59 protein-coding genes, 1 tRNA gene and 1 other RNA gene are annotated in these 55,426 nt (G+C 70.5%); 41 read left to right on the forward strand and 20 right to left on the reverse strand.

Annotated features, from left to right (window positions below):
* Positions 1-98: 98 nt before the first annotated feature.
* Together lucA and KIH27_RS17570 are read right to left on the reverse strand one after the other, a co-directional pair.
* A complete protein-coding gene (gene lucA, locus KIH27_RS17565) occupies positions 99-836 on the reverse strand; it encodes a lipid uptake coordinator LucA (protein ID WP_214094256.1) in 738 nt (245 codons plus the stop codon).
* An 81-nt stretch (positions 837-917) separates the two neighbouring features.
* A tRNA-Ser gene (locus tag KIH27_RS17570) sits at positions 918-1,003 on the reverse strand.
* Positions 1,004-1,080: 77 nt separating this feature from the next.
* Here KIH27_RS17570 and ffs point away from each other — a divergent pair.
* The 6 genes from ffs (at position 1,081) to KIH27_RS17600 (ending at position 7,442) form a co-directional block, all read left to right on the forward strand.
* An RNA gene (ffs, locus tag KIH27_RS17575) (signal recognition particle sRNA small type) lies at positions 1,081-1,175 on the forward strand.
* Positions 1,176-1,202: 27 nt separating this feature from the next.
* On the forward strand, positions 1,203-2,486 hold the full coding sequence (locus tag KIH27_RS17580) for an aspartate aminotransferase type Ic (RefSeq protein ID WP_214094257.1): 1,284 nt from the start codon (positions 1,203-1,205) through the stop codon (positions 2,484-2,486).
* Between the two features lie 102 nt (positions 2,487-2,588).
* A complete protein-coding gene (locus tag KIH27_RS17585; RefSeq protein ID WP_214094258.1) occupies positions 2,589-4,514 on the forward strand; it encodes a DNA polymerase III subunits gamma/tau in 1,926 nt (641 codons plus the stop codon).
* A gap of 4 nt (positions 4,515-4,518) precedes the next feature.
* On the forward strand, positions 4,519-5,763 hold the full coding sequence (locus KIH27_RS17590) for an FAD-dependent oxidoreductase (RefSeq protein WP_214094259.1): 1,245 nt from the start codon (positions 4,519-4,521) through the stop codon (positions 5,761-5,763).
* Positions 5,760-6,221, forward strand: coding sequence for a hypothetical protein (locus KIH27_RS17595; RefSeq protein ID WP_214094260.1), 462 nt, complete (start codon positions 5,760-5,762; stop codon positions 6,219-6,221). Before KIH27_RS17590 ends, KIH27_RS17595 begins: the two co-directional genes overlap by 4 nt.
* A gap of 300 nt (positions 6,222-6,521) precedes the next feature.
* Positions 6,522-7,442, forward strand: a complete 921-nt coding sequence (locus KIH27_RS17600) for a cytochrome b/b6 domain-containing protein (RefSeq protein WP_307856924.1) — start codon at positions 6,522-6,524, stop codon at positions 7,440-7,442.
* Between the two features lies 1 nt (position 7,443).
* On the opposite strand, the gene KIH27_RS17605 is transcribed toward KIH27_RS17600, so the two are convergent.
* The gene (locus KIH27_RS17605; protein ID WP_214094261.1) at positions 7,444-8,205 is read right to left on the reverse strand and encodes an Rv3717 family N-acetylmuramoyl-L-alanine amidase; all 762 of its coding nucleotides are present in this window, start codon (positions 8,203-8,205) and stop codon (positions 7,444-7,446) included.
* Positions 8,206-8,320: 115 nt separating this feature from the next.
* Between KIH27_RS17605 and KIH27_RS17610 the strand changes: the two genes are divergently transcribed.
* The 4 genes from KIH27_RS17610 (at position 8,321) to KIH27_RS17625 (ending at position 10,552) form a co-directional block, all read left to right on the forward strand.
* Positions 8,321-8,656 carry a YbaB/EbfC family nucleoid-associated protein gene (locus tag KIH27_RS17610; RefSeq protein ID WP_214094262.1) on the forward strand — a complete coding sequence of 112 codons (336 nt, stop codon included), beginning with the start codon at positions 8,321-8,323 and terminating at the stop codon, positions 8,654-8,656.
* Positions 8,657-9,268, forward strand: coding sequence for a recombination mediator RecR (gene recR / locus KIH27_RS17615; RefSeq protein WP_214094263.1), 612 nt, complete (start codon positions 8,657-8,659; stop codon positions 9,266-9,268).
* Between the two features lie 28 nt (positions 9,269-9,296).
* Positions 9,297-9,533, forward strand: a complete 237-nt coding sequence (locus tag KIH27_RS17620) for a hypothetical protein (RefSeq protein ID WP_214094264.1) — start codon at positions 9,297-9,299, stop codon at positions 9,531-9,533.
* A gap of 161 nt (positions 9,534-9,694) precedes the next feature.
* The gene (locus KIH27_RS17625) at positions 9,695-10,552 is read left to right on the forward strand and encodes a putative endonuclease domain-containing protein (protein WP_250150317.1); all 858 of its coding nucleotides are present in this window, start codon (positions 9,695-9,697) and stop codon (positions 10,550-10,552) included.
* 4 nt (positions 10,553-10,556) lie between these two features.
* Here the strand turns inward: KIH27_RS17625 and KIH27_RS17630 are convergent, their stop codons facing one another.
* From KIH27_RS17630 to KIH27_RS17660, 7 genes are all read right to left on the reverse strand, one after another.
* Positions 10,557-11,726: an NAD(P)/FAD-dependent oxidoreductase gene (locus KIH27_RS17630; RefSeq protein WP_214094266.1), complete on the reverse strand. Its 1,170-nt coding sequence runs from the start codon at positions 11,724-11,726 to the stop codon at positions 10,557-10,559.
* Complete coding sequence (locus tag KIH27_RS17635) at positions 11,723-11,905, reverse strand: rubredoxin (RefSeq protein ID WP_214094267.1); 183 nt, start codon at positions 11,903-11,905, stop codon at positions 11,723-11,725. Before KIH27_RS17635 ends, KIH27_RS17630 begins: the two co-directional genes overlap by 4 nt.
* The gene (locus tag KIH27_RS17640) at positions 11,902-12,075 is read right to left on the reverse strand and encodes a rubredoxin (RefSeq protein ID WP_214094268.1); all 174 of its coding nucleotides are present in this window, start codon (positions 12,073-12,075) and stop codon (positions 11,902-11,904) included. The genes KIH27_RS17635 and KIH27_RS17640 overlap by 4 nt, the downstream gene beginning before the upstream one ends.
* The gene (locus tag KIH27_RS17645) at positions 12,075-13,295 is read right to left on the reverse strand and encodes an alkane 1-monooxygenase (protein WP_214094269.1); all 1,221 of its coding nucleotides are present in this window, start codon (positions 13,293-13,295) and stop codon (positions 12,075-12,077) included. The genes KIH27_RS17640 and KIH27_RS17645 overlap by 1 nt, the downstream gene beginning before the upstream one ends.
* 97 nt (positions 13,296-13,392) lie before the next feature.
* Entirely contained in the window at positions 13,393-14,679 is a 1,287-nt protein-coding gene (locus tag KIH27_RS17650) for a PucR family transcriptional regulator (protein ID WP_214094270.1), read from the reverse strand.
* A 52-nt stretch (positions 14,680-14,731) separates the two neighbouring features.
* On the reverse strand, positions 14,732-15,439 hold the full coding sequence (locus KIH27_RS17655; protein ID WP_307856925.1) for a type 1 glutamine amidotransferase: 708 nt from the start codon (positions 15,437-15,439) through the stop codon (positions 14,732-14,734).
* The gene (locus tag KIH27_RS17660; RefSeq protein ID WP_214094271.1) at positions 15,436-16,653 is read right to left on the reverse strand and encodes a Mur ligase family protein; all 1,218 of its coding nucleotides are present in this window, start codon (positions 16,651-16,653) and stop codon (positions 15,436-15,438) included. The genes KIH27_RS17655 and KIH27_RS17660 overlap by 4 nt, the downstream gene beginning before the upstream one ends.
* A 79-nt stretch (positions 16,654-16,732) precedes the next feature.
* On the opposite strand from KIH27_RS17660, the gene KIH27_RS17665 reads away from it, so the two are divergent.
* Complete coding sequence (locus KIH27_RS17665; RefSeq protein WP_214094272.1) at positions 16,733-17,722, forward strand: DEDDh family exonuclease; 990 nt, start codon at positions 16,733-16,735, stop codon at positions 17,720-17,722.
* 57 nt (positions 17,723-17,779) lie between these two features.
* On the opposite strand, the gene KIH27_RS17670 is transcribed toward KIH27_RS17665, so the two are convergent.
* The 3 genes from KIH27_RS17670 to KIH27_RS17680 all read right to left on the reverse strand — a co-directional run bounded on the left by KIH27_RS17670 (position 17,780) and on the right by KIH27_RS17680 (position 21,784).
* Positions 17,780-18,895: a hypothetical protein gene (locus KIH27_RS17670; protein ID WP_214094273.1), complete on the reverse strand. Its 1,116-nt coding sequence runs from the start codon at positions 18,893-18,895 to the stop codon at positions 17,780-17,782.
* 189 nt (positions 18,896-19,084) lie between these two features.
* Entirely contained in the window at positions 19,085-20,893 is a 1,809-nt protein-coding gene (gene leuA, locus KIH27_RS17675; RefSeq protein WP_214094274.1) for a 2-isopropylmalate synthase, read from the reverse strand.
* A 177-nt stretch (positions 20,894-21,070) separates the two neighbouring features.
* Positions 21,071-21,784, reverse strand: a complete 714-nt coding sequence (locus tag KIH27_RS17680; protein ID WP_214094275.1) for a DUF5642 family protein — start codon at positions 21,782-21,784, stop codon at positions 21,071-21,073.
* A 62-nt stretch (positions 21,785-21,846) separates the two neighbouring features.
* Between KIH27_RS17680 and KIH27_RS17685 the strand changes: the two genes are divergently transcribed.
* The gene (locus KIH27_RS17685) at positions 21,847-22,188 is read left to right on the forward strand and encodes a hypothetical protein (RefSeq protein WP_214094276.1); all 342 of its coding nucleotides are present in this window, start codon (positions 21,847-21,849) and stop codon (positions 22,186-22,188) included.
* 101 nt (positions 22,189-22,289) lie between these two features.
* Here KIH27_RS17685 and KIH27_RS17690 read toward each other — a convergent pair whose 3' ends face one another.
* Positions 22,290-22,787, reverse strand: coding sequence for a hypothetical protein (locus KIH27_RS17690; RefSeq protein WP_214094277.1), 498 nt, complete (start codon positions 22,785-22,787; stop codon positions 22,290-22,292).
* 417 nt (positions 22,788-23,204) lie between these two features.
* On the opposite strand from KIH27_RS17690, the gene KIH27_RS17695 reads away from it, so the two are divergent.
* The 5 genes from KIH27_RS17695 to KIH27_RS17715 are packed head-to-tail and all read left to right on the forward strand — an operon-like array spanning position 23,205 to position 26,484.
* A complete protein-coding gene (locus KIH27_RS17695) occupies positions 23,205-23,504 on the forward strand; it encodes a PE family protein (RefSeq protein ID WP_214094278.1) in 300 nt (99 codons plus the stop codon).
* Between the two features lie 14 nt (positions 23,505-23,518).
* A complete protein-coding gene (locus KIH27_RS17700) occupies positions 23,519-24,673 on the forward strand; it encodes a PPE family protein (RefSeq protein WP_214094279.1) in 1,155 nt (384 codons plus the stop codon).
* Between the two features lie 9 nt (positions 24,674-24,682).
* A complete protein-coding gene (locus tag KIH27_RS17705; RefSeq protein ID WP_307856926.1) occupies positions 24,683-25,849 on the forward strand; it encodes a PPE family protein in 1,167 nt (388 codons plus the stop codon).
* A gap of 23 nt (positions 25,850-25,872) precedes the next feature.
* A complete protein-coding gene (locus KIH27_RS17710; protein WP_214094280.1) occupies positions 25,873-26,169 on the forward strand; it encodes a WXG100 family type VII secretion target in 297 nt (98 codons plus the stop codon).
* Between the two features lie 30 nt (positions 26,170-26,199).
* Positions 26,200-26,484, forward strand: coding sequence for a WXG100 family type VII secretion target (locus KIH27_RS17715; protein WP_214094281.1), 285 nt, complete (start codon positions 26,200-26,202; stop codon positions 26,482-26,484).
* Positions 26,485-26,496: 12 nt separating this feature from the next.
* Here KIH27_RS17715 and KIH27_RS17720 read toward each other — a convergent pair whose 3' ends face one another.
* The gene (locus KIH27_RS17720; protein ID WP_214094282.1) at positions 26,497-27,474 is read right to left on the reverse strand and encodes a helix-turn-helix transcriptional regulator; all 978 of its coding nucleotides are present in this window, start codon (positions 27,472-27,474) and stop codon (positions 26,497-26,499) included.
* Positions 27,475-27,875: 401 nt separating this feature from the next.
* On the opposite strand from KIH27_RS17720, the gene KIH27_RS17725 reads away from it, so the two are divergent.
* The 9 genes from KIH27_RS17725 to KIH27_RS17765 all read left to right on the forward strand — a co-directional run bounded on the left by KIH27_RS17725 (position 27,876) and on the right by KIH27_RS17765 (position 36,828).
* Entirely contained in the window at positions 27,876-28,598 is a 723-nt protein-coding gene (locus KIH27_RS17725) for a helix-turn-helix domain-containing protein (RefSeq protein WP_214094283.1), read from the forward strand.
* 30 nt (positions 28,599-28,628) lie between these two features.
* Complete coding sequence (locus tag KIH27_RS17730) at positions 28,629-28,976, forward strand: hypothetical protein (RefSeq protein ID WP_214094284.1); 348 nt, start codon at positions 28,629-28,631, stop codon at positions 28,974-28,976.
* A 118-nt stretch (positions 28,977-29,094) separates the two neighbouring features.
* Positions 29,095-29,286: a hypothetical protein gene (locus tag KIH27_RS17735; protein ID WP_214094285.1), complete on the forward strand. Its 192-nt coding sequence runs from the start codon at positions 29,095-29,097 to the stop codon at positions 29,284-29,286.
* A 134-nt stretch (positions 29,287-29,420) separates the two neighbouring features.
* On the forward strand, positions 29,421-30,686 hold the full coding sequence (locus KIH27_RS17740) for an aspartate kinase (protein WP_214094286.1): 1,266 nt from the start codon (positions 29,421-29,423) through the stop codon (positions 30,684-30,686).
* A complete protein-coding gene (locus KIH27_RS17745) occupies positions 30,686-31,729 on the forward strand; it encodes an aspartate-semialdehyde dehydrogenase (RefSeq protein WP_214094287.1) in 1,044 nt (347 codons plus the stop codon). Before KIH27_RS17740 ends, KIH27_RS17745 begins: the two co-directional genes overlap by 1 nt.
* Positions 31,730-31,770: 41 nt before the next feature.
* Positions 31,771-32,868: a DUF4185 domain-containing protein gene (locus KIH27_RS17750; protein WP_214094288.1), complete on the forward strand. Its 1,098-nt coding sequence runs from the start codon at positions 31,771-31,773 to the stop codon at positions 32,866-32,868.
* 131 nt (positions 32,869-32,999) lie between these two features.
* Positions 33,000-34,997: a PGRS repeat-containing protein gene (locus tag KIH27_RS17755; RefSeq protein WP_214094289.1), complete on the forward strand. Its 1,998-nt coding sequence runs from the start codon at positions 33,000-33,002 to the stop codon at positions 34,995-34,997.
* 149 nt (positions 34,998-35,146) lie between these two features.
* On the forward strand, positions 35,147-36,016 hold the full coding sequence (locus KIH27_RS17760) for an alpha/beta fold hydrolase (RefSeq protein ID WP_307856927.1): 870 nt from the start codon (positions 35,147-35,149) through the stop codon (positions 36,014-36,016).
* Positions 36,017-36,024: 8 nt separating this feature from the next.
* Complete coding sequence (locus KIH27_RS17765) at positions 36,025-36,828, forward strand: 1-acyl-sn-glycerol-3-phosphate acyltransferase (protein ID WP_214094291.1); 804 nt, start codon at positions 36,025-36,027, stop codon at positions 36,826-36,828.
* Positions 36,829-36,834: 6 nt separating this feature from the next.
* Here the strand turns inward: KIH27_RS17765 and fadD12 are convergent, their stop codons facing one another.
* Positions 36,835-38,463: an acyl-CoA ligase FadD12 gene (gene fadD12 / locus KIH27_RS17770; RefSeq protein WP_250150318.1), complete on the reverse strand. Its 1,629-nt coding sequence runs from the start codon at positions 38,461-38,463 to the stop codon at positions 36,835-36,837.
* A gap of 91 nt (positions 38,464-38,554) precedes the next feature.
* Between fadD12 and KIH27_RS17775 the strand changes: the two genes are divergently transcribed.
* The 3 genes from KIH27_RS17775 to KIH27_RS17785 all read left to right on the forward strand — a co-directional run bounded on the left by KIH27_RS17775 (position 38,555) and on the right by KIH27_RS17785 (position 41,744).
* Positions 38,555-39,991: a wax ester/triacylglycerol synthase family O-acyltransferase gene (locus tag KIH27_RS17775; protein ID WP_214094292.1), complete on the forward strand. Its 1,437-nt coding sequence runs from the start codon at positions 38,555-38,557 to the stop codon at positions 39,989-39,991.
* 73 nt (positions 39,992-40,064) lie between these two features.
* Positions 40,065-40,430 carry a hypothetical protein gene (locus tag KIH27_RS17780; RefSeq protein ID WP_250150319.1) on the forward strand — a complete coding sequence of 122 codons (366 nt, stop codon included), beginning with the start codon at positions 40,065-40,067 and terminating at the stop codon, positions 40,428-40,430.
* Positions 40,431-40,580: 150 nt separating this feature from the next.
* The gene (locus tag KIH27_RS17785; RefSeq protein WP_214094293.1) at positions 40,581-41,744 is read left to right on the forward strand and encodes an NAD(P)/FAD-dependent oxidoreductase; all 1,164 of its coding nucleotides are present in this window, start codon (positions 40,581-40,583) and stop codon (positions 41,742-41,744) included.
* Positions 41,745-41,765: 21 nt separating this feature from the next.
* Here KIH27_RS17785 and KIH27_RS17790 read toward each other — a convergent pair whose 3' ends face one another.
* Positions 41,766-41,957 carry a hypothetical protein gene (locus KIH27_RS17790; RefSeq protein ID WP_214094294.1) on the reverse strand — a complete coding sequence of 64 codons (192 nt, stop codon included), beginning with the start codon at positions 41,955-41,957 and terminating at the stop codon, positions 41,766-41,768.
* Positions 41,958-42,230: 273 nt separating this feature from the next.
* Here KIH27_RS17790 and KIH27_RS17795 point away from each other — a divergent pair, with 273 nt between their 5' ends.
* The 7 genes from KIH27_RS17795 (at position 42,231) to egtE (ending at position 48,720) form a co-directional block, all read left to right on the forward strand.
* Positions 42,231-42,662 (forward strand): Ohr family peroxiredoxin, encoded by a 432-nt coding sequence (locus KIH27_RS17795; protein ID WP_214094295.1) that lies wholly within the window; start codon positions 42,231-42,233, stop codon positions 42,660-42,662.
* A 7-nt stretch (positions 42,663-42,669) separates the two neighbouring features.
* Positions 42,670-43,311: a sensor domain-containing protein gene (locus KIH27_RS17800; RefSeq protein ID WP_214094296.1), complete on the forward strand. Its 642-nt coding sequence runs from the start codon at positions 42,670-42,672 to the stop codon at positions 43,309-43,311.
* A 115-nt stretch (positions 43,312-43,426) separates the two neighbouring features.
* Positions 43,427-44,713 (forward strand): ergothioneine biosynthesis glutamate--cysteine ligase EgtA, encoded by a 1,287-nt coding sequence (egtA, locus tag KIH27_RS17805; RefSeq protein ID WP_214094297.1) that lies wholly within the window; start codon positions 43,427-43,429, stop codon positions 44,711-44,713.
* Complete coding sequence (egtB, locus tag KIH27_RS17810) at positions 44,710-46,002, forward strand: ergothioneine biosynthesis protein EgtB (RefSeq protein ID WP_214094298.1); 1,293 nt, start codon at positions 44,710-44,712, stop codon at positions 46,000-46,002. Before egtA ends, egtB begins: the two co-directional genes overlap by 4 nt.
* The gene (gene egtC / locus KIH27_RS17815; RefSeq protein WP_214094299.1) at positions 46,002-46,694 is read left to right on the forward strand and encodes an ergothioneine biosynthesis protein EgtC; all 693 of its coding nucleotides are present in this window, start codon (positions 46,002-46,004) and stop codon (positions 46,692-46,694) included. Before egtB ends, egtC begins: the two co-directional genes overlap by 1 nt.
* On the forward strand, positions 46,691-47,656 hold the full coding sequence (gene egtD / locus KIH27_RS17820; RefSeq protein WP_214094300.1) for an L-histidine N(alpha)-methyltransferase: 966 nt from the start codon (positions 46,691-46,693) through the stop codon (positions 47,654-47,656). Before egtC ends, egtD begins: the two co-directional genes overlap by 4 nt.
* On the forward strand, positions 47,653-48,720 hold the full coding sequence (gene egtE, locus KIH27_RS17825; RefSeq protein ID WP_214094301.1) for an ergothioneine biosynthesis PLP-dependent enzyme EgtE: 1,068 nt from the start codon (positions 47,653-47,655) through the stop codon (positions 48,718-48,720). Before egtD ends, egtE begins: the two co-directional genes overlap by 4 nt.
* A 1-nt stretch (position 48,721) precedes the next feature.
* Here egtE and KIH27_RS17830 read toward each other — a convergent pair whose 3' ends face one another.
* Entirely contained in the window at positions 48,722-49,405 is a 684-nt protein-coding gene (locus tag KIH27_RS17830) for a class I SAM-dependent methyltransferase (RefSeq protein ID WP_214094302.1), read from the reverse strand.
* An 80-nt stretch (positions 49,406-49,485) separates the two neighbouring features.
* Between KIH27_RS17830 and KIH27_RS17835 the strand changes: the two genes are divergently transcribed.
* The 4 genes from KIH27_RS17835 (at position 49,486) to KIH27_RS17850 (ending at position 52,605) form a co-directional block, all read left to right on the forward strand.
* Positions 49,486-49,926 (forward strand): hypothetical protein, encoded by a 441-nt coding sequence (locus KIH27_RS17835; protein ID WP_214094303.1) that lies wholly within the window; start codon positions 49,486-49,488, stop codon positions 49,924-49,926.
* A gap of 62 nt (positions 49,927-49,988) precedes the next feature.
* The gene (locus KIH27_RS17840; RefSeq protein ID WP_214094304.1) at positions 49,989-50,207 is read left to right on the forward strand and encodes a hypothetical protein; all 219 of its coding nucleotides are present in this window, start codon (positions 49,989-49,991) and stop codon (positions 50,205-50,207) included.
* Between the two features lie 129 nt (positions 50,208-50,336).
* Complete coding sequence (gene glpK, locus KIH27_RS17845; RefSeq protein ID WP_214094305.1) at positions 50,337-51,854, forward strand: glycerol kinase GlpK; 1,518 nt, start codon at positions 50,337-50,339, stop codon at positions 51,852-51,854.
* 37 nt (positions 51,855-51,891) lie between these two features.
* The gene (locus KIH27_RS17850) at positions 51,892-52,605 is read left to right on the forward strand and encodes an HNH endonuclease family protein (RefSeq protein WP_307856928.1); all 714 of its coding nucleotides are present in this window, start codon (positions 51,892-51,894) and stop codon (positions 52,603-52,605) included.
* A 49-nt stretch (positions 52,606-52,654) separates the two neighbouring features.
* On the opposite strand, the gene KIH27_RS17855 is transcribed toward KIH27_RS17850, so the two are convergent.
* Both KIH27_RS17855 and KIH27_RS17860 read right to left on the reverse strand, forming a co-directional pair.
* A complete protein-coding gene (locus tag KIH27_RS17855; RefSeq protein WP_214094306.1) occupies positions 52,655-53,398 on the reverse strand; it encodes a PadR family transcriptional regulator in 744 nt (247 codons plus the stop codon).
* Between the two features lie 89 nt (positions 53,399-53,487).
* Positions 53,488-54,300: an RDD family protein gene (locus KIH27_RS17860; RefSeq protein WP_214094307.1), complete on the reverse strand. Its 813-nt coding sequence runs from the start codon at positions 54,298-54,300 to the stop codon at positions 53,488-53,490.
* 45 nt (positions 54,301-54,345) lie between these two features.
* Between KIH27_RS17860 and KIH27_RS17865 the strand changes: the two genes are divergently transcribed.
* The gene (locus KIH27_RS17865; RefSeq protein ID WP_214094308.1) at positions 54,346-55,338 is read left to right on the forward strand and encodes a stage II sporulation protein M; all 993 of its coding nucleotides are present in this window, start codon (positions 54,346-54,348) and stop codon (positions 55,336-55,338) included.
* Positions 55,339-55,426: the final 88 nt, after the last annotated feature.

The following is a 55,426-nucleotide window of genomic DNA, read 5'->3' on the forward strand; positions in this document are numbered from 1 at the left end:
AGCAATACCAGTCTCAACGTCGCGCAGAGGCGGGCAGACCGCTACATGGTTCGGCGCGGTGGGCGCGACGTGGCGCGCGGACGGCACGCCGACCGGGATCAGCTGTTCTTGTCGATGCGGCGCTTGCCCGACGGGCGCAGCTTGTGCCGTCCACCGGCGGGCGCCGGCGCGGTTTCGGCGGCCGCGGTGTCGTCGTCGGGCTCAGCGTCGGACTCAGTCTCATCGACCGCGGTCTCGGCGTCGTCAGTGACCGCGTCGTCCTCGTCCTCGTCGTCGTCGTTCGGAGCTTCGAGCTCGGACTCGTCGACGGCTTCGTCGTCGTCCTCGGAGTCGACGTCCCCGTCGATCTCGGCGTCGGAGTCCTTCTTGCGCCGCTTCTCCTTCTTCGGCTTCAGCGGCTTCGGCGGCGGCGGCGGCAGTTCGGCCACCGCGGACAGGTAGAACGCGCCGATGCCCAGCAGCGCGATCGCCGCGGCGGCGCCGTAGATGCCGAACAGCCACTGCCCGGCGGCGTCGAGCGACAGCCAGATCTCACTGAGTGCGGCGACGACGATCAGCGCGCCGGCCGTCACGTGGGCCACCACCGCGCCGGTCAGCAGCGTCAGCGCCAACTGCGGGGTGCCGTACTCCGGCTTGCGGATGCGCTGCAGGGTGAACACCGCCGGCAGCGCGGCCAGGCCGATGAGTGCCCCGGTCACCACCCGCACCACCGTGCCGAGCGTGTGCGGGGTGAAGTCGGTCAGCTCCCACCAGCGGGGGATGACGAACAGGAAGTACAGCAGCGCGGCGACGGCTGAGAGCGACGCGTGCCAAACCCTGGCGACGGTACGGCTCACGCCACCTCCCCATCCTCGTGATCTTGTGACTCAGGTGCGGTCGGACCGTCGTTGCCGGTCCGACCGCACCTGAGTCGGCTGCGGAGGATAGGGGATTTGAACCCCTGAGGGCTATTAACCCAACCCGCGTTCCAGGCGAGCGCCATAGGCCACTAGGCGAATCCTCCGTCGGCCATGTTAGCGGAGACGGCCGCGCACTCCGCATCCCGGCTCCGCCGCGTCAGCGATCACCGCTAGACTGCCCCGTGGACCCCGCGCGGCGTCCATCCTGTGAACTCCCCCAGGGCCGGAAGGCAGCAAGGGTCAACGGGCTCTGGCGGGTGCGCGGGGTCCCCTCAATTTCTTGGAAGGGGCGGGAAAGGTCCGATGGCGGCGCTGCAGAACCTCGACCCTGCCGAACTGGCCACCCAGCAGCAGCGTTACCAGCAGGATTACGCGGCGCTGCAGGCCAAGAAGCTGGCCCTGGACCTGACCCGCGGCAAGCCGGCGCCCGCCCAGCTCGACCTGTCCAACGGGCTGCTGGCACTGCCCGGCCCGGACGACTACCGCGACGACGACGGTGTCGACACCCGCAACTACGGCGGCCTGCACGGCCTGCCGGAACTGCGTGCGATCTTCGGTGAGCTACTGGGCATCGCGGTGCCCAACCTGATCGCCGGCAACAACGCCAGCCTGGAGTTCATGCACGACGCGGTGGTGTTCGCACTGCTACACGGCGCGGTGGACTCGCCGCGGCCGTGGGGGCAGGAGCCCGTCGTCAAGTTCCTGTGCCCGGTCCCCGGCTATGACCGGCACTTCGCGATCACCGAGACGCTGGGCATCGAGATGATCCCGGTGCCGATGCGCGAGGACGGCCCGGACGTCGACCTGATCGAGGAACTCGTCGCCGCCGACCCGGCCATCAAGGGCATGTGGTGTGTGCCGGTATTCGGCAACCCGACCGGCATCACCTACTCCTGGGAGGCCGTGCGGCGGCTGGTCCAGATGCAGACCGCGGCGCCGGACTTCCGGCTGTTCTGGGACAACGCCTACGCGGTGCACACCCTGACACACGAGTTCCCGCACCAGGTGGACGTGCTGGGGCTGGCCGCGGCCGCCGGCAACCCGAACCGGCCGTACGTGTTCGCGTCGACCTCGAAGATCACCTTCGCCGGCGCCGGCGTCAGCTTCTTCGGCGGCTCACTGGGCAACATCGCCTGGTACCTGCAGTACGCCGGCAAGCGCTCGATCGGTCCGGACAAGGTCAACCAGCTGCGGCACCTGCGGTTCTTCGGCGACGCCGACGGGGTGCGGCTGCACATGCAGCGCCACCAGGAGATCCTGGCGCCGAAGTTCGCGCTGGTCGCCGAGATCCTTGAGCAGCGGCTGGGCGATGCCAAGATCGCGTCGTGGACCGACCCGCAGGGCGGGTACTTCGTCAGCCTCGACGTGCTGCCCGGCACCGCCAAGCGCACCGTCGCCCTGGCCAAGGACGCCGGCATCGCGGTCACCGAGGCCGGCGCGTCGTTCCCGTACCGCCGCGACCCCGACGACACCAACATCCGGATCGCGCCGTCGTTCCCGTCGCTGGCCGACCTGCGCGACGCGGTCGACGGGCTGGCGACCTGCGCGCTGCTGGCCGCCGCCGAGTCCCTGTCCCGCCCAGCGTGAACCCAGGTTCACGCTCGCACCCCGAGAGTGAACGCAACTTCACGTTCGGGTGGGGGTCCGGCGCGGATCGCCGTCGTCACACCCGGCCGGTAACCTGCTGACGTGGCTCTCTACCGCAAATACCGACCGGCATCGTTCGCCGAGGTGGTGGGGCAGGAGCACGTCACCGAACCGCTGTGCACAGCGCTGGCGGCGGGCCGGATCAACCACGCCTACCTGTTCTCCGGGCCGCGCGGCTGCGGCAAGACGTCGTCGGCGCGGATCCTGGCCCGGTCGCTGAACTGCGTGCAGGGCCCCACCCCGACGCCGTGCGGCGTCTGCGACTCGTGCGTGGCGCTGGCGCCGAACGGGCCGGGCAGCATCGACGTCGTCGAACTCGACGCCGCCAGCCACGGCGGCGTCGATGACACCCGAGACCTGCGGGACCGTGCCTTCTACGCGCCGGCCCATTCGCGCTACCGGGTGTTCATCGTCGACGAGGCGCACATGGTGACCACCGCGGGCTTCAACGCGCTGCTCAAGATCGTCGAGGAGCCGCCGGATCACCTGATCTTCGTGTTCGCCACCACCGAGCCGGAGAAGGTGCTGCCGACGATCCGGTCGCGCACCCACCACTACCCGTTCCGGCTGCTGGCGCCGCGCACCATGCGCGGGCTGATCGGCAAGATCTGCGAGCAGGAGCACGTCGCCGTCGACGACGCGGTGTTCCCGCTGGTGATCCGGGCCGGCGGCGGCTCACCCCGGGACACCCTGTCGGTGCTGGACCAACTGCTGGCCGGCTCGGAGACCGACGCCGACGGCACCAACCACGTCCACTACCAGCGGGCGCTGGGGCTGCTCGGCGCCACTGACGTCGCCCTGATCGACGACGCCGTCGATGCGCTGGCCGCCGGGGACGCCGCATCGCTGTTCGGGGCGGTGGAGGCGGTGGTCGACGCCGGCCACGACCCGCGCCGGTTCGCCGTCGACCTGCTGGAGCGCTTCCGCGACCTGATCGTGCTGCAGGCGGTGCCCGACGCCGTCGCCAAGGGTGTGGTCGACGCGCCGGAGGACATGCTGGAGCGGATGCGCGAGCAGGCCGACCGGCTGGGTGCGGCGACGCTGACCCGCTACGCCGAGGTGACCCACGCGGGGCTGGGGGAGATGCGCGGCGCGACCGCCCCGCGGCTGCTGCTGGAAGTGATCTGCGCCCGGCTGCTGCTGCCGTCGGCGGCCGACACCGAGGCGGCGCTGCTGCAGCGGGTGGAGCGCATCGAGACCCGGCTGGAGATGGCGGTTCCGGCGGGCTCCGCGTCGAGCGCCGCTGTTGCGTCGGCGGGCGGGGGCAAGCAGTTCACCCGGCGCTCCCAGGCGCCGGAGCCGGCGGCCGTTGCGCCCGTTGCGCCTGTCGTGCCCGCTGTGCCCGTTGCGCCCGCGGTGGCCCCTGAACCGGTGGCGCCGCCGCCCGCACCGGCGCCCGCGCCCGCCCCGCAGCCCGTCGTGAAGCAGCCGCCACCGCCGCCGCCCGTGTCACCGCCACCGCCACCACCGGCGCCGAAACCGGTGCCCGCCCCCGAGCCTGCGGCCGCGACCCCCGGCGCCCCGGACGCCGCCGCCGTGCGCACCATGTGGTCGACGGTGCGCGATAAGGTCCGTCAGCGCAGCCGCAGCACCGAGGCGATGCTGGTCGATGCCACCGTCCGCGCGGTCGACGGCGACACCCTGGTGCTCGCCCACAGGTCGGCTCCGCTGGCGAAGCGGCTGTCCGAGCCGCACAACGCCGACATCATCGTCGACGCGCTCAAGGACGCGCTCGGGGTGAACTGGCGGGTGCGCTGCGAGACCGGGGTGCCGGCGGAGAAGACGGCCGCACCGGCCGCACCGAACGCCGCGGCGCTGGCGGACTCGGCCCGGCGCGCCGATGAGGAGGCCATGCTGGCCGAGGCCAGCGACGACGCCGGATCCACCGCACCGCGGCGGGACCCGGAGGAGGCCGCCCTGGAGCTGCTGCAGAACGAACTGGGCGCCCGGCCGATTGCCGACGGCTGACCCGATGCCCGACCCGAGCGAGCCCGACACCACCACCTGCGCGATCGTCGGCGGCGGCCCGGCCGGCATGATCCTGGGCCTGCTGCTGGCCCGCGCCGGAGTGCAGGTCACGCTGCTGGAGAAGCACGCCGACTTCCTGCGGGACTTCCGCGGCGACACCGTGCACCCCACCACGCTGCGACTGCTCGACGAGCTCGGCCTGTGGGATCGGTTCGCCGAACTGCCCTACAGCGAGGTGCACACCGCGGCGTTCGAATCCGGCGGCCGTGCGGTAACCCTCGTCGACTTCGGCCGGCTGCGCCGCCAACCGCACAAGTTCGTGGCGATGGTGCCGCAGTGGGACCTGCTGGACCTGCTCGCCGACGCTGCCCGTGCCGAACCCGGCTTCACCCTGCGGATGCGCACCGAGGTCACCGGGCTGCTGCGCGAGGGCGGCCGCGTCGTCGGTGTGCGCTACGAAAGTCCCGACGGCCCGGGGGAATTGCACGCCGAGCTGACGGTGGCCTGCGACGGTCGGACGTCGGTAGTGCGCCGTGAGGCCGGTCTGGCCGCGCGCGAATTCCCGGTCGACTTCGACGTCTGCTGGTTCCGGTTGCCCCGCACCGACACCGGCGGCTCCTCACTGGTACCGCGCATCGGCCCCGGCCGGGCCGGCATCCTGATCCCGCGGCAGGGCTATTTCCAGGTCGCCTACCTGATCGCCAAGGGCACCGACCCGGTGTTGCGGGCCCGCGGCATCGAGGCGTTCCGGCGGGACGTGGCCGAACTGATCCCGGAAGCCGCCGAGACGGTCGCGGCGCTGGCTTCGATGGACGACGTCAAACACCTCGACGTGCAGGTGAACCGGTTGCGGCACTGGCACATTGACGGCCTGCTGTGCATCGGCGACGCCGCCCACGCGATGTCGCCGGTGGGCGGGGTGGGGATCAACCTCGCGGTGCAGGACGCGGTCGCCGCAGCGACCCTGCTCGCCGGTCCGCTGCGCCGGCACCGGGTGATGCCGGCCGACCTGGCGCGGGTGCGGCGCCGACGGGTGCTGGCGACGGTGGTGACGCAGACCGTGCAGCGGGTGTTGCACCGCGGCCTTCGCCCGATCCTGCGCGGCGGCGACCTCACGCCGCCGCCGGCGCTGCTCGACGTGCTGCGTGTGCTGCCGTGGCTGTCCGGCATCCCGGCGTATCTGGTCGGGGTGGGGGTGCGACCGGAGCACGCGCCGTCGTGGGCGCGGCGGAGCGGGCGAGGAGCGTGACAGGCAAGGATGAGCAGCCGAGCGCGCTGAAGGTCGCAGCAGCCCTGGTGTTCTGCGTTGTAGTGGGTGTTTTCTGTCTGGTCTCAGGTATCCGTCTGCTGGCGGACCCGGCGACATGCGACGGAAAGCAGATGGCCGCCGCTGACACCTGCTACCACTACGGCAAGCACAGCGAGCGGTTGCAGCCCGCGACGACGACGATCCTGAAGATGCCGCCGCGGCCGAAGTTCGTCCCGGGCGTGGACGATGACCTCCGCTCGACGTACGACGACGTCTGGCGCGACGTGCCAGCCACGGTGACGGCCACTGTTCCGTCCGGTTCCGGCACGTCACGCGACGACCAGGTTCCACGTAACCGGTTTGAGGGTGTGTTGGTGACCCTCGGCGGGTCTGCCATGCTCTGGGTCGCTGTCGCGGCCACCGCCAAGAGGACCCGCGGACGTCGTCATAGCAGCTAAGTCGAGCGCACCCTGTTGCCCAGGCGTCCGACCCTAGCCATTGTGTCTATCGCCACACGAGCTAACTATTTTCAAGTCGAAATCTGCGGTGCTACGGTCCATTTCGTACCCCGGTGATCCTGGGGACCCATTGCACAGCGTGATCGCGACGCAGCCTGCAACCTGATCAGGGCGGGCCCGCGGCGCGTACCGGCCGACCGCAAGCGTCGGCACCCAACTCGATACCGCGGCGGGCGCTCCACAGGTGCGGATGCGGCACGCCGCATACTGGAAGGCACCCTGGTGAAGCCCACATCAACTGTGGCAGCACCGATTACGTCAGCACGGTGGTTCAAGCTCGTCTGGGCCATCCCACTGGCGCTGCTGCTGCTCATCTCCGTCGTCGTCGCTGCCCAGTGGCTGCGGCAACTGCCCGCCATGCAGTCGTTCCTGGAGGCCTATCCGGGCGTGGCCGAACCGCGAGCCGACACCCCGGTCGGATTCCCCGGCTGGCTCGGCTGGCAGCACTTCTTCAACAGCCTGATCGTCATCCTGCTGATCCGCTCCGGCTGGCAGGTGCGCACCACGCAGCGGCCGGCCGCCTACTGGACCCGACGCAACGACGGGCTGCTCAAGACGAAGAACGCACCGAAGAAGATCAGCCTGGACCTGTGGTTCCACCTGAACCTGGCCGCGCTGCTGGTGGTCAACGGTGCGATCTTCTATCTTCTGCTGTTCATCACCGGTCAGTGGAAGCGACTGGTGCCCAACGGGTTAGACGTGTTCCCCAACGCCGCGTCGACGGCGATCCAGTACGCGTCGCTGCACTGGCCGACCGAGAACGGGTGGGTCAACTACAACGCGCTGCAATTGCTGGCGTACTTCGCCACCGTCTTCATCGCCGCGCCGCTGGCGATCCTCACCGGCGTGCGGATGTCCGGGGCGTGGCCACGGAATACCAAGCGGCTCAACACGATCTATCCGATCGAACTGGCCCGTAAAGTGCACTTCCCGGTGATGCTCTACTTCGTCGGCTTCATCATCGTGCACGTCACGCTGGTGCTGGCCACCGGCGCGCGCAACAACCTCAACCACATGTACGCGATGCGTGACGACGGCAGCTGGATCGGCCTGGGGGTGTTCGCGGCATCGGTGGTGGTGATCGTCGTCGCGTGGGTCGGTGCCCAACCGGTGTTCCTGCAACCGGTGGCGTCGCTGACGGGCAACCTCAGCCGGCGCTGACTCAGTAGCTCGGGATCGGCTGGCCGGCCAGGAATCCCGCGACCCCGCGGGCGATCGCCTCGGCGTAGCGCTGCCGCCCGCCGGGGCTCTCCATCAAAGCGGCGTCGGTGTAGTTCTTCATGTTGCCCAGTTCGACCAGCACCGACGGGTATTCGGCCAGGTTCAGCCCGGCCAGATCGGATCGGCCCTTCAGCCCGTCGGTGCCGATGTAGTTGGCCGGCGGGAAACCGCCCGCCTGCAGCTGATTTCGCATCACCTGCGCCAGCTGCACCGATGGTCCGGCCTGCGCCGGATTCAGCGGCGGCGCCGAATAGTTGACGTGAAATCCCCGCCCGGCGGGCGGGCCGCCGTCGGCGTGGATCGACACGATCGCGTCCGGGTGCAGGGCGTTGGCCATCGCGGCGCGCTGATCCACGCAGGGGCCGAGCGTGTTGTCGTCGCCGCGGGACATGGCGGTGCGCACACCCATGGCCGTCAGCGCCTGGCGCAGGCGCAGCGTGGTGTCCCAGGTGACGGCATGCTCGGGATAGCCACTGGTGGCGGCGGTGCCGCTGGTCTGGCAGGTCTTGGTGCCGCCGCGCCCGGTGGGCACCTGCCGGGTCATCGACGCGTCGTAGGCGCCGCTGTGCCCGGGGTCGAGGAACACGATCTTGCCCGCCAGAGCGGATGGGGCCGCGGCTGCCGGGACACCCGACACAGACGCGGCCGCCAGCAGGCCGGCGGCGATCACGGCCCCGACACGCGGGAGGACTGGTGCATGCACGCCGCCAACGTAACCAGGCGCCGACTACGCTGGGGGTTCCGAACCGCGTCGGCTCATCAGCTGAGATCAAGCCGCAACCGAGCCGAGACCCGCACGACGACGCAAGGGGACCGTGATGCAACCAGGAGGCGCGCCGGACATGTCGGCGCTGCTGGCCCAGGCGCAGCAGATGCAGCAGCAGTTGCTGGCCGCGCAGCAGGAACTGCTGAACACCGAGGTGCACGGCGAGGCCGGCGGCGGCCTGGTCAAGGTCACCGCCAAGGGCAGCGGTGAGGTCACCGGGGTGCAGATCGACCCCAAGGTCGTCGACCCCACCGACGTCGACACGCTGCAGGACCTGATCGTCGGGGCGCTCTCCGACGCGGCGAAGAAAGCGCAGACCCTCGCGCAGCAGCGGCTGTCTCCGCTGGCCGGCGGGATGGGCGGCGCGCTCGGCATGCCCGGCGCCTAAATGTTTGAGGGGCCGGTCCAGGATCTGATCGACGAACTCGGCAAGCTGCCGGGCATCGGTCCCAAAAGCGCGCAGCGGATCGCGTTCCACCTGCTGTCGACGGAACCGTCCGAGATCGACCGGCTCACCGCGGTGCTGACCACGGTCCGCAACGGGGTGCGGTTCTGCGAGGTGTGCGGCAACGTCTCGGACGCCGAACGCTGCCGGATCTGTGCGGACCCACGCCGGGACTTCTCCCAGATCTGCGTGGTCGAGGAACCCAAGGACGTGCAGGCCATCGAGCGCACCCGGGAGTTCCACGGCCGCTACCACATCCTCGGTGGCGCGCTGGATCCGCTGTCCGGGGTCGGGCCGGAGCAGCTGCGGGTGCGCGAGTTGCTGACCAGGGTGGGGGAGCGCGTCGACGGCGTCGACGTGTCCGAGGTGATCATCGCGACCGACCCCAACACCGAGGGGGAGGCGACCGCCACCTACCTCATGCGGGTCCTCCGCGACATCCCCGGCCTGGCCGTGACCCGGATCGCCTCCGGCCTGCCGATGGGCGGTGACCTGGAATTCGCCGACGAGTTGACGCTGGGGCGGGCGCTGGCCGGGCGCCGCGCGATGGCCTGAGCGTCTTTACGCCGACGAGGGCCTTCTGATGCCGGACCCGAACGCGGAGTCGTACGGCGCAATTGGGGCGCTGATCGTGTTGAACACGGCTATGTTTGCCGAGCCCGATGAGGGGCGATTCCAACGATGGCTGTACTGGTGTATCGCTCCCGCCCTGGCGTTTCCGTTTCTGGCACTTGCCTTCAGCAGCATCGTGGGTGGACTCGTCGCGACAGGTTTCGTCATGATGTTTCTGGGTCTGGGTTACCTCAGATACAAACGGTGAGTATGCGATCCAGGAGCACGCCCCGGACCCTCGGGCGAAGCATCGCCACGTCGCGAGCCTGGGGGTACCTCCCGCTTGCGGGGGAGAGTTAGTGCGGGGGCCACTCGCACTTCTGCACCGTAACTACAGGCTCGACGTGGGTGTCGGTGGCTGCCGCCACGATGTCACCCATGAGGGCGGTCTTCCTGGGGAGTGAAGCCGGCGCGCAGGGCAGGTTGACGACCCACGAGCTGCGGCGATGGCACCAGAAGGTGTTCCGCGATGTCTACGTCCCGGCGCGGCACGAGGTGACGCTGCGCGACCGGATCGAGGGGGCGTGGCTGCGGTCCGGGCGGCACGGGGTGATCGCCGGTGTCGCAGCATCCGCACTGCACGGAGCCCGGTGGGTCGATGACGACATCCAGATCGAACTGGTCTGGTCGAACACCAGGGCACCGCACGGACTGGTGGCTCGCGACGAGAGCCTGTGTGACGACGAGATCACCCGGGTCGCGTGCCTGCCGGTCACCACGCCCGCACGTACCGCGTATGACCTGGGCCGGCACCTGCCCCGGGACCAGGCGGTCGCTCGGATGGATGCCCTGGCCCGGGCCACGCCGTTCGCGACCGACGACGTACTGATGCTTGCCCGGCGGCATGCCGGGGTCCGCGGCCTGTGCCAACTGCGGGCGGCGCTGCCGCTGGTCGACGCGGGTGCTCAGTCGCCGAAGGAAACCTCGCTCCGGCTGCTGGTCATCGACGCCGGCCTGCCCACCCCGACCACCCAGATCCCGGTGATCGAGCGGGGGTATTGGCCGTTCGCCTGGCTGGACATGGGGTGGGAGCAGTTCAAGGTCGCGGCCGAGTACGACGGTGACCACCACCGCAAGGACCGCCGCCAGTACGTCAAGGACCAGCGCAGGCTGCGCCGGCTGGAACGGCTCGGCTGGATCGTCATCCGGGTGATCGCCGAAGACGATCCGGCCGAGGTGATCGAGCGCGTCAGGACCGCGCTGCTCAGCAGAGGCTGGCGGCCCTGACCCGCTACGCCGGTTGCAGGACGTCGGTGATTGACGCACCGGCGGCGATCTGGCCGCGGGCCGACCGCACCCGCTCCGGGGCACCGGCACCCACCACGGCGACCAGCACACCGTCGCGTTCGTAGTAGGCGACGAACCGGCGGCCGTCATCCTCGACCAGGTGCACGGTGTCGGCGAGCGCCGGGCGGCCGAGGCACTGGATCTTGACGTCGTACTGGTCGCTCCAGAAGTACGGCACCCCCGCCGGCGGCGTCGGCAGCCCCAGCATCGCTGCCACCAGGGTTCGCGCCTGCTCGGCGACGTTGCTCCAGTGCTCCACCCGAACCTGCGAGCCCGCCGCATCCCGCCAGGACGCCACATCACCGATCGCCCACACATCCGGTACGTTGGTGCGCCCGGCCTCGTCGCAGACCACGCCGTCAGCGATCGCCACCCCACTGCCGGCCAGGAAGTCGCAGGCCGGTCGGGACCCGATCCCGAGGACAACCAGGTCGGCCTCAACAACCGAGCCGTCGGACAGCGTTACCGACTCGACCCGGTCGGCGCCGCCGACGCCCGCCACCGTGACACCGGTGCGCAGGTCGACTCCCTCGATGCGGTGCAGCCGACTCAGCAGCTCCCCGATCTGCTCGCCCAGGACCGATGCCAGCGGCGTGGCCTGCGGCTCCACCAGCACCACCTCGACGCCCATGCCGCGCAGACTCGCCGACACCTCGCAGCCGATGAACCCCGCACCGACGACCACGGCGCGCCGCGCGGCGACCGCCCGTCGGCGCAGCGCCACGCAGTCATCGAGAGACCGCAGCAGGTGGATGCCGGCCAGGTCGCCTAACGACGGGATCCGGTTGGGCACCAGGCCGGTGGCGATCACCAACTGGTCGTAACCGAGGACCGTCGAGTCGGTCAGCGTCACCCGATGCCCGACGGTGTCGACGCTTCGGGCGGCCGAGCCCAGCCGCAGCGTGATCTGCTGCTCGGCGTAGAACCCGATCGGCTTGAGGTTCACGTTCTCGACCTCGCCCCGCAGCAGTTCCTTCGACAGCGGCGGACGGTCGTAGGGCAGGTGGGTCTCCGCGCCGACGATCGTGATCGGCCCGGTGTGACCGCCCCGACGCAGCTGCTCGGCAACCCGGACCGCGGCCAGGCCGCCGCCGACGATCACCGTCCCGCTCACGGCCGCACCATCTCAACCATCTCGAAGTCGACCTTCGCCGCGCCGCAGTCCGGGCAGCTCCAGTCCTCGGGGATGTCGGCCCAGCGGGTGCCGGGGGCGATCCCGTCCTCCGGCCAGCCCAGCGCCTCGTCGTATTCGAACCCGCACTGCAGGCAGCGGAACAGCTTGTAGTCGCTCATGAGTTCTCTCCGATCAGTTCGAAGTCCGGTTTTTCGCGTACCGCACAGTCGGGGCAGGCCCAGTCCTCCGCGATGTCCTGCCAGCGGGTGCCGGCCGGGAACCCCTCGCGGGGTGCTCCGATGGCCTCGTCGTAGACGTAGTCGCAGCCGGGGCAGCGGTAGGCGGGCATCAGGCAGCCCCGTAGCGAGCCAGGACCTTCTGCCGACGGCGCGGCGAGATGTTGGCCTGCGTGATGTCGCCGCGGTAGTGGGCCAGCACCCGGTGGTCCATCAGCTTGCGCCACACCGGCGGGAAGTAGGTCACCCCGATCAGTGCGCCGTAGCCGGCCGGCAGGTTCGGGGAGTCCTCGAAGCTGCGCAGCGTCTGATACCGCCGGGTCGGGTTGGCGTGATGATCGCTGTGCCGCTGCAGGTGGTAGAGGAACAGGTTCGTGACGATGTGGTCGGAGTTCCAGCTGTGCTGCGGTGTGCAGCGCTCGTAGCGGCCGTTGGGCAGCTTCTGCCGCACCAGCCCGTAGTGCTCCAGGTAGTTCACCGCCTCCAGCAGCGACGACCCGTAGAACGCGTTGATCAGCACGTACGGCACCAGTGCCACACCGAACACCGCGATCATGACGCCCCAGAACAGCACCGACATCGCCAGGGCGTTGACCGTGTCGTTGTCCCACCAGGTCTGCGGGTTCCACGGGCTCTTGCCGGTCCGGCGGATGCGTTGCGCCTCCAGTTCCCAGGCTGAACGGATGCCGCCGACGGTGCTGCGCGGCAAGAACTCCCAGAACGTCTCCCCGAACCGGGCCGATGCCGGGTCCTCCGGGGTGGCCACCCGCACGTGGTGGCCGCGGTTGTGCTCGACGTAGAAGTGGCCGTAGCAGACCTGGGCCAGGGTGATCTTGGACAGCCAGCGCTCCAGGGAGTCCCGCTTGTGGCCGAGTTCGTGGGCGGTGTTGATCCCGACGCCGGCCACCGTCGCCGCCGTCATCGCGACACCGATCTTGCCCAGCCAGCCCAGGGCCCCGTCGTAGCCGAGCCAACCGAGGTCGGAGGCGGTGAACAGGTACGCGCCGAAGATGGCGCTGGCGTACTGGAAGGGAATGTAGGCGTAGGTCGCGTAGCGGTAGTAGCGGTCGCCTTCCAGCGCCGACATCACCTCATCGGGCGGGTTCTGCCCGTCGTCGCCGATCCAGAGGTCCAGCGCCGGCAGCAGCGCGTAGATCAGGAACGGGCCGATCCACAGCGGCAGCTGCGACGCGGTGTGCCAGCCGGCGGCGTTCATCGCCCACACCGCCGGCAGCACCAGGAACAGCATGGTGGGCACGACCAGGCCCAACAGCCACAGATGGCGTTTCCTGTCCTGCCAGATCTTTGGCCCGCCGGCCACCTCGATGCTCATCCGCTTCGTCCTTTCGCCTGGTCACATCACTGATGCCCTTGACGGTAGGCAGCGTCACACGGTGGCCGCTCGTCCCGCGAAACCGAGAATCGTCTCGCTATTCGTCTCCGGGGGACAAGGAAGACGACGGGGACAACACGCATGCGCCGTACCATTGACATAGCAGCAGCGCGATCTCCACGTCGAGGCGGTCCTCGGCGATCGGCCGGCCGCGGCGCTCGACGGCGCGTTGTATCCGGTATTTCATCGTGTTGACGTGGAAGTGCAGTTGCTCGCCGGCGGCTTTGAAACTGGATCCGGTCCGCAGGAACACCCGCAGCGTGTCGCGCAGGCGCTCGTCTGCGTCGGTCGCGGACGCCAGCGGGCCGAGTACTTCGCCGACCCAGGCCCGTGCGGCGGCCAGGTTGTCGGCGCCGAGCAGCGCCGCGGCGGACAGTCCGGGATCGTTCGCGGCGCTGACGCGATTGACGTCCGTACCCGCCGCCACCGCCAGGGTGTGCACCGCCAGCGCCTGCTGGTGGGAGCGGCGGAAGCCCTCGACCCCGGGCAGCGGATCGCCGATCGCGACCCACGGTTCGTCGGCCGCGGCCAGCGCGCAGGCCCGGATCTGCGACACGACATCGGATCCGGCCGCCGACGGCAGCGGAATCCAAGCCCACCCGGTGGTGCTGTCGGTCGGGATGAACAGCGGTGCGCCCTGGATCGCCAGCGACTCGGCGAGTTTCTTCGTGAAGCCTTCGGCGGCGGCCAGCTTGTCGCCGTCCGACTCCGGGTACCACACGACGATCGCGACATGGGTTCGCCGCAGGGGGTACCGGATCGCGGTCGTCATCGCATCGACGTCCAGGCTCTCATCGGCCAGAATCTCCCGGACCCGCAAGGCGCGCACCGCATTTCGGCTCTCCAGCCAGCGTTCGCGCTCGGACTGGTAGACGTTGACCACCTGCTGCGACATCTCGTCGATGTAGCCGAACATGACCGTCGACAGCTGCCCGAGCACACTCAGGCTCAGGTCGGGATCCAGCCCGGCGGAACGAACCTCCTCCAGCACCAGCTGCAGCGCCACCGAGTGCCCCAGCCGGTAGCCGCGCACCAGCGCGTTCACCGGTACCCCGCGCTGCGCGAGTCTGCGGGCGTGTTCGAGTGCGACGGTCGGCGCGGCGACGTCGGACACCGGGATGTTGTGGCGGATCGCCGAGAAATACGTGTCGACGTTCGCTGTCACCGTTTCGCGCAGCAACTGCAGCAGCGACGAATCCCCGGTCAGCTCCGGCGACTCCTTGGCCACCAGATCCTCGATGACGCCGGCCGTCTCGGGCAGGTGCTCGTAGAGCCGCCGCGAAATCACGATCGCGGCCTCGGCGACACGGTCTGGATCTGTCATAGCCAGAACGTAGCCCGCACGCCGCGGCACGGCGGTCGGTTCACGCTCGCCGTCAGACGCGCCGGGGTGCCGCCAACCGCTCGGCGCGCAGCAACTCGACCTCCGGTAGTTCCAGCGGCGCCAGCTCGCCCACCACCCGCGACAAGAGGTAATCGGCAAGCTCGGGGTTTCGCGCCAAGCACGGCCCGTGCAGATAGGTGGCGATGACGCTGCCCTGCACCGCGCCGTCGAACCCATCACCGGCCCGGTTGCCGGCACCCTTCTCCACCGCGCCCAAAGGTGTTGCGGCAGAACCCAGCACAGTGCCACCGCGGTGATTCTCGAAACCGGTCAGCGGCGCTGAAAGACCGTCGAGCAGTGGTCGGGCGACCACCTCGCCGATGGTGCGCGCATCCTGCGGGGAGGTGGTCAGGTCCAGCAGGCCCACGCCGTCGACCCGTTCCCCGGCGGCCGTCTCGTACCAGTTGCCGAGCACCTGGATCGCCGCGCAGATCGCCAACACCGGCGTTCCACGTGAAACCGCCTGCTGCAAGCCGGGATACCGCAGCAGGTGCCGGGTGGCCAGCCGCTGCGCGTAGTCCTCCGCGCCGCCCAGGGTGTAGAGGTCGCAGGACGCCGGCACCGGGTCGTTCAGGGTGATCTCCACGATCTCGGCGTCGATCCCGCGCAGCCGCAGCCGCTGCCGCAGCACCACGGCGTTGCCGCCGTCGCCGTAGGTGCCCATCACGTCGGGGAGCACCAGCCCGATCTGCACGCTCACGACAGCCTCCGCTGCAAGCCCAGGAACGCCGTGTAGTTGGCGACGACCTCCACCCGGCCCGGCGGGCAGGATGCGATGGCGGCGACGGTGTCGTGCACCAGGGTGTGCTCGACGCCGGCGTAGCCGAGTCGCACTGCCAGGTCGGTGCCGCGCTCACCGGCGGCCACCACCGGTACGCCCTCGAAGTGCTCGAAGCGCACATCCCACAGCCAGGACAGGTCCTCGCCGTCGGGCACCTGACCGTTGACGGCGATCACCACCGAGGCGTCCCGGTCCACCATCGACAGGGCTTCCTGCCAGCCGGCCGGATTCTTGGCCAGCAGCATCCGCACCTTGTGCTCACCCACCTGCACGGTCTTGTATCGGCCGGCGACCTCGTCGACGGCGGACACCGCGGCCACCGCGGCAACCGGGTCGGCGCCCAACGCGACCGCGGCGGCCACAGCCTGCGCGGCGTTGCCGCGGTTCACCGCGCCCGGCAACGAAAGCCGCATCGGCAGCGCCAACCCGCCCGGCCCGTACAGCGACTCCGAGTCGTACCACCACTGCGGTTCCGGGCGGGAGAAATCGCAGCCGGTGGAGTGCCACCGCGTCCCGTCACGGACGATCACCTCACCGCTGCGCGGGCAGCTCACCGAGTCACCCGACCAGGACCCGCCGGCGGCCACCCACACCACATTCGGACTGTCGTAGGCCGCCGAGGTCATCAGCACGTCGTCGCAGTTGGCGACCACCACCGCCTGCGGATGCCGGGCCAGCCCGCCGCGCAGCGCCCGCTCGACGGCGTTGATCTCACCGACTCGGTCCAACTGGTCGCGGGACAGGTTCAGCAGCACGACCACCGCGGTGTCCACCGCATCCAGGACGTGTGGGACGTGCATCTCGTCGACCTCGAGGGCGGCCAGTGCAGCGCGCCGATCCGCCGCCAGCGCTGAGATCAGCCCGGCATCCATGTTGGCGCCCTCGGCGTTGGTGGCCACCGGACCCAGCCCGCGCAGCGCGGCGGCCACCATCCGGGTGGTCGTCGACTTGCCGTTGGTTCCGGTGACGACGACGGCCCGGCGTCCGGTGCCCAACTGGCGCAGGATCGAGCGGTCCAGGGTCATGGCGACCAGGCCGCCGATCATCGCGCCGGCGCCGCGGCCGGTGACCCGCGACGCCCAGCGGGCCCCGGCGCCGGCGGCCAGGGCGAGACGTCCACGGGCGGTGATCACGCCGGTGAGTTTAGGGCGATCGCAAGACACGGCGCTCGGCGACCGGAGTTCGTCGGAGTGGCGTGCCACCCTGGACGGTATGGATGCGGTGTGGGGACGCCCGGCCCGGGAGCCCGGCGCAGGCTGGGCCGTCGTCGACGTCGAGACCTCGGGGTTTCGGCCGGGCCAGGCGCGGGTCCTGAGCATCGCCGCACTGGCGCTCGACGCCGACGGGCGGATCGAGCGCTCGGTGTCCAGCCTGCTCAACCCGGGCACCGACCCCGGCCCCACCCACGTGCACGGGCTGACCGCCGAGATGCTGGCCGGCCAGCCCCAGTTCGCCGAGGTCGTCGGTGAGGTCGCCGAACTGCTGGCGGGGCGGACGCTGGTGGCGCACAACGTGGCGTTCGACTACACCTTCCTGGCCGCCGAAGCCGAGATGGCCGGCGCCGAACTGCCGGTCGACGCGGTGATGTGCACGGTGGAGTTGTCGCGGCGGCTGGACCTGGGCCTGGAGAACCTGCGGCTGGAGACACTGGCCCGGCACTGGCGGGTCACCCAGACCCGGGCGCACGACGCGCTCGACGACGCGCGGGTGCTGGCCGGGGTGCTGGTGCCGTCGCTGGAGCGGGCCCGCGAGCGGGACGTGTGGCTGCCGGTACGGCCGGTGACGCGGCGGATGTGGCCCAACGGCCGGATCACCCACGAGGAACTGCGGCCGCTGAAGGCGCTGGCGTCGCGGATGCCGTGCCGCTACCTGAACCCGGGCCGCTACCAGCGCGGTCGCCCGCTGGTGCAGGGCATGCGGGTGGCGCTGTCGGCGGAGTGCACCCGCACCCACGAGGAACTCGTCGAACGGATCCTGCACGCCGGACTGGCCTACAGCGACGTCGTCGACACCCACACCTCACTGGTGGTCTGCAATGCGGACGCCCCCGAGCAGGGCAAGGGATACCAGGCCCGCGAACTCGGGGTGCCGACGGTATCCGACGAACAGTTCCTGGCCTGTGTCGATCGCGTGGTCGGGGGCACCGGCATCGAGGATTTCGTCGACCCCGGATCGACCGGCGCGCAGATCTCGCTGTTCTAACGACGAGGGGCCGGTCCCGGAATCCCGGAACCGGCCCCGACGCCGTCGTGCGGGCGGTCAGCCCAGGGTGGTGAACATGTTGCCCAAGTCGGTCATCAGCGTCGCGAACGCACCGTCGGCGCCGAACACGTCACCGAACGGCCCGCCGGCCAAGGTCTCGAACAGCGACTTCGAAGCCTCGCTGAACGCGTCGGCGTCGAAGCTCTTGAACAGGTCGGTGAAGTCGTCGCCCTTCAGCCCGGCGATGTCGGCGAGCATCGCCAGGTTCTGGTCGAACATGCCCTGCAGGCCCCCGATGCTGCCGTCGTTGAAGGTCTGCTCGGACGAACCCTGCAGCAGGCTCGACGTCAGCTCCTGCGGGTCGTAGCCGGTGACACCGAGGAACCCGTTGAGGCTCTGCTGCTGAGCGTCGAACAGCATGTTGAACGAGTTGAAGCCGCGGTTGACGATCCCGTTCAGCGCACTGTCGTTGCCGAAGATCGCCTGCTCCAGCGCCACCTGGTCGCTCAGCAGGTCGGTGTTGAAGTTCTGCTCGGCGGCCACCAGAGCCTGGTTGAAGGTGGTGACGCTGGCGACCAGTTGGTTGAAGGCGTCACCGGAGTCCCCGTGCTCGGGGTTGATGCCCGACTGCGCCGCCTGGAAGAAGGCGGCGGCACCCAGGTAGTGGCCGATCGCGGCCTCGAGTCCGGCGAAATTGAAGCTGGCGGTGTGATTGTCATCGACGATCAGCGACCCGTTGAGGTTGGGGAGATCGGTCGAGGTGAACGCGCCGTCAGTGTCGACCGTGCCGCGCGCGCCGAGCAGGCCGAGCAGTGCGGCCTGGTTGATGTTGGTCAGCGCGTTGTTGGCGTCGAAGAACTGGAAGACGGCCTGCTGGGCGGCGTGAGTCTGGAAGCCGGTGGCATCCGAGCCGACCAGCATCTCGGCAAGCTTGTCGACCTGGCCCGCCTGGTCGGCAACCAGCTTGCCGTTGGACGTCAGGAAGCCGGTGATCAGATCCGAGTTCTGGCTCAGCTGCTGACTCGCGATGTCACCGAGGCTGAACCCGGTGGTCAGTGCGACGTCGCGCAGCTGCACACCGGGCAGGGTGGCGACGACGGGCGCAGCGGCCATCAGGCCTCCGGCGACGAGGGCCGCCGTGGCGACGGCGTACGGACGGGCGGCGAGTTCCATGAAGAGGCTCCTAAAAGAGGTCGATGAGCAAGTTAGGGAAACCTATCATAAGTTCGTGATCATGATGAGTGCGAAAGTCCGCGGATTAAGCACTATCGAACACCAGCATGCACGAATGTCGGCGATACAGCACTCGATTCAGCGAAGAAGCTGAGTGAGTGGTGCAGATCACTAACTTAGTGCCGCCGGTCAGCTGAGCCGGGCGGCCCGATTCACCGCCGACACCACCGCCCGCAGCGACGCCGTCGTGATCGACGGCGCGATCCCCACACCCCACACCGTCGACCCGCCGATGGCGGCCTCGACGTACGCCGCCGCCTGCGCCTCCTCGCCGGCGCTCATCGCGTGCTCGGAGTAGTCCAGGACGTGGACGTGGATGCCGACGCGGCTCAGGGCGTCGCAGAATGCCGCCAGCGGCCCGTTGCCCTCGCCGGCGACCTCGGTCTCCACCCCGTCGATCTTGACGACGGCCTCGATCCGGTCGGTGCCGTCGTCGGTCTCGGCGGCGATCAGCTTCTGGTGCATCCGCTCCAGCGGCGTGATCGGGGTCAGGTACTCCTCGGCGAACGCGTCCCACATCTCCTTGGGGCTGACCTCGCCGCCCTGGGCGTCGGAGATGCCCTGGATGACCTTCGAGAATTCGATCTGCAGCCGGCGCGGCAGCGCCAGCCCGTGGTCGGCCTTCATGATGTAGGCCACCCCGCCCTTGCCGGACTGCGAGTTGACCCGGATCACCGCCTCGTAGGAGCGGCCGACGTCGCGCGGGTCGATCGGCAGGTACGGCACCTGCCACAGCAGATCGTCGACGTCCGAATCGGCGGCGTCCGCGTCGATCTTCATCTGGTCCAGGCCCTTGTTGATCGCGTCCTGGTGGCTGCCGGAGAACGCGGTGTAGACCAGATCGCCGCCGTAGGGGTGGCGTTCGGGCACGTTCAGCTGGTTGCAGTACTCGACCGTGCGCCGGATCTCGTCGATGTTGGAGAAGTCGATCTGCGGGTCCACGCCGCGGCTGAACATGTTCAGGCCCAGCGTCACCAGACAGACGTTGCCGGTCCGCTCGCCGTTGCCGAACAGGCAGCCCTCGATCCGGTCCGCCCCGGCCTGGAAGCCCAGTTCGGCGGCGGCGACCGCGGTGCCGCGGTCGTTGTGCGGGTGCAGGCTCAGGATCACCGAGTCGCGCCGCTTGAGGTTGCGGTGCATCCACTCGATCGAGTCGGCGTAGACGTTCGGGGTGGCCATCTCCACCGTCGCCGGCAGGTTGAAGATGATCGGGTTCTCCGGCGTCGGCTGGATGACGTCGCCGACGGCGTCGCAGACCTCCTTGGCGTACTCCAGCTCGGTGCCGGTGTAGGACTCCGGCGAGTACTCGTAGCGCCAGTTGGTGCCCGGATGCTTGGCCTGCTCCGCCAGGCATTTGCGCGCGCCGTTGACCGCGATGGTCAGTACTTCGTCCCGGTCGGCGCGGAACACCACCCGGCGCTGCAGGATCGACGTCGAGTTGTAGAAGTGCACGATCACGTTCGGTGCGCCCACGCACGCCTCGAAGGTGCGCTCGATCAGCTCGTCGCGGCACTGGGTCAGCACCTGGATGGTGACGTCGTCGGGGATCGCGCCGTCCTCGATGATCTCCCGGACGAAGTCGAAGTCGGTCTGGCTGGCCGACGGGAAGCCGACCTCGATCTCCTTGTAGCCCATGTTCACCAGCAGGTCGAACATCCGGCGTTTGCGGGCCGGGCTCATCGGGTCGATCAGCGCCTGGTTGCCGTCACGCAGGTCGACCGCCCCCCACAGCGGGGCGGTGTCGATGACGCGGTCCGGCCAGGTGCGGTCCGGCAGGCTGATGTGCTCGACCTCGTCGGTGAAGCTGCGGTACCGGTGCACCGGCATGAACGACCCGCGCTGGGTGTTCCACACCGGCTGGTTGATCCCGGGCGGTCCGGCGGGCTTGGTGATGGTGCGGGCGGACGAGTAGGCGTCCGGGCTGGGGGAAGTGGTCACGATGTTCGCTCCGGTGAGTCAGATGGACTGCAGACCGGCGCATCGGCGAAACCCGCGACGGGAAGCCGGTCCTGGTCAGACCCCGTCGCGGCGTCCGAGCAGGAGCGCGCGCAGCATGTCAGGCATTCTAGCGCGTCGGCCCGTGCGGAGGGAGCGGTGGTCGACCAGCGCAGCCGGCTACCGGCCGCGAACCGCGGCGGTGGCCTTGACCAGGAGGTCGGACATCAGCTGTTGCGGGTCGGCGTCTGCGTCGGCACCACCGCGGACGACGACGCTGGTGTGCTCATCGAGTGCCGCCGTGAAGATGTACTCGGGGTCCTCGTGGTCGGCGGTCAGTTTCATCGCGGTCGTGGTGGCACCCTCGATCCGGGGCGCAGGAATGGCCTCGGCGGTCCCGGCCACCTCCGGTGAACCGGAGATCGCAACCCGGTCACACCCGGCCGGCGGCTGTCCCACCGGAATCGGGGTGGGCGACTGGAACGCCACCACGTCGATGCTTCCGTGGTCGCCCTCGGCGTCGATCCCGGCCGCTCGGGTGCCGGCTGACGGGTCGGCGTACGGCGGGAGGATCGCGGCGAGGCATTGCGGCGGATCGAACGTCGCGTGGGTCAGGGTGCTCACGCCGGACTTGTCGACGTCTTGCTGGTCGAGGGTCTTCGGCTGGTGGGTGTTGACCGTGAAACCCTGCGGGAAGTCGTTCTCCACGGTGGTGACCCGGGCGATGTCGTAGGGCCCCGCCGCTGCCGTCGACGCGGCGCTTGACGACGGGGATTGTGCCGCGGACGGGCCGGACTCGTCGTGCGTCGCCGCGTGGCCGCACGCCGCGAGGAAGACACCGGCGCCGAGCGCCAACGAAACGCTTCTGCCCCTGGTGAATACCCGAGATGCCATCGGCCGAGTTTAGGCGACGGCTGGGGCTATTGTCGGTTCCAAGTCGTATGAAGGAGTTGACGATGTCGCGATCACATGCCCGCGCGGTCAGCGCAGTGGTCGGCGTGCTCGGCGCCGGCGTGCTCGGCGTGCTGTCCGGCCCCGTCGGGTCGGCGCACGCGACGGTGCCTGTCGCCGCCACGGCAACGGTACTGCCCGGTGCGGGCGACGTTTCCAGCCCGGATCCACACATCGCGCCCCTGGGCCGCGGCCACTGGGGCGGCCACCGGTACTGGGGCAACGGCGGCTGGGGTGGCAACTGGGGCGGCGGCTGGGGCAACGGCTGGGGTAACAACCAGGGCAACGGCTGGGGTAACGACGGCTGGCACGGCAACTGGGGCGGCGGCGGCAACTCGCAGAACTGACCGGCGACGGTCGACGATCTGCCGGACTGTGCGGATGGCGGACCGGCCACACCCGAGGGCGTGGCCGGTCGTGGGATGGCTGCTCAACGCACCCGGCTAGATCAGGCCGGCGGTGCCGGTTCGGACGGGAGGACGTCCCCCACCGGGATGCCGGATTCGACCGACGAGGAGAACGGGTCGAAGGTGAACGTGCTGATGCCGTCGTTCGAGTCAGTGCCGTACATGATCTCGCTACTGGAGGTCTGCACCGAGGCGGTGGCTCCCTGGAAAACCGTCAGCTGGTTCTCGTCGGCGTAGCCGTATGCTTGCTCGCCTGTCGGCAGGGTGGTCGTGGCTTCCTGAACCGTCGCGAAGTTGAACACCGGAACCGACTTGTCCGTCGTGGTGTCGACCGCGACGAACGCGTTCAGCGGCGTCGTGTCGGTCCAGGTCCACTGCGTCGAGCCGAAGTCGACTTGCAGCACGTTGCTGTCCGACAAGCCGTAGGCGTTGACGTCGTCGGCGAATGCCAGGCCCGCGGGTCCGGCGGCTGCGAGGCCAGCGGCGAAGACTCCCGCGACAAGACCGCGACGCAACGCGGTGCGGTGGGTGATCATCATGACGATTCTCCTTGTTCGGTGCGGCGTCGCCCGTGGCCGTGCGTGGAAGTGATTGACGGCCAAGATGATTAGCCGGTCAACCAGACGTCGTGCTGCGAGTCTTCCCGCGTGGGTGTTACAGGGGCATCACAAACCGCAGCGATGCGTGGGCACAAGAGCGCGGTCCACTGAGCGGACCGGAGTGTCGACCGGATCGGGCGCTGGTCCGCTGAGCGGACCGCGGTCTTGTCAAGACCTCGACCGATGACGCGCAATGAGTCGTGATCGAAGCCGAGTGTCGTTGGGGGAGTGATCGATATGCGGTCTGAAGACGTCATCCGACTGGCGGGTGGGGCAGTCCCCGCCAGTCGGATGGCGGCCAGGCTGAGCGAATACCCGGCGACCGCCAGCAATGCCGGCACAACCTAGGAGTCCCAGATGTCGTATGTAACAACAGAGCCCGAGATGCTGCTGTCGGCGGCTGGCGATCTGCACGGCATCGGGTCGCTGATGGCCGCGCACAACCTCGCGGCGGCGGCGCCGACAACCATGCTGATTCCCGCTGCCGCCGACGAGGTTTCGGTGCTAACCGCGGCGCAGTTCTCCGCGCACGCTTCGCTGTATCAGCAGGTCGGCGCGCAGGCTCTGGCGGTCCACGACCTGTTCGTGGCGACGCTGACCGCCGGTGCGGGCTCTTACGCCGCCACCGAGGCGGCCAACGCGGTCGCGACCAGCTGAGGGAGTGATCCGCCGTGAGCCTGGGCGTGCTGCCGGATTTCGGGGCACTCATGCCCGAGATCAACTCCGGGCTGATGTACACCGGGGCAGGCCCGGGACCGATGGCGGCCGCCGCGGCGGCCTGGGACGCGCTGGCCGCCGACCTGTACGGCACAGCAACCGCCTACGGTTCGGTGCTCTCCGCGATCACCAACACCTGGCGGGGGCCGTCCGCGATGTCCATGGTGGCCGCCGCCACCCCGTACGTGGCCTGGCTACACGCGACCGCCGGGCAGGCCGAATTGGCGGGCGCACAGGCCAAGGCGGCGGTGACCTCCTACGAAGCGGCGTTCGCGGCGACCGTTCCGCCGCCGATCATCGCCGCCAACCGCGCGCTGCTGATGATGCTGGTGGCCACCAATTTCTTCGGCCAGAACGCCCCGGCCATCGCGGCGACCGAAGCGCACTACGCCGAGATGTGGGCCCAGGACGCCACCGCGATGTACGGCTACGCCGCGGCGTGTGCCGCGGCCACGTCGACGCTGCCCGGATTCAGCGGGGCGCCCACCACGGCCACCGGGCCGGGGCCGTCCTCGGCAGCGGCGGCGACGGCCGGTTCGGCGGGCTCCGCGGGATCTGCGGCGTCGTCGGCCGCGACGGCGGCAGCGGCAACACCGGCCGCATCGTCGCTGGGTGCGCTGTCGTCACTGAGCACGTTGATGTACCCGGCGATGATTCTGGCCCGGTTGGTGGTGTCGCCGATGAGCGCACTGGTCACCCGGATGATGTCGATGGGCATGGCGGCCCCGGCAGCCGGCCGGTTGGGGTCCGCGGGGCACGGGCCAAGCCCGACCGGGCATGGCCCAGGGCACGTACTGCGGCTCGTCGCCCTGGCGAACCCGCATTACACGCCGCCGGCGGCGCCATCACCGTCGGCGGGGATCGGGCGCGCCACCCTGGTCGGCAAGTTGTCGGTGCCGCCGCGGTGGGTGACGGTGACGGCCCCGCTTACCACGGGTTCGACGCCGGCCGCGCTGCCAGTGGCTAATCCGCTTGTGGGACAGGCGGGCTCAGCGGGTGCACCGTTCGGCATACCGGTGGCGCACAACGGCCGACGGAACGCCGGTTCGACCCCGGCGCGCTACGAGATGCGACCCAGCGTGCTGCCGCGCTGGACGGTCGGCGGTTAGGAGACTCAGGTGTTCATCGACTTCGGGATGCTGCAGCCGGAGATCAACTCCGGGCGGATGTACACCGGCGCCGGCGCTACACCGCTGCTGGCGGCGGCGTCGGCCTGGGACAACCTGGCGACCGACCTGCACGCCACCTCGGCCGGATACGCCTCGGTGGTCGCCGGGCTGACCAGCGGTGCGTGGCTGGGTAGGGCGGCGATGGCGATGGCCGGTGCGGTCGCGCCGTACGTGGCGTGGCTGCGGGCAACCGCCGGGCAGGTCGAGCTCACCGCCACCCAGGCGAAACTTGCTGCGGCCGCTTATCAGACGGCGTACGCGATGACGGTGCCGCCGCCGCTGATCGCCGCCAACCGCAGCCTGTACCTGTCGCTGGTGGCCACCAACGCCCTGGGGCAGAACACCCCGGCCATCGAGGCCACCGAGGCGCACTACGGCGAGATGTGGGCGCAGGATGCCTCGGCGATGTACGGCTACCAGGCGTCCTCGTCGGGGGCCTCCTCGACGCTGCCGCCCTTCGGTTCGGCGCCGCACACCGCCAACCCGGCGGCGGTGGCGGCGTCGGCCGCCGCGGTGCCGTCGACCGCGGCGACCCACGCGGCTTCAACGGTGGCAGCGGCTTCGACGGCACCGTCGACGGGTTCGGCGCCGCAGTCCGCGGCGTCCGGTCTGTCGGCGCTGTCCTACCTGACTCCGCTGATGTACCCGATGTCTATGGCGACGATGCCGCTGAGCTCGATCATGAGCACGCTGATCGGCCGCGGTTTGACGGGGTTGGGGGCCGCCGCAGGTATGGCCGGTGCCGCCGGCGCCCATGCGTTGGGCTCGGCCACCGGGGTGCTGGCGCCGGGATTGGCCGGGCTGGCGAGCCTGGGACACGGCATTCCCGCGGCAGCCGCAGCGGTACCGGCGGCGACGGCGACCCTGGGTCAGGCGGCCGGAATCAACGGCTTGTCGGTCCCGCCGACCTGGGTGGCCGCCGCGCCACCTCCGGTCAGCTCGGCGGTCCTGGCGTCCAGTGTGGGCGCGGCCGAGGCGGGTGGCTCCACCTCGCCGTTCCCCTACGGAATGCCCTGGACCGGGGCCGGCGCCCACGGCGGCACCGGGGTTGCGGCCCCGTCGAAGCCGGAACTGCTGCGCACGCTCGTCGTTCCACGCTTCCCGATCATTGGGTAGCGCAAGGGAAGGGAGACCCTGACATGGCAACGAGATTCATGACGGACCCGGATCAGATGCGGGCGATGGCAGGCCGATTCGACGTGCACGCCCAGACCGTCGACGACGAGGCCCGCGCGATGTGGGCGTCGTCGACCAACATCGCCGGCACCGGTTGGGGTGGGGCCGCGCAGGCGGCCTCCTACGACACCATGGGGCAGATGGGGCAGGCATTCCGCAACATCGTCACCATGCTGCACGGCGTGCGGGACGGGCTGATCCGCGACGCCAACAACTACGAGCAGCAGGAACTGGCCTCGCGCCAGGCCCTGGGCAGCTGACGGCGCTGGATTCATCGAAGGAGGACCACGATGACGATCAACTATCTGTTCGGCGACGTCGACGCCCACGGCGCCACCATCCGCGCTCAGGCCGCCGCCCTGGAGGCCGAGCATCAGGCCATCATCTCCGATGTCGTTGCGGCCGGGGACTTCTGGGGCGGCGCCGGATCGGCGGCCTGCCAGGAGTTCATCGCGGCGCTCGGCCGCAACTTCCAGGTGATCTACGAACAGGCCAACGCGCACGGCGCCAAGGTGCAGAACGCCGGTGACAGCATGGCCGGCACCGATTCCGCGGTCGGCTCCAGCTGGGCCTGAGCGGCCGGGCGGTCACTTGCTGGTCAGCAGCAGCCGCACCAGTTCCGCCTGGCGGTGGGTCTGGGTCTTCTGGAAGATGTGCTGCTGGTGGGTGCGCACCGTGGACAGCGAGACCCCGAGTTGGTCGGCGACGGACTGCAGGCCGTGACCGTGCACCAGGGCCGCCGCAACCGTGGATTCGGTGGCGGTCAGGCCGAAGCGCTGCCGCCAGAACTGCTGGTGCAGTTCGGGCTGACCGGCGGGGTCGACGATCGCGACCAGCACAGCGGGTGCGGCGGCGTCACCGAGTGGCAGCACCTCGACGCGGTACGGGCTGCGCCCCGAGGGGCGGGGCACGGCGAACCTGGCGCCCGAGCGGGTCGGCCCGGCGGAACCGGCGGCCATCGTGATCCGCCGGACCAGGGTGGTGTGGGCCTCCGGGGCCACCGCCTCCAGGCGCCCGAGGTGATCGATGCGCAGGCCGTCGGCGCAGGCCAGGAGTGTCATCGCGGGGCCGTTGGCAGCCAGCACCACTCCGTCGCGGCCCAGCACCACCGCCGGGCGCGGGCACTGTTCGAGGACGTCACCGGTCAGCCGGCAACTCTGCTGATGCTGCGCGGCCAGCGAGATGCTGGTGTGGGTGGCACGTTGCAGGTGCGGCACCAGCAGTCGCATCAGCCGGATGCGCTTGTGGTCCGCGATCGGCCGGCCGTTTAGCCCCCCGGCGACCACCAGCCAGCACGGCTGTTCGGCAGTATCGGTGAAGCGCGCGAAGATCGCGTCACCGACGTTGTTGGGTGTGCACCAGTCGACGAAGAACTCGCTGCGCGGGCGGACGTCGGCGGGCAGGGTCTCGGACAGGCTGAGCACGGTGCCGGCGGGCGACCGTTCGATGGCGGCTGCGGCCGGGTCGATCCGGTGGTAGTAGCCGGCGTAGTCGGGCGCCGTGTCGGGTGGCTCGTCGACGACGTGGAACAGGGCGGGCCCGCTGTCCGGCTGGGCGGTGAGCAACGCGCACCCGTTGCCACCGAAAGCATCGATCAGTCCGATAAGTGTCCTCTCCCAGAGAGAGGAGTCTAGTGCAGCTTCGTAAATAGACGCGATCAGCGTCGAAAAACTCTCTAATTTAACGGACATGTAAATACCTCTGCGCCTTACTCGGCGGTAGCCAGTCAGTGGTCCAATCTCATCCGTTCGTCTGATGACACCTCAATCTGGACCTGCTGCAATCACGATGTTAATCACGAAGTCATACGTCAAGTAGACACCTTTCGACGTCACTTGAACATAAGAAAAGCGAGTCGCAACCCGCGAGTCGTGACCAGGGGTAAGGGGTGAGTCCGACGACCAGTTGTGAGGCCGGCCCATTTGACGTTGCCGTCAAAAATACAGTGGCCGAGGAAGGCCTGCAGATGAATGCGCTCACCGAGATCGCCGGCTGCCACCGCGGCGTGCTCACCGGAGCGTTCGAGATTCTCGACGTGCTCGGGCACGCCGACGCCGGGCTTGGTCTGACCGACCTCGCCCACCAGACCGGGCTGGCGAAGTCCACCGTCCACCGCCTTGCGGAGCAACTCGTCAGCGTCGATGCGGTGCAGCGCATCGGGCAGCGCTATTTCATCGGTCCGGCCGTGGCCCGACTGGGGCGCTGTTGGCAGCCGGACCCCCAACTCCGCCAGGCCGCCTACGCCTGGGTCCGCACACTGGCGGCGCTCGCCCAGACCGCCGCAGCGGTGTACGTGCTCTGCGAGGGCCGCGGCCATCTGGTGACCGCCACCGTGGGCCGCAGCCAATCCTGGCTGCCGCCGGTCGATTTGGATGCGGTCCGGCTTCCGCGCACCGCGATCGGCCGGGCGCTGCTGGCCTGCTACGACACCGACGGTCCTGGGTTTCCGGCGTGCCGGTGGCGGCGCCCGTCGGACCTGCCGGGCTGGCGGGAAGTGGTTGCCGACGATCGGGGCGCCACCGGCGGCTTCGGCTGGATCGCCGCGCCGGTGCGGCGGTCCGACGGGCTGCCCGCCGCGGCGGTGGGTGCGATCGTCGTGGAAGCCGTTGTGCCGCCAAGGTTGAAGGATGCGGTGATCTCCGCCGCCGAGCAGATCGGCCGCGCCTGCGACGGCGCGCCGGTCCGCTGACCGGACTGAGGTGTTGCCGAAGTGGGCGGCGTGAGCGTCCAATCGGGGTGTGGCAGGAGAGTCCGCCCGCCGGATTGGAGCGAGGACATGGGGGCCGCCGGTAACGGGCCCACGATCACGGCCCGGGCGATGACACCGCAACTGCTCGTCACCGGCCGTGGCTTCCTGCCGGGCTCCGAGGTGACCATCCGGATGATCGGCCCGGATGGGACCAGCACCTTCGTCCAACAGGACGCCGACCGGTCCGGTGCGCTGGCGATCGGAATCCCGGCGCCGACACCGCATGGGTCGCTGTGCATTTCGGCCACCGACAGCCTGCCCGACCCCGACGACGAGACCGGTGTCCGCTGGACGAACACCGACACCGTCGCCTGGTGATCCGTCACGACGAATGCGTTCGGCACGCCGGTCCAGTCAGTGGACCGCGATCTTGTGCCAGGAGGCAGATGGGCGCCTAATCGATCGCAGGGATGCGAAATCGGAAGGGAGCCCGCACATGTCGTACCTAGAGCACGCGATGCTGATGCCCACGGGGCATCACCGGCAACCCGATGGATCCGTGCTGCGGGTCGACTTCGAGGCGGGCCAGTGGGTCGGGTCGCTGTACACGCCGCAGCTGGAACTGCGAAGCCAACTGATCGGCAGCGACACCGAGGTGCACGCCTGGGCGGACCGGCTCGCCATGTAGCGGCTGTTGCGCAGCTCACCGCGATAGGCGTTCCGGGCGATATCCCATACCTCAGGTCAGCGGCTTCGTGCGGCGCGCAGTGGCCCACGTATCCTGTTCTGAACTTCGACCCTGACCGGGAAGGGATCAATATAGTGGCGCTCGTCGTACAGAAGTACGGCGGATCGTCGGTGGCCGACGCCGACCGGGTCCGCCGGGTCGCTGAGCGCATCGTCGCGACCAAACAGGCCGGCAACGACGTCGTCGTGGTCTGCTCGGCGATGGGCGACACCACCGATGAGCTGCTGGACCTGGCTCAGCAGGTGTCGTCGGCCCCGCCGGCTCGCGAGCTGGACATGCTGCTCACCGCTGGGGAACGGATCTCCAACGCGCTGGTCGCGATGGCCGTCGAGGAACTGGGCTGCCAGGCCCGCTCCTTCACCGGTTCGCAGGCCGGGGTGATCACCACCGGCGCCCACGGCAAGGCCAAGATCATCGACGTCACCCCGGGTCGGCTGCAGGCCGCCCTCGGTGAGGATCAGATCGTGCTGGTCGCCGGTTTCCAGGGCGTCAGCCAGGACACCAAGGACGTCACCACGCTGGGCCGCGGTGGCTCCGACACCACCGCGGTGGCGCTGGCGGCGGCGCTGAAGGCCGACGTCTGCGAGATCTACACCGACGTCGACGGCATCTACAGCGCCGACCCGCGGATCGTGCCGAACGCCAAGCGGCTGGACACGGTCACCTTCGAGGAGATGCTCGAACTGGCCGCCTGCGGCGCCAAGGTGCTGATGCTGCGCTGCGTGGAGTACGCCCGCCGCTACCACCTGCCGATTCACGTCCGGTCGTCGTACTCGGACAAGCCCGGCACCATCGTTTCCGGATCGATCAAGGACATCCCCATGGAAGACGCCATCCTCACCGGAGTCGCACACGACAAGAGCGAAGCCAAAGTGACCGTCGTCGGCATCCCCGACCTGCCCGGTTACGCGGCCAAGATCTTCCGCGCCGTCGCCGACGCCGACATCAACATCGACATGGTGCTGCAGAACGTCTCCAAGGTGGAGGGAGGCAAGACCGACATCACCTTCACCTGCCCGCGCGACAACGGGCCCGCCGCCGTCGCCAAGCTCGAATCCCTCAGTGCCGACATCGGTTTCAAAGAGGTGCTGTACGACGACAAGGTCGGCAAGGTGTCGCTGATCGGCGCCGGGATGCGCAGCCACCCCGGTGTGACGGCGACGTTCTGCGAGACGCTGGCCGACTCCGGCATCAACATCGACCTGATCTCCACCTCGGAGATCCGGATATCGGTGCTGGTCGCCGAAGCCGACCTGGACAAGGCCGTGGTGGTGCTGCACGAGGCGTTCGGCCTGGGCAGCGACGAACAGGCCACCGTGTACGGCGGGACGGGCCGCTAATGGTTTCCATCGGAGTGGTGGGGGCCACCGGCCAGGTCGGCCAGGTCATGCGCACCCTGCTGGCGGAGCGTGACTTCCCGGCCGACACCGTGCGGTTCTTCGCGTCGTCGCGCTCGGCGGGACGCACCCTGCCCTACCGCGGCACCGAGATCGTCGTCGAGGACGCCGAGACCGCCGACCCGTCCGGGCTGGACATCGCACTGTTCTCCGCCGGTGGTGCCATGTCCAAGGTGCAGGCGCCGCGGTTCGCCGCCGCCGGGGTGACCGTCATCGACAACTCGTCGGCGTGGCGCAAGGATCCGGATGTGCCGCTGGTGGTGTCCGAGGTCAACTTCACCCGCGACGTGCTCGACGCGCTGCCGCTGAAGAAGGGCATCATCGCCAACCCGAACTGCACCACGATGGCGGCGATGCCGGTGCTCAAGCCGCTGCACGACGAGGCGGGCCTGACCCGGCTGATCGTCTCCACCTATCAGGCGGTCTCCGGCAGCGGGCTGGCCGGCGTGCAGGAGTTGGCGTCGCAGGTGCGCGCGGTGTCCGACGGCGCCGAGGGCCTGGTGCACCACGGCGGCGCGGTGGACTTCCCGGCGCCGAACAAGTACGTCGCGCCGATCGCGTTCAACGTGGTGGCGCTGGCGGGCAGCTACGTCGACGACGACTCCGGCGAGACCGACGAGGACCAGAAACTGCGGTTCGAGAGCCAGAAGATCCTCGGCATCCCCGACCTGCTGGTCAGCGGGACCTGCGTGCGGGTGCCGGTGTTCACCGGGCACTCGCTGTCGATCAACGCCGAGTTCGCCCGGCCGATCTCCCCGGAGCGCGCCACCGAGTTGCTGTCCCACGCGGCCGGGGTGGAGCTGGTGGACGTGCCGACCCCGCTGGCCGCCGCCGGCGTCGACGACTCGCTGGTCGGGCGCATCCGGGTCGACCCCGGGGTGCCGGACGGGCGCGGGCTGGCACTGTTCGTCTCCAGCGACAACCTGCGCAAGGGCGCGGCGCTCAACACCATTCAGATCGCCGAACTGCTCGCCGCCGCACGGTGACCCGCCGGGTGGGCCGGTGCCGGATCCGGCTGGCTCTCCCGATGCTGCTGCTGACGGCGCTGGTGACGCCGTGTCCGGTGCGTGCCGATCCGCCCTCGCCGATGCCGCGGCCGGTGCTGTGGCCGCTGGCCGAGGGGCAGGTGATGCGGATCGGTCCGAGCGCCGGCACCGGAACCGCCACCGCCGACTACGGGATCGGCGCCACCGACCTGTGCGAGTTCATGGAGTTCCCCAGCGCGGTGCTGCAGATCTGCGGGGACTCCTTCGCCGGGCAGGGGGTCGGCTACGGCGGCTGGTATTCGCCGATCGCGCTGCGGGTGGATCCGGACTCGGTCGACGACCCCGCGGGGATCCGCTATGTCGGGGTGAGCGGCGCGCGCCGGCCGCTGCTGGCCGACCCGGCTCCGCCCGGGTGTTCCCAGCTGCCGGCCGGAGTGATCTCGATCAACCGCACCAACTACCTGATGGTGACCACCACCAAGATGCTCAAGCCGCAGACGTCGCGGCTGGTGAAAGCCGACCCGGCGCAGGACGGCTGGCCGACGGTCGCCGGCTCGGTGCGCGACGGGGCCTACCAGGATTCCGGGCAGTCCCAGATCAGCGGCTACTACGACCCGATCCCCACCCCGGAGTCAGCCACCGGATGGGTCTACCTCGTCGCGAACAATTTCGATCGCAGCGCACCGGTCACGCTGTACCGGGTCGCCCCGGCGAAGTTCACCGACCGGTCCGCCTGGCAGGGCTGGGCGGCCGGCGCCGGGTGGGGGCACAAGCCGACGCCGCTGTGGGGGGACCCGGTCGGTGAGCTCAGCCTGCGTCAGGTCGACGGCAAGCCGGTGCTGTCCTACTTCAACGGCACCACCGGCGACATGGAGGTCCGGGTGGCGTACGAGCCGACGCTCCTGGGCAGTGCCCCGGTAACAACCGTGGTGCGGCACGCGGACTGGCCGGAGCCGGCCGAGAATTTGCCGGCACCGTTCGACAACACCCTGGCGCAGCCTTACGGCGGCTACATCTCGCCGGGATCCACCCTCGATGAGCTGCGGATTTTCGTCAGCCAATGGAACACCACGCCGCGGGAGCGGGCGCCGTACCGGGTGATCCAGTTCGCGGTGAACCCGTTCAAGCCGTGGTCGTGACGCCAACCGGCCCGGTTGTTCCTGGCAGATTCCGTACAGTCCAGCTCTCAAATTGACCTCAACATACCGAGAGTCATAGTTTCTCTGAGGTTCCAGGGAGAACCGCGACGAAAGGTATCTGGGGGATAATCATGGTTCAGCGTATGGACGCGCGCCGTAATCACAGCAGCACCGACCGGCAGGGGCCGGGCTTCTCCGTCCGCGGCCTGGCGGCCGCCTCGTCGCTGGCGGCCGGCATCGGCCTGGCCGGACTGGGTGGCGGTATCGCCCCGGCGAACGCCGACTTCGGCTTCGACGACCTGATCGACTTCATCGACCCGGGTGCGATGGCGGGGAACACCGACATCCCGGGCCTGGACTCGTTCGACCCGAGCGCGCTGTCCGGCAGCGCCGAGGTCCCCGGCCTGGACTCCCTCGACCCGAGCGCCGTGTCCGGCAGCGCGGCCGACGGCAGCCTGTTCCAGGACTTCTACCAGGCGCTGCACGGCTTCGAGCAGGACTACATCTCGGAGAACTCGTCGTGGCTGGCCACGATGAACCAGCCGTTCCTGGCGACGATGGACCGCCCGCTGATCGGTAACGGCATCGACGGCACCGAACTGCACCCCGACGGTGGTCAGGGCGGCATCATCTTCGGCGACGGCGGCAACGGTTGGGACTCCACCGTCGCCGGGCACGCCGGTGGCGTCGGCGGGGCCGGCGGCGGCAGCGGTAACGGCGGCGACGGCGGCACCGGCGGCCTGGGCGCCGACGGCGGTGCCGGCGGCGCGGGCGGCTTCATCGGTGACGGCGGCGAGGGCGGTGCCGGTGGTACCGGGGCCACGGGCGGCCTGCTGACCTCGCTGGGGCTGGCCAACTCCAACGGTGGAGCCGGTGGCGTGGGCGGCTCCGGCGGCCTGTTCGGCGGCGACGGTGGCGACGGTGGTGCGGGCGGCGTCGGCGGCCTGGGCTCGACCGGCCAGGCCGGCCTGCTCGGCACCACGCTCACCGCGGCGACCGCCGGTGGCACCGGTGGCGAAGGCGGCGTCGGCGGTGCCGGCGGTGCCGGGACGGGCTTCTTCAGCGACGGCGGTAACGGTGGCGTCGGCGGTGTCGGTGGCCAGGGCGGTACCGGCGGCGAGGGCGGTAGCGGGATGCCCGGCATCCTCAGCGACGGCGGCAAGGGCGGCGACGGTGCGGCCGGTGGTACCGGTGGCGAGGGCGGCGCCGGTGGCGCGGCGGGTCAGGGCGGCTTCTTCGGCCAGTCCGGTGTCGGTGGTGGTGACGGCAACGGCGGGGTCGGCGGCACCGGCGGTGCGGGCGGGACCGGCGGCGCCGGAGCCCTCGGCACGCTCAGCCTCGCGGGCATTACGGTCACCCATGCCGGCAACGGCGGCCTCGGCGGTGACGGCGGTGTCGGCGGCGCGGGTGGTGCGGCGCTGGGGACCGCGACCGGTGGCGCCGGTGGCGTCGGCGGTGCCGGCGGTGACGGTGGCGTCGGCGGCCTGGGTGCCAGCTCGCTGCTCGGCGCCGGCCAGGCCGGTGGCACCGGTGGCGCCGGTGGTGACGGTGCGACCGGCGGCGTCGGTGGCACCTCGGTGGCCGGTGTCGGTGGCGCGGGCGGTGACGGTGGTGCGGCCGGTGACGGCGGCAACGGCGGTAACGGCGGCGCGGCTGTGATCTCCACCGGTGATTCCGGTGGTGCGGGCGGTGCCGGCGGTGCGGCCGGTGACAGCGGTAGCGGCGGTGCCGGCGGCGTCGGCGCCGAGGGCACCGGTGCTGCGGGCGGCGAGGGTGCTGCAGGCAGCGCCGGTGATCCGGGCGCCACCGGACCGAGTGTCGTCAGCCTGCCCGGCGGCAACGCCGGAACCCCGGCTGGTGGCACCACCCCGAGCGACCCGGTGAGCAGCACGGTGGGCGATGTCACCGGCACCGTCACCAGCACGGTGGGCGATGTCACCGGCACCGTCGGCAACACGGTGGGCAATGTGACCGGAACTGTCGACAACACGCTGGGCAATGTCACGGGCACCGTGACCAACACGGTCGGCGGCCTCACCGGCGGCCAGAGCAGCGGCGGTCTGCTCAGCGGTCTCACCAAGACGATCAGTGGCCTGTTCAGCGGCCTCGGCAACCTGCTCAAGTTCTGACCCTGATCCACACCGTCTCGGGCCCATCCGGCGTATCCCGCCGGGTGGGCCCGCGTCGTTGCGCGTATCAGCCGCCTCGCCCATGCTTCAATGGCATAATCAACGTTATGTTCGGCTTGCCCTCGGCACTCCGGGCGAGCCTGCCCGACGTGGCTGCGCCTCGCGAACAGTTGGCTGGGCGGACCATCGAACTCCCCGGTCGCGGCAGCACCTACGTCCTGGACACCGGCCCGGTCAAGGGACCGCGCAAGGCGCCGACGTTCCTGATGCTGCACTCGGTGGCCTGCACCGGCATGCTCACCTGGTATCCGTCTCTGGAGACCATGCGACGCTTCGGCCGGGTCGTGATCTTCGACATGCGCGGCCACGGCGCGGGCATCGCCTCGCCGCGGCTGCTGCTGGAGGACTCCGCCGACGACGCGGTGGCACTCGCCGACGCGCTGGGCATCGACACGTTCATCCCGGTCGGGTTCTCGATGGGATCGCTGGTCGCCCAACTGGCCTGGCGGCGACACCGGCACCGGGTCGACGCGCTGGTGCTCTGCGCGGGTGCGGCGACGTTCGCCGAGGGCCTGCCCATGCGGATCGGCACCAGCCTGTTCGCCGGAGTGCTGGAGGCGTTCAGCCCGCAAGCGGGTGCCCCGGCCGCCCCCGCCGAAGCCGGTGCCGAAGTCCCGCACCCCTACCTGTGGGCGTTCGGCGAATTCCGCGCGACCAGCCCCGGCGCGATGCTGCGCACCCTGGCCGAGATCGTCCGCTTCGACTCACGGTCCTGGCTCGCCGAGATCGACGTGCCCACCGCGGTGCTGATCCCGGCGCGGGACAAGTTCATCTCACCGCGGCACCAGCGCTGGATGGCCGAGCAGATCCCCGGCGCCGAGGTCATCACCGTCGACGCCGGGCACGCCTGCTGCACCCTGGGGCACGAGGCGTTCACCCCGGGACTGCACACCGCGGTCGAGTCGGTGCTGGCCCGCGCGAATGGCCGCCGCCGTCGCCGCCGGGCCACCGCGAGCTGACGCGCCCGATGGCAGGCCCCGCGGACAGTGTCAGCTGGCTGGCGCTGCGCGACGCGGCCTATGTGGACCGGTTGATGCCGCTGCTGCGACTGGCCGTCAAATACTATTTCCGCTCCGATGTGCAAGGGCTGCAGCACATTCCGCCTGGTGGGTCGCTGCTGGTGTCCAATCACTCCGGCGGGATGGTGCCGATGGACGTCCCGGTGGTCGCGGTCGCGTTCCACGACCGGTTCGGTGGCCGGCGACCGTTCTACGTCCTCGCCCACGACGGACTGCTGCTGGCCGGGAGATCGGTGCTGGGCCGGGCCGGGTTCCTGCCCGCCAACCGGGACAACGCACTGGCCGCGCTGCGCTCCGGTGCGACGACGATGGTGTTCCCCGGCGGCGACCACGACGTGTTCCGGCCGACCCGCGACGCCGCCCGCATCGACTTCGCCGGCCACACCGGCTACGTGCGCATCGCCCTGGAGGCCGGGGTGCCGATCGTGCCGGTGGTCAGCATCGGCGGGCAGGAGGAATTCCTGATCCTGTCCCGCGGTGAGTGGCTGGCCCGCCTGCTGCGACTGGACACCCTGCTGCGGCTCAAGGTCTGCCCGATCGTCGTCGGGTTCCCGTTCGGGCTGTCCAGTGGGTTCGCCCCGAACCTGCCGATGCCGTCCAAGATCGTCACCCGCATCCTGGAACCGATCCATCTCGAACGCGAATTCGGACCGGACCCGGTGATCGACGAAGTGGATCACGAGGTGCGCACCCGGATGCAGCGGGCACTGGACGACCTGGCCGCGCACCGCGGATTCCCGGTCATCGGCTGAGACGGCTCAGGGGTTGATGCGGGCCAACAGGTCGGTGCGCACGATCTTCCCGGTTGCATTGCGCGGCAACCGATCCAGCAGCAGGACTTCGCGCGGCACCTTGTAGCCGGCCAAGTTGTCGCGCACGTGCTGCTTGAGTTCGTCGGCGGTGACGGTCGCCCCGGGTCGCGGCACGACGAACGCTGCCAGTCGCTGCCCGAACTGCTCGTCGTCGACGCCGAGCACGGTCGCCTCGGCGACCGCGGGATGCCCGGTCAGCACCTTCTCCACCTCGATCGGGTAGACGTTCTCGCCACCGGAGACGATCATCTCGTCGTCGCGGCCCACCACGTACAGCCGTCCGGCGTCGTCGAGGTAGCCCAGGTCGCCCGACGCCATGAACCCGGCGTGGAAGTCTTTGGTGGTCCCCGAGGTGTACCCGTCGAAACCGGTGGTGTTGTGCACGAAGATCTGGCCGACCTCTCCGATCGGCAGATCGTTGAAATCGGCGTCCAGGATGTGGATCTCGGTGCCCTCGGCCGGGCGGCCCGCGGTGTCGGGGCGCACCCGCAGGTCGGCCGGGGTCGCGGTGGCGATCATGCCGGCCTCGGTGGCGTTGTAGTTGTTGTAGATCACGTCGCCGAACGCATCCATGAACGCCGTCACCACCTCCGGGCGCATCCGCGACCCCGACGCCACCGCCAGCCGCAGCGACCGGCAGTCGTACTTCGCGCGAACGTCAGCGGGCAACTCCATGATCCGGTCGAACATCACCGGCACCACGGAGAGCCCCGTCGCGCGGTAGCGGTCGATCAGCGCCAGCGTCGCCTCCGGGTCGAACCTGCGCTGGGTGACGATCGTGCACGCCAGCGTCGCCGCCATCACCAGCTGCGACCAGCCCCAGGCGTGGAACATCGGCGCCATCACCACCGTGGTCTCCTCGGCCCGGTACGGGGTGCGCTTCAAGGTGGCCGTCAGGTCGCCGATGCCGCCGCCGGATCGCTTGGCGCCCTTCGGTGTTCCGGTGGTCCCGGACGTCAGCAGGATCAGCTTGCCGGTGCGGCCGGGCCGGTGGGGCCGGCTGCCGTCGTGCCCGGCGATCATGCCCTCGACCGTCCACGGCTGCGGATTGTCGGTCCACGCGACGATCCGGGTGGCGTCCGGCAGCCCGGCGAACGCCCGCTCGACGCTTGCGCCGAACTCCTCGTCGTAGATGACGGCATCGGGGGCCTCGCGGGCCACCACCTCGGCCAGCGCCGGACCGGCGAACGAGGTGTTGAGCAGCAGCACGTCGGCGCCGATCCGATTGGCCGCCACCAGCGCCTCGACGAAACCGCGATGGTTGCGGCACATGATCCCGACGACCGCCGGCGCCCCGCCCGGCAGGGCCTGCAGTGCGGCGGCCAGCGCGTCGGCGCGCCGATCCAGCTCCCGCCAGGTCAGCGTGCCCAACTCGTCGATCAGCCCCGGCCGGTCCGGGCACCGCCGTGCCGCGGCGGCGAAACCCGATGTGGTGGACAGGTTCTCGCGTTGCATGGCGGCGATCATCCGCACGTACCGGTCAGGGCGCAGCGGGGCGATCAGCCCGGCCCGGCGCAGCGTTGCCACCATGTCACGAATCCGAGCCAGCCGACCCGCCATCGTCGTCGCCGCCATGGTCTTCGATGCTATCCAGCCCAACAGCAACGCCGCAGCAGGTCAGCGCGGCTAAATTGGTTGGCATCGGCGAGACGAGCGGCGGTGGGCGATGAAACGACTGCACGGCATGGACGCCCTGCTGCTCTACACCGAGACCCCGAACGTGCACACCCACACCATCAAGACCGGCGTCATCGACGTCTCGCACTTCAACGGTGAGTTCACCTTCGACCTGTTCCGCGACCTGCTGTGGCGGCGGCTGCATCTGCTCGAACCGTTCCGCTACCAGCTCGTCGACGTGCCGTGGCACCTGCACCACCCGGTCTGGCTGGAGCACGCCCCGATCGACATGGACTACCACCTGCGCAGCGTCCGGCTGCCCAGCCCGGGTGGGCGCCGCGAACTCGACCGGCTCACCGGGGAGATCGCCAGCACCCCGCTGGACCGGGACCGGCCGCTGTGGGTGATGTACGTGGCGGAGGGCATGGCCGACGGCTCGGTGGCGGTCGTCGTCAAGATCCACCACACCCTGGCGGACGGGGTGGCGTCGGCGAACCTGCTGGCCCGGGCGATGCGGTTCACCGCCACCGCCGAGGACGAACGGGAACCGGCGCCACCGGACGCACCGCCGTCGGCGCGGGCGCTGCTGACGGTGGCGTTCGCCGACCACCTGCGGCGGATCGCCGGGCTGCCGCGGCTGCTGGCCCAGACCGGCGAGGGGGTGTGGCGGCTGCGCAGGGCGGCCCGGCGGCGCGGCCCGCACCCGCAGCTGGCCGGCCGGTTCTCCCCGGCGCCGACGTTCTTCAACCACACGCTGTCGCCGGGGCGGGAGTTCGCCAGTGCCACGCTGGCGCTGGTCGACGTCAAGCAGACCGCGAAGCAGCTCGGGATCAAGATCAACGACCTGGTGCTGGCCACTGCAGCCGGGGCGCTGCGCGAGCTGATGCTGCGCTACGACGGGCGGGCGGACCGGCCGGTGATCGCGTCGGTGCCGGCGAGCCTGGACACCGCGCCGGACCGGCTCTCCGGCAACGAACTGGGTGCGCTGAACGTGTCGCTGCCGGTGCAGGTGGACGACCCGCTGGAGCGGGTGCGGCTGACCTCGCTGGGCGCGCAGTTCGCCAAGGAGGACTTCACGCTGCTGGGGCCGCGGCTGCTGGCGTCCTGGCTGGAATACCTGCCGCCGACCTTCGCGCCGCGACTGTTCCGGTGGCTGTCGGCGCGTAAGTCGCAGAGCCCGCTGCAGAACCTGACGATCTCCAACGTGCCCGGGCCGCGGGAGCGCGGTCATGTCGGCGGCGCGATGTTGCGGGAGTTCTACTCGGTCGGGCCGCTGATCGCCGGCAGCGCCATGAACATCACGGTCTGGAGCTACGTCGACCAGCTCAACATCTCGGTGCTCACCGACGACGTCACCCTGCGCGACGCCCACGAGGTCACCGACGCGATGATCCACGCGTTCACCGAGATCCGCGTCGCAGCGGGCCTTCCCGCCGCGCTGACCAGGGTGGACACCGCGATGGCGGCGGCCGAGGCGATCCGTTAGCGGCGCCCACTCATAGCGGGCGCACAGCTACCACCTAGCGGCGCCGGATGGTTGGTCCCGCATGATGCCAACCATGAGCGAAACACCTGACACGACCACCTCGACACCGCCCGCCGCCCCGGCGAAGCCGTACTGGCTCTACCGGTTCGCCGCGTGGGTCGTCATCGTCGCCGGCATCGTCTTCATCGTCTCGTCGATCTTCTTCGCCGGCGTCTGGGCCAGCGGTGGCGGCTTCCGGGGCGGCGAGGGCCACCACTGCCACCACCACGGCCACCACGGACCCGGCGCGATGTTCCACAAGGGGCACCACGGGTGGGGTCCGATGGACGAGATGGGTCCGGGGCTGATGATGCCCGGCCCGGATGAGCTGCCCGCGACCGCGCCGACACCGCCGGCGCCGCCCGCGCCGCCGGCCCCGCCGGCTCGCCCCGGCCGGTAACCGCCCGGCCCCAGACCCCACGGCCGCCGTCCCTCCCGAAGGGCGGCGGCCGTGGTGTTTGTGCTGTCACAAAACTTGACCGATACCGTACGGGGTATAGTATCAGAGGGGTTCGGAGTCGGGGCTGAGTTCAGCGGAACGGAGCGTGCAGTGGCAAGCAATGTCGTCATCCTGGGTGCCGGTATCGGCGGTCTCAGCGTCGTCCGGGAACTCCGCGACTCCGGCGTGGACCTCGCCGACGTCGACATCACCCTGGTCGCCGAGGACTTCGACCACTACCTGGGATTCACCCTGCCCTGGGTGATGCGCGGCTGGCGCGACGAGCCGAGCGTCCCGATCCGGCCGGCCGCCGACACCCTCGCCGGCATCAGCACCGTCACCGGGTCCGCGTGCGACGTCGACCCCGTCGGGCGCACCGTGGGACTGGCCGACGGCCGGCGCATCGGATTCGACGCACTGGTCATCGCCACCGGAGCCCGCAACGCGATCGACCGGGTGCCCGGCCTCGGCGACGCCGTCGACAGCGGTACGGCGGTGCACTACTACAGTGCCGCCGCAGCGGCCGGCGCGCACCGGGCACTGCAGGCCTTCACCGGCGGCCGGCTGGTCTTCCTGATCACGGCGCTGCCGTACCGCTGCCCGGTCGCCCCCTACGAGGGCACTCTGCTCGCCGCGGATCTGCTGCGCAGCACCGGCGTCCGGGACGCCACCGAGATCGCGATCTACACCCCGGAACGCAACCCGATGCCCTCCGCCGGCCCGCACGCCGGACCGGAACTGGTGAAGATGTTGAACGCCAACGGAATCGGCTTCCACGGCGAACACGACGTCGCACGCATCGACGCCGACGGCCGACTGATCGAATTCCGCGACGGGACGTCGACCGGGTATGACCTGCTGGTGTTCATCCCGCCGCACGAGCCCACCCTCAAACTCGGCGACGCGGACTGGATCGCGGTGGACCCGGTGACCATGGCGACCGAGCACCCGGGGATCTGGGCCGTCGGCGACACCACCGTGATCGCGTCGTCGTCCGGCCACCCACTGCCCAAGGCCGCGACCTTCGCCCGCAACGGCGCCGCGGCGGCCGCCCGCAGCGTGCTGCACCACCTGGGCCGCAGCACGCAGGCCGGGACGCTGTCCGGGCGCGGCTACTGCTACATCGACACCGGCGACCACCGCTCGACCCGCGGCCTCGGCGACTTCTTCGCCCACCCGCACCCCGACATCCGGCTCAGCCCCCCGTCGACCCAGATGTACGCCGACAAACAGCAGGAGGAACGCGACTGGCGTGCCGCCTGGCGCAGCGCCTGAGCCCGGGGGTTCAGCGGCCGATCAGACCAGCGGAATCAGCGTGCCGGGCGGGTACACCTCGCTGCCGGTGACGCTCGGCGACCGGTACTCCACCACCACCTCGTTGGCCGGGCCCTCCACACAGACGCGATCCACCGAGGCGATCAGCCCGTCGGGAGTCTTGAATTGCTGGCCCGGGCGCAGTTGCTCGGCCGGAATACGCTCAACGGACATGTCCGCCCCCTCACGATCGAGTCATCCCACGAAGTCGGGAACCGCTGACAGACCGTGCCGCAGGGACTGGAATCCGGCCGCGAAGTAGGCCGGCCGACCTGGGAAGACGCCCTGTCAGTCTACGTCCCGGGGATCACCCCCGGAGGGCTGAACGCCGGATTGCGCCGGCGGCGGCCCCATCAATGCGCAAGGTGTCGTGGCTGATTCAGCGGCCGCGGGTCTTCGGCCAACCGCGGCTGACGGCTCCACCCCGGGCCTGGCATGATCGTGGCCATGAGCCTGCGCGTCATCTTCTCCGCAGAGTCGACCGCCGCCGGTTACGGCCGCGACGGGGGACAGGTCACCTCCGCGGACGGCCTGATCGACTTCAAAACCGCCCACCCGCGCGAACTCGGCGGGCCGGGCGACGGCATCAACCCCGAGCAACTGTTCTCCGCCGCGTACGCCACCTGCTTCCTCAGCGCGCTGCGGCTGGTGGCCAAGCGCTCGGTCGTCATGCTCGACGAGCACGCCACCGTCACCGTCGCCGTCGGCTTGGGCAAGGACCTCGACGACTCGATCGGGCTGACCGGCACCATCACCGGCTACCTGCCGGGCGTGCCGCAGGGCAAGGCCGACGAGATGATGGCCGAGGCGCACGAGATGTGCCCGTACTCCCGGGCGATCCGCGGCAACTGTGACTTCGCGCTGGTGGCCAAGGTCTAAGCGCGCAATGCGTATCGCCGCGATGCTGGTGGTCGCCGGGCTGGCGGCCGTCCCGGTCGCTCCGGTTGCAATGGCGAAACCGTCCGAACCCGGCGTGGTGTCCTACGCGGTGCTGCCGAAGGGGTCGGTCGGCAACATCGTCGGCGCCCCGATGGGCTGGGAATCGGTGTCCGGCTATCCCTACCAGGGGTACTGGGTGGACGATCCGGTCTGCAACAACTGGGCCGACATCGGGCTGCCGGAGGTCTACAACGACCCCGACCTGGCGTCGTACAACAGCGCGGTCACCCAGACATCGGCCACCGACCAGAACCACCTGGTCAAACAGGCCGTCGGGGTGTTCGCCACCGACGCCGCCGCGACCCGGGCGTTCCACCGCGTCACCGACCGCACCGCCGGCTGTTCCGGGCGGACCACCGCGATGCATCTGGACACCGGCGCCACCCAGGTGTGGTCGTTCGCCGGCGGGCCGGCGGGCGCCGCCGACGCGGCCTGGATCAAACAGGAGGCCGACACCGACCGGCGCTGCTTCAACCAGACCCGGCTGCGGGCGAACGTGCTGCTGCAGGCCAAGGTCTGCCAGACCGGCAACGCCGGGCCGGCGGTGGACGTGCTGGCCGGTGCGATGCAGAACATCCTGGGCCAGTGAGGCGCGAACCCGGGCAGAAATATTGACAGGCGTGGCAGGTTGAAAAGGGTCAGGCCGGGTAGCCGGCACTAACCAGCGGTCCGTGGCACCACGGCGCGGGCCCGGAAGGGTCGATATGGGCTTCGCCACCGCGACGCAGGCGGCACGATCCGATCAGTCCTGCGCCGACGACCCCGAACTGGCCGGGGCGGCCGCGGCCGCCCGGATGATCGCCGACGGCTGCCTGGGCGACGGGCCGGTGGGCACGGTCGGACTGGAGATCGAGGCGCACTGCTTCGACCCGGCCGACCCGCACCGCCGTCCCGGCTGGGCCGAGATCCAGGATGTGCTGCGGACACTGCCGCGGCTGCCCGGCGGCAGCGCGGTCACCGTCGAACCGGGCGGCGCGGTGGAACTGTCCAGCCCGCCGGCCGCCGGACCGGCCGCGGCGATCGCGGCGATGGCCGCCGACCGGGCGGTGCTGCGGGCGGCGTTCGCCGGCGCCGGGCTCGGCCTGGTGCTGCTCGGCACCGACCCGCTGCGGCCCACCCGGCGGATCAACCCCGGCGCGCGCTACGCCGCGATGGAACGCTTCTTCGCCGCCAGCCACACCGGCTCGGCGGGTGCGGCGATGATGACGGCAACGGCATCGGTGCAGGTCAACCTGGACGCCGGGCCGCGATCAGGGTGGGCCGACCGGGTGCGGCTCGCACACGCGCTGGGCCCGGTGATGGTCGCGATCAGCGCCAACTCCCCACTGCTGGGCGGGGAGCCGTCCGGCTGGCGATCCACCCGGCAGCGGGTGTGGAGCCGGCTGGATTCGGCGCGGTGCGGCCCGATCCTCGGTGTCGACGGGACCGACCCTGCCGCCGACTGGGCGCATTACGCGCTGAAAGCGCCGGTGATGCTGGTGCACGCCCCGGACGCCATCCCGGTCACCCGGTACGTGCCGTTCGCCGACTGGGCCGACGGGCGGGTGCTGCTCGGCGATCGCCGTCCGACCGAAGCCGATCTGCGGTATCACCTGACGACGCTGTTCCCGCCGGTGCGTCCACGCGGCTGGCTGGAGATCCGCTACCTCGACAGCGTCGACGACATGCTGTGGCCGGCGATCGTGTTCACGCTGACCGCGCTGCTCGACGAGCCGGACCTAGCGCGTGCCGCCGCGGAGACGGTCGCCCCGGTGGCGACCGCCTGGGACGTCGCGGCGCGGGACGGCCTGGCCGATCGGAGGCTGTACACCGCGGCCAACCGGTTGGTGTCGCTGGCGGCCGAGCGGGCACCGGACACGCTGCGGACGGCCATGGACCGGCTGGCCGGGATGGTCGAATCCGGCCGCTGCCCGGCCGACGACTTCGACGACCGGGTGCGTTCGGTCGGCCTGGTGCCGGCGGTGACCGAACTGGCCGGGGGGTGCGGGTGAACCGGGTGGAGGTGCTGGCCCGCGACCTGGCCCGGGCACGCGAGCGAACCCTGGCACTCGTGGACTTCGACGACGCCGAACTGCACCGCCAGTACGACCCGCTGATGAGCCCGCTGGTCTGGGATCTGGCGCACATCGGTCAGCAGGAGGAACTGTTCCTGCTGCGCGGCGGCGACCCGAACCGGCCCGGGCTGCTGCCGGCTGACGTCGAAGGGCTCTACGACGCGTTCACCCACTCCCGGGCCAGCCGGGTCGACCTGCCGCTGCTCGCCCCGGAGCGCGCCCGAACCTACTGTGCGACCGTCCGATCCAAAGCGCTGGACGCACTCGACGGGCTGCCCGACGGGCTCGGTCACGACTTCGTGTTCGGGTTGATCCTCAGCCACGAGCACCAGCACAACGAGACCATGCTGCAGGCACTGAACCTGCGCACCGGGGCGCCACTGCTGGGTCCGGGCGAGCCGCTGCCGGCCGGGCGGCCCGATGTGGCCGGGGAGTCGGTGCTGGTGCCCGGCGGGGAGTTCGTCCTCGGCGTCGACGCAACCGACGAACCGCACTCGCTGGACAACGAGCGCCCCGCGCACGTCGTCGACGTGCCGGCGTTCCGGATCGGGCGGGTGCCGGTGACCAACGCCGAGTGGCGGATGTTCATCGACGACGGTGGCTACCGGGACGCCCGGTTCTGGACCGAACGCGGCTGGCAGCACCGGGTGGCGGCCGGTCTGACCGCGCCACAGTTCTGGGGCGCCGACCACGACTGCCGACTGCGGTTCGGCCGGTGGGAGGCGCTGCCCGGCGACGAACCGGTGCAGCACGTCAGCTATTTCGAGGCGCAGGCCTACGCGGCGTGGGCCGGCGCCCGGCTGCCCACCGAGATCGAGTGGGAGAAAGCCTGCGCGTGGGATCCGGTGACCCGGACTCGGCGCCGCTACCCGTGGGGAGCGGCGGAACCGACTGCCGCGCTGGCGAATCTGGGCGGCGGGGCGCTGCGCCCGGCACCGGTCGGGGCGTATCCGGCCGGGGCGTCGGCGTACGGGGTCGAGCAGTTGCTCGGCGACGTCTGGGAGTGGACCAGTTCGGAGTTGCAGCCGTGGCCGGGCTTCACCCCGATGATCTATCAGCGCTACACCCAGCCGTTCTTCGGTGGCGACTACCGGGTGCTGCGCGGCGGCTCCTGGGCGGTGGCTCGCGAGATCCTGCGGCCCAGCTTCCGCAACTGGGACCACCCGTACCGGCGGCAGATCTTCGCCGGGGTGCGGCTGGCCTGGTCGGTGGACGGGGCCGACTGATGTGCCGGCACCTGGGATGGCTGGGCACGCCGCGCTCACTGGCCGAGTTGATGCTCGAACCGGCGCACGGCCTGCTGGTGCAGTCCTACGCGCCGCGCCGGCAGCGGCACGGCCTGATGAACGCCGACGGTTGGGGCGCCGGGTTTTTCGACGGGGCTGTGCCGCGGCGCTGGCGCAGCGCCGCCCCGCTGTGGGGCGACGCCTCGTTCGCGTCGGTGGCGCCGGCGCTGAGCAGTCACTGCGTGGTCGCCGCGGTCCGCTCCGCCACCGTCGGCATGCCGGTGGAACCCAGTGCCACCGCGCCGTTCACCGACGGGCGCTGGCTGCTGTCGCACAACGGCGTCGTCGACCGCGGTGTGCTGCCGACCTGCGCCGGCGCCGAATCGGTCTGCGACAGTGCGGTTCTGGCGGCGACCATCTTTGCGCGGGGGATGGCTGCGCTCGGTGCGACGGTCATCGAGGTCGGTGTTGCCGATCCGGCCGCGCGGCTGAACATTCTGGCCGGGGACGGCTCCCGGCTGTTGGCCACCACCTGGGGGGACACGCTGTCGATGCTGCACGGCAACGACGGGGTGGTGCTGGCCAGTGAACCCTACGACGACGACCCGCGCTGGGTGGACATCCCCGACCGGCACCTGGTCGAGGTGACCGCCGGCTCCGTCACCGTCACACCGCTGGAAGGAACTTCATGAGCGTCTCCCTGGCCAACCACCTGGCGGCCGACGCGGCCCGCGCCGCGCTGAGCCGCGACGTCCGGCACGGGCTAACGCAGACACCGAAATCCTTGCCGCCCAAATGGTTCTACGACGACGTCGGCAGTGAGCTGTTCGACCGGATCACCCGGCTGCCGGAGTACTACCCGACCCGGGCGGAGGCGCAGATCCTGCGCGCCCGCTCGGCGGAGATCGCCGCGGCCAGCGGCGCGGACACCCTGGTCGAACTGGGCAGCGGCACCTCGGAGAAGACCCGGCTGCTGCTCGACGCGCTGCGGGCGACGGGAACCTTGCGTCGGTTCGTCCCGTTCGACGTCGACTCGTCGGTGCTGGCGATGGCCGGTGCTGCGATCTCGGAGGACTACCCGGGGATCGAAATCCAGGCTGTCTGCGGCGATTTCGAACAGCACCTGGAAGAGATCCCAGCCGGCGGGCGGCGACTGTTCGTGTTCCTGGGATCCACGATCGGCAACCTCACCCCCGGACCGCGGGCGCGGTTCCTGGCGGCGCTGGCCGCAGTGCTGGCGCCCGGCGACACCCTGTTGCTCGGCACCGACCTGGTCAAGGACACCGGGCGACTGGTGCGCGCCTACGACGACACGGCCGGGGTCACCGCCGCGTTCAACCGCAACGTGCTGGCGGTGGTCAACCGGGAACTCGACGGCGATTTCGACGTCGACGAGTTCGACCACGTGGCCCGGTGGAACGCCGCGGCCGGGCAGATCGAGATGTGGCTGCGGGCGCGCACCGCCCAGCGGGTCCGGATCGGCGACCTGAATTTGACCGTGGACTTCGCCGCCGGCGAGGAGATGCTGACCGAGGTGTCCTGCAAGTTCACCCCCGAGCAGGTGGCCGCCGAACTGGCCGCCGCCGGGTTGCGGCGCAGTCGGTGGTGGACCGACGCCGCCGGTGATTTCGGGCTGTCGCTGGCCGTCAAGTGAGCCTGGCGGCGGATTGGCGGGCCGCCCGCCCGCCGGTCGCCGGGCTGCACCTGGACAGTGCGGCGTGCTCCCGGCAGAGTTTCGCCGCGCTGGCGGCGGCCGCCGCCCACGCCCGCCACGAAGCGGAGGTCGGCGGGTACGTCGCCGCCGAGGCCGCGGCACCCGCGCTGGAGGCGGGGCTGGCGGCGTTCGGCGCCCTGACCGGGATGGCCGGCGCCGACACGGTGTTCACCACCGGCTCGCTCAACGCCCTGGACCTGCTGCTGTCCGGCTGGCCGGGGCGGCGCACGCTGGCCTGCCTGCCCGGCGAGTACGGGCCGAACCTGGCGGTGATGGCCGCCAACGGGTTCCAACGCCGCGAACTGCCGGTGGACGGCGCCGGTCGGCTGCTCATCGACGAGGCCGCCGCCGTGCTGGCGACCGACCCGCCCGACCTGGTGCACCTCACCGCGATCGGCAGCCACCGCGGCGTGGTGCAGCCGCTGCGCGAGATGGCCCCGGTGTGCCGCGTGGCGGGGGTGCCGCTGGTGGTCGACGCCGCCCAGGCGCTGGGGCAGGTCGACTGTGCGGTGGGCGCCGCCGCGGTGTACTCGTCGTCACGCAAATGGCTGGCCGGGCCGCGCGGGGCGGGGGCGCTGGCCGTCACACCGGAGTTGGCGGACCGGCTGCGACCACGCCTGCCGCCGGGGCTCGGGGACGTGGATGTGGCTGCGCGGGTGGGGTTTTCGGTGGCGCTGGGGGAGCACCTGGCCGCCGGGCCGGCCGCCGTGCGGGCCCGGCTGGCCGAGCTGGGCACCCTGACCCGGCAGGTGCTGGAAGCGGCGCCCGGCTGGCGGGTCGTGGAGCCGGTCGATGAACCCAGTGCCATCACCACGCTGGCGCCCACGAACGGCGCCGACCCGGTGGCGGTGCGGGCCCGGCTCATCGCCGAGCATCGCATCGTCACCACCGCCGCCGGGATCGAACGCGCCCCAGGGGAGTTGACGACGCCGGTGCTGCGGATCTCCCCGCACGTCGACACCGTCGCTGAAGATCTGGCGGTGCTCGCGGCCGCGCTGGCCTGACTCAGTCGGCCTTGTGCGCGCTGAGCAGGTAGGCGGGCAGTTTCATCCGGCCCTTCTCATCGGTGCCGTGCGGCGGGAACGCCGGCGCCGGACCGTCGCCGTGCTGGAACGGAGCGATGTTGGCGTGGATGAACGCCGGCCGGATCTCGTCGATCGCGAAGTACTGGCCGACTGCGGCGCGCAGTTCGGCCTCGTCCACCTCGTTGGGCTTGGCCTCCAGGTCGGTGGGGAAGGCGCCCTTGGCGAAGACCAGCACGTAGTAGTGCGCGCCGGGGGCGGCGGCGCGCTGCATGGCACGCAGGTAGCCGTCGCGGCCCTCGACCGGCAGCGAATGGAACAGCGTGCTGTCCATGATCGTGTTGAACCGGCCGTCGTACCCGGTGAGGGTGGTGATGTCGGCCTGCACGAAACTCGCGGTGGTCAGGCCGCGTTCCTGGGCGGCGGCGGTCGCGGCGGCGACTGCGGTCGGCGTCAGGTCGACCCCGACCACGGTGTGACCCTGGGCGGCCAGCGCCAGCGACAGTTCCGCGACGCCGCACCCGGCGTCGAGCACGTCGCTGCGGACCTGGCCCGCCGCGATCACCGCGGCCAACTCCGGCTGCGGTTCACCGATGTTCCACGGCGGCGGCCCCTCGAAGCCACCCTGCCCGCGGTAGACGTCGTCCCAATCCATCACTTCCGGCATGCCCCCGACTGTACCCAGTTCCGGGCTCCCGGTGCCCTCGCCACGGTCCACGAACCGCACCACCGAAACCGCGGGACACGATGAGGTGCGGCGCGATCGCGACGGTCGCAACACTGCCGGTCGCCGTCGCGATGACTGCCGCCGCCGCGGCGCAGGCCACTCGCAGCGAGTATGTCTTCCAGTCGCCGTCGGGCAACATCGTCTGCGATCTGCATGCCACCGACACCGGCCCCGGAGCGTTCGTCTACTGCGTCGTCCGCGACCACAGTTGGTCATCGCCGCTGCCGCCGTCGTACTGCCCCGACGGCCGCCCGCCGGAGACCCTGGTGCTCAACGCCGGCAGTCCCGCCGCGCTCACGTGTCACCCGGCGCCGTGGGCGCCGGCCGCCACCCTCGACTACGGCCAGAGCCGATCGGTGCCGCCCGTCGACTGCGTCAGCCAGCTCACCGGCATCACCTGCAGCGACACCGACACCGGCCACTTCTTCCGGGCGTCGCGCGAGACCTGTCAACTGGGTTGATCGGAAAGAGTGGAGGAACCACCATGTACACCATCGGAAGAATCGCTGCGGGCAGTGCGACCGTGGCCGCAGCGCTCCTGCTCTCGGGCGCCGGGCATGCGCAGGCCGATCCGCGAGGGCCGGATCCGCAGCCGGTCGAACCGGGGGCGGTCGAACCCGATCGCCCGTACCTCCCGGTGGAACCCTGCGACGACGGGTGCGACTGGGTCCGGCCACCGGGGCCCGACGAGCCCGGCCCGATCTTCCTCAACCCGCAGCCGCTGCCGCCGGGTCGTCGGTGATGCCCTGGACGCGGCCCGGGCGCTACCACCGGGACGCTCCGAAGCCGTGGGATAGCCGGGGTGCGTGCTCCGGCTGGGCCATGATGGAGCCGGAGAGGCGGTAATCACCGGGCGACGGGAGGCGGGGACTTGGCTGATTTCGTCGCGTCGATCGACCAGGGCACCACCAGCACCCGATGCATCATCTTCGACCATGACGGGGCCGAGGTGGGCCGTCATCAGCTGGAGCACGAGCAGATCCTGCCGCGGGCCGGCTGGGTGGAGCACGATCCGTTCGAGTTGTGGAACCACACTGCGGCCGTGCTGGTGTCCGCGCTCAACACCACCAAGCTCGTCGCCGCCGACCTGGCGGCGCTCGGCATCGCCAACCAGCGCGAGACGACCGTGGTGTGGAACCGCACCACCGGGCAGCCGTACCACAACGCGATCGTCTGGCAGGACACCCGAACCGACCTGATCGCCGCGCAACTGGAGCGCGACGGCCACGGCGAGGTGATCCGGCGCAAGGCCGGGCTGCCGCCGGCCACCTACTTCTCCGCCGGGAAGCTGCAGTGGATCCTCGACAACGTCGACGGGGTGCGTGAGGCAGCGGAGCGCGGCGAGGCGATCTTCGGGACCTGCGACACCTGGGTGCTGTGGAACCTCACCGGCGGACCGCGCGGCGGGGTGCACCTGACCGACGTCACCAACGCCAGCCGCACCATGCTGATGAACCTGGAGACGCTGGACTGGGACGACGAACTGCTGGCGCTGTTCTCGATTCCCCGGCAGATGCTGCCGCGCATCACCGCGTCGTCGTCGCGACGGGGTCACGGCTTGAGTGTCAGTACCGGCCCGGTCCACGGCGAGGTGCCGATCACCGGCATCCTCGGCGATCAGCAGGCCGCGATGGTCGGCCAGGTGTGTCTGTCGGCGGGTGAGGCCAAGAACACCTACGGCACCGGCAACTTCCTGCTGCTCAACACCGGTGAGCAGATCGTCCGTTCCAACAACGGCCTGCTGACCACGGTGTGCTATCAGTTCGGCGATGCGAAACCCGTTTACGCACTGGAGGGTTCGATCGCGGTCACCGGTTCGGCCGTGCAGTGGCTGCGGGACCAGTTGGGGATCATCAGCGGCGCCACCCAGGTCGAGTCGCTGGCCCGCCAGGTCGAGGACAACGGCGGAATGTACTTCGTGCCGGCGTTCTCCGGGCTGTTCGCGCCGTACTGGCGATCCGATGCCCGCGGTGCGATCGTCGGGATGTCGCGGTTCAACACCAATGCGCACCTGGCCCGCGCCACCCTGGAGGCGATCTGCTACCAGAGCCGGGACGTCGCCGAGGCGATGGAGGCGGATTCCGGTGTGCGCCTTGGGGTTCTGAAGGTCGACGGCGGGATCACCGCCAACCAGCTGTGCATGCAGATCCAGGCCGATGTGCTCGGCGTCGACGTGGTCAAGCCGGTGGTCGCCGAGACCACCGCGCTCGGCGCCGCCTACGCCGCCGGGCTTGGGGTCGGGTTCTGGAAGGGTGAGGCCGATCTGCGGGCGAACTGGCAGGAGGACCGCCGGTGGACGCCGACCTGGACCGCCGACCAGCGTGCCACCGGGTACGCGGGCTGGCGAAAGGCGGTGCAGCGCACCCTCGACTGGGTCGACCTCGACTGACGTCGTCGTGACCCTGCCGCGACGCAGCAGGTCCTCTGTGCCGGCCCGGCGCCGGGGGCTGCGGGCCGCCGGTGTCGTCGCGGTGATTGCGGTCGCCGCGGTCGGCTGGGCGTGGTGGCAGAACCAGGGTTTCGGATCGTCACCGACGTGGCACCCGGAACCGACTGCGGCAGCGGGGAATCCGGCCTACGACACCGCCCGCCGGCAGTTGGAGGCGCTGCCGGTGCAGGGCTGGGACCGGGTGCAGGACTTCAAACGCTACCGGTTCGGTGAGCGCTGGAGCGACGACGTCGACGTCGAGTTCGGGCACAACGGCTGCAACACCCGCGACGACATCCTGCGCCGGGACCTGACCCAGGTGGAACTGCGCCGCGGCACCTGCCTGGTGGCACGCGGCGTCCTGCACGACCCGTACACCGGGCAGACCATCGCATTCGTCCGCGGGCCGGACACGTCCGAATCCGTGCAGGTCGACCATGTGGTGGCGCTGGCCGACGCCTGGTACAAGGGCGCCCGGTCCTGGGACGACACAAGGCGCCGGAACTTCGCCAACGATCCGCGCAACCTGCTCGCGGTCGGCGCCCAACCCAACTTCGACAAGGCGTTTCGTGACGCCGCCGGGTGGCTGCCGCCGAACCGGGCGTTCGAATGTGACTTCGTCGCCCGCCAGGTGGCGGTGAAGACCGACTACGGGCTGTGGGTGTCGGCGAACGAGAAGACCGCGATGCGCCGGGTGCTGCGTAACTGTTGATTTCGGCGCGGTTCTGCTCGCTGAGCGGGCAGAACCGCGCCGAAATCGCCTAATCGGCCTCGCCGAGGATGCCGTAGATCTCCTTGCGGGCGCCGTTGAGGATGCTGACGATGCGCTCCTGCTGTTCGGGCGTGGCGGCCTGAGCCGCTTGCCCCGCCGCGCCGAAGAGTTGGCCCATCGCGGTGCGCAGGCTGAGCTGGCCCGGGTCGGCGTCGTCGGCGATCGCCTCCCAGGGCGGGGTCTCGATCTTCTCGGCGGCCGACCGGCCGTCGTTGGTCAGCTCGAAAAGCCGCTTCTTGCGGTCTGTTTCGCTGCCGCTGATCAGACCCTCATCGACCAGCATCTGCAGGGTGGGGTACACCGAGCCGGGGCTCGGTCGCCACAGTCCCTGACTGCGGTCGGCGATCTGGGAGATGATCTCGTAGCCGTGCATCGGGCGTTCGGCCAGCAGCGCCAGGATCGCGACCCGCACGTCGCCGCGGCGGCTGCGGCCACCGCGCCGGTGTCCGCGGTGCCCGCCCGGACCGAAACCGAAGCCGGGGCCCCCGGGACCGAAACCGGGGCCGAAGCCGGGGCCGAAGCCGGGTCCGAACCCGTGCCGGAAGCCGGGATTGGGGCCGGGACCGAAACCGAAGCCGAGCGGTGGGCAGTGCTCGCCGGTGTGGTCGTGCACCCGTCGGCGGAAGTCACGTCGGGCTTGCCGACGGGCGGCGCGGAGTTGCTCGGGGGCCGGGCCGATCCCGAAATCGCCTGCGGGGAAAGGTCCGTCGGGCGGACCGAAGGGGTTGTTCATCGTCACCTCGTGTTGGAAAAACGGAGCGTCCATCGCTCTCGATACAGTGACGATATATCGAGAGCTATCGAGATGCAACGGTGAGATTGTCAGCCCGGCGGTGCGAACCCGCCCCCGGCCGGCGGCGGTACCGGGTAGGGCAACACCGGGCCGGGGCGCACCCGGGCCAGCGCGCGCTGATGCCGTTCGGCGAGCATCGCGGCCAGCACCGCCTCCGGCGGGGCATCCGGCGGCGGGGGCGGCGAGATCTGCGCCAGCACCTCACCGGAGATCCGATACGCCATCATCTGCCGGGTGTGCGGATCCAATTGCGCTGCCCGGGAAAGGAATTGCCGGGCAACCTCCGCGGATGCCGGTCGCAGGGCAGACAGCTGCAACGACGACGCCCACCACGCCAGCGCCGGTGGCATCGTCGGCGGCGGCACCGGGGTCGGGCCGCGTTCGCTGACCACGACCGTGCCCGCGAAGATGTCGCCGAGGCGTTTACCCCGGGCCGACAGCAAGCTGCTGATCACCGCCGGGCTGCCGACCAGCAACCAGATCTCCAGCACCGCCGCCAGCGCCCGAAACAGCGCCTGACGGAACCGTTCCGGGCTGCCGTCGTCGGAGACCACCCGCAACCCCATCGCGATCTTGCCCAGCGTCCGGCCCCGGGTCACGGTCTCGAAGATCACCGGATATCCCACCAGCAGCAGCACCGTGAAGATGATCAGGATCGCGGCGCTCAGCGCCTCGTCGAACCGGAAGACCGTGAACGACCAGAGCAGCAGTGCGAGGAGGTATCCCGTCGCGACGACGCCGATGTCGATCGCGGCGCTGACCGCCCGCACCGGCAACTGCGCGATCGCGATGTCGAGGACGACGGCGTCGCCGGTCACCAGCGGCGGGTTGCGGTCGGCCATAGCGCAGACGGTACCCGCCGGCCCGGCGCCGATAGGCTCGACGACGTGGACGTCGACGCCTTCACGGTGGCCCATCGCGGCGATTGGGTGCGGCTCGACCAGTTGGTCGGCAACCGACGCCGGCTCACCGGCGCCGAGGTCGATGAACTCGTCGACCTCTACCAGCGGGTGTCCACCCAGCTGTCGGTGCTGCGATCGGCGTCGTCGGAGCCGGCCCTGATCGGTCGGCTGACCGCCCTGGTGGCTCGCTCGCGGGCTGCCGTCACCGGTGCGCACGCCCCGCTGGCCGGCGAGTTCGTCCGATTCTGGACGGTGTCGTTCCCGGTGGTCGCCTACCGGGCCTGGCGGTGGTGGCTGGCGACGGCCGCGGTGTTCCTGGCCGTCGCGGTGGTGATCGGCTGCTGGGTGGCGGGCAACCCCGACGTGCAGGCCGCGATCGGCACGCCCGCCGAGATCGACGAACTGGTCAACCACGATTTCGCTTCGTACTACAGCGACCATCCGGCCGGGTCGTTCGCGCTGCAGGTCTGGGTGAACAACTCCTGGGTGGCGGCACGGGCCATCGCGTTCTCGATCCTGCTGGGGCTGCCGATCCCGTGGCTGCTGTTCAACAACGCCGCGAACCTGGGGGTGGCGCTGGGGCTGATGTTCCACGCCGGGCAGGGCGGATTCATGCTCGGGTTGCTCCTCCCGCACGGCCTGCTGGAGCTCACCGCGGTGTTCCTGGCCGGTGCGGTCGGCATGCGGCTGGGCTGGCTGGTGATCGCGCCCGGCGACCGGCCCCGCGGGCAGGTGCTCGCCGAGCAGGGCCGGGCCGTGGTGGCGGTGGCCGTCGGTCTGGTGGCGGTGCTCGGCGTCTCGGGGCTGATCGAGGCGCTGGTCACGCCGTCCGGGCTGCCCACCTGGTTGCGGATCGCGATCGGGGTGCTGGCCGAGGCGCTGTTCCTGGGCTACGTCGTGCACTTCGGCCGCCGGGCCGCCGCCGCGGGTGAGTCCGGCGACCTCGCCGACGCCCCGGACGTCGTCCCCACCTCCTGAGCTCCCCACCTCCCGAACCCCGCGACCGTGCAGACTTCACCGGCATCCGCCCAGGTCGCGGGCTGTTGCAAAATCGGTAGTTAGGTGA

This window comes from Mycolicibacter acidiphilus (assembly GCF_018455725.1).
In the GTDB taxonomy this organism is placed as follows: domain Bacteria; phylum Actinomycetota; class Actinomycetes; order Mycobacteriales; family Mycobacteriaceae; genus Mycobacterium; species Mycobacterium acidiphilum.

Excerpts from the sequence above, each read along its gene's own strand:
- KIH27_RS17835 (WP_214094303.1), top strand. The coding sequence starts at position 49,486 with ATGAGGTGCGGCGCGATCGCGACGGTCGCAACACTGCCGGTCGCCGTC.
- KIH27_RS17680 (WP_214094275.1), bottom strand. The coding sequence starts at position 21,784 with ATGGCATCTCGGGTATTCACCAGGGGCAGAAGCGTTTCGTTGGCGCTC.
- KIH27_RS17795 (WP_214094295.1), top strand. The coding sequence starts at position 42,231 with ATGAGCCTGCGCGTCATCTTCTCCGCAGAGTCGACCGCCGCCGGTTAC.
- recR (WP_214094263.1), top strand. The coding sequence starts at position 8,657 with ATGTTTGAGGGGCCGGTCCAGGATCTGATCGACGAACTCGGCAAGCTG.
- KIH27_RS17775 (WP_214094292.1), top strand. The coding sequence starts at position 38,555 with ATGAAACGACTGCACGGCATGGACGCCCTGCTGCTCTACACCGAGACC.
- egtC (WP_214094299.1), top strand. The coding sequence starts at position 46,002 with ATGTGCCGGCACCTGGGATGGCTGGGCACGCCGCGCTCACTGGCCGAG.
- KIH27_RS17625 (WP_250150317.1), top strand. The coding sequence starts at position 9,695 with ATGTCACCCATGAGGGCGGTCTTCCTGGGGAGTGAAGCCGGCGCGCAG.
- KIH27_RS17620 (WP_214094264.1), top strand. The coding sequence starts at position 9,297 with ATGCCGGACCCGAACGCGGAGTCGTACGGCGCAATTGGGGCGCTGATC.
- fadD12 (WP_250150318.1), bottom strand. The coding sequence starts at position 38,463 with ATGGCGGCGACGACGATGGCGGGTCGGCTGGCTCGGATTCGTGACATG.
- KIH27_RS17830 (WP_214094302.1), bottom strand. The coding sequence starts at position 49,405 with ATGCCGGAAGTGATGGATTGGGACGACGTCTACCGCGGGCAGGGTGGC.
- KIH27_RS17580 (WP_214094257.1), top strand. The coding sequence starts at position 1,203 with ATGGCGGCGCTGCAGAACCTCGACCCTGCCGAACTGGCCACCCAGCAG.
- KIH27_RS17665 (WP_214094272.1), top strand. The coding sequence starts at position 16,733 with ATGGATGCGGTGTGGGGACGCCCGGCCCGGGAGCCCGGCGCAGGCTGG.
- KIH27_RS17610 (WP_214094262.1), top strand. The coding sequence starts at position 8,321 with ATGCAACCAGGAGGCGCGCCGGACATGTCGGCGCTGCTGGCCCAGGCG.
- KIH27_RS17765 (WP_214094291.1), top strand. The coding sequence starts at position 36,025 with ATGGCAGGCCCCGCGGACAGTGTCAGCTGGCTGGCGCTGCGCGACGCG.
- KIH27_RS17860 (WP_214094307.1), bottom strand. The coding sequence starts at position 54,300 with ATGGCCGACCGCAACCCGCCGCTGGTGACCGGCGACGCCGTCGTCCTC.
- KIH27_RS17855 (WP_214094306.1), bottom strand. The coding sequence starts at position 53,398 with ATGAACAACCCCTTCGGTCCGCCCGACGGACCTTTCCCCGCAGGCGAT.
- KIH27_RS17640 (WP_214094268.1), bottom strand. The coding sequence starts at position 12,075 with ATGCCCGCCTACCGCTGCCCCGGCTGCGACTACGTCTACGACGAGGCC.
- KIH27_RS17690 (WP_214094277.1), bottom strand. The coding sequence starts at position 22,787 with ATGATGATCACCCACCGCACCGCGTTGCGTCGCGGTCTTGTCGCGGGA.
- KIH27_RS17650 (WP_214094270.1), bottom strand. The coding sequence starts at position 14,679 with ATGACAGATCCAGACCGTGTCGCCGAGGCCGCGATCGTGATTTCGCGG.
- KIH27_RS17790 (WP_214094294.1), bottom strand. The coding sequence starts at position 41,957 with ATGTCCGTTGAGCGTATTCCGGCCGAGCAACTGCGCCCGGGCCAGCAA.
- KIH27_RS17755 (WP_214094289.1), top strand. The coding sequence starts at position 33,000 with ATGGTTCAGCGTATGGACGCGCGCCGTAATCACAGCAGCACCGACCGG.
- KIH27_RS17710 (WP_214094280.1), top strand. The coding sequence starts at position 25,873 with ATGGCAACGAGATTCATGACGGACCCGGATCAGATGCGGGCGATGGCA.
- KIH27_RS17670 (WP_214094273.1), bottom strand. The coding sequence starts at position 18,895 with ATGGAACTCGCCGCCCGTCCGTACGCCGTCGCCACGGCGGCCCTCGTC.
- KIH27_RS17725 (WP_214094283.1), top strand. The coding sequence starts at position 27,876 with ATGAATGCGCTCACCGAGATCGCCGGCTGCCACCGCGGCGTGCTCACC.
- KIH27_RS17685 (WP_214094276.1), top strand. The coding sequence starts at position 21,847 with ATGTCGCGATCACATGCCCGCGCGGTCAGCGCAGTGGTCGGCGTGCTC.
- KIH27_RS17735 (WP_214094285.1), top strand. The coding sequence starts at position 29,095 with ATGTCGTACCTAGAGCACGCGATGCTGATGCCCACGGGGCATCACCGG.
- KIH27_RS17800 (WP_214094296.1), top strand. The coding sequence starts at position 42,670 with ATGCGTATCGCCGCGATGCTGGTGGTCGCCGGGCTGGCGGCCGTCCCG.
- egtA (WP_214094297.1), top strand. The coding sequence starts at position 43,427 with ATGGGCTTCGCCACCGCGACGCAGGCGGCACGATCCGATCAGTCCTGC.
- egtD (WP_214094300.1), top strand. The coding sequence starts at position 46,691 with ATGAGCGTCTCCCTGGCCAACCACCTGGCGGCCGACGCGGCCCGCGCC.
- KIH27_RS17780 (WP_250150319.1), top strand. The coding sequence starts at position 40,065 with ATGAGCGAAACACCTGACACGACCACCTCGACACCGCCCGCCGCCCCG.
- KIH27_RS17635 (WP_214094267.1), bottom strand. The coding sequence starts at position 11,905 with ATGAGCGACTACAAGCTGTTCCGCTGCCTGCAGTGCGGGTTCGAATAC.
- KIH27_RS17750 (WP_214094288.1), top strand. The coding sequence starts at position 31,771 with ATGCTGCTGCTGACGGCGCTGGTGACGCCGTGTCCGGTGCGTGCCGAT.
- KIH27_RS17715 (WP_214094281.1), top strand. The coding sequence starts at position 26,200 with ATGACGATCAACTATCTGTTCGGCGACGTCGACGCCCACGGCGCCACC.
- KIH27_RS17695 (WP_214094278.1), top strand. The coding sequence starts at position 23,205 with ATGTCGTATGTAACAACAGAGCCCGAGATGCTGCTGTCGGCGGCTGGC.
- KIH27_RS17645 (WP_214094269.1), bottom strand. The coding sequence starts at position 13,295 with ATGAGCATCGAGGTGGCCGGCGGGCCAAAGATCTGGCAGGACAGGAAA.
- KIH27_RS17590 (WP_214094259.1), top strand. The coding sequence starts at position 4,519 with ATGCCCGACCCGAGCGAGCCCGACACCACCACCTGCGCGATCGTCGGC.
- KIH27_RS17745 (WP_214094287.1), top strand. The coding sequence starts at position 30,686 with ATGGTTTCCATCGGAGTGGTGGGGGCCACCGGCCAGGTCGGCCAGGTC.